This window comes from Streptomyces sp. SolWspMP-5a-2, from assembly GCF_900091845.1.
In the GTDB taxonomy this organism is placed as follows: Bacteria; Actinomycetota; Actinomycetes; order Streptomycetales; family Streptomycetaceae; genus Streptomyces; species Streptomyces doudnae.
This window is the reverse complement of sequence record NZ_FMCI01000063.1, coordinates 1-47,689: the sequence shown is the minus strand read 5'-3', so window position 1 is coordinate 47,689 and position 47,689 is coordinate 1. Positions and strand designations below refer to the sequence as shown.

40 protein-coding genes and 2 tRNA genes are annotated in these 47,689 nt (G+C 72.1%); 26 read left to right on the top strand and 16 right to left on the bottom strand.

What is annotated here, in order from left to right; genetic code table 11:
- Nucleotides 1-133: 133 nt before the first annotated feature.
- From GA0115242_RS06400 to GA0115242_RS06365, 8 genes are read right to left on the bottom strand one after another with little or no spacing between them, the layout of a single operon-like run.
- Nucleotides 134-1,573, bottom strand: a complete 1,440-nt coding sequence (locus tag GA0115242_RS06400) for an FGGY-family carbohydrate kinase (RefSeq protein WP_093825413.1) — start codon at nt 1,571-1,573, stop codon at nt 134-136.
- A 13-nt stretch (nt 1,574-1,586) separates the two neighbouring features.
- Complete coding sequence (locus GA0115242_RS06395; protein WP_093825411.1) at nt 1,587-2,642, bottom strand: 2-hydroxyacid dehydrogenase; 1,056 nt, start codon at nt 2,640-2,642, stop codon at nt 1,587-1,589.
- On the bottom strand, nt 2,639-3,718 hold the full coding sequence (locus tag GA0115242_RS06390; protein ID WP_093825409.1) for an ABC transporter ATP-binding protein: 1,080 nt from the start codon (nt 3,716-3,718) through the stop codon (nt 2,639-2,641). Before GA0115242_RS06390 ends, GA0115242_RS06395 begins: the two co-directional genes overlap by 4 nt.
- On the bottom strand, nt 3,696-4,574 hold the full coding sequence (locus tag GA0115242_RS06385) for a DeoR/GlpR family DNA-binding transcription regulator (protein WP_093825407.1): 879 nt from the start codon (nt 4,572-4,574) through the stop codon (nt 3,696-3,698). Before GA0115242_RS06385 ends, GA0115242_RS06390 begins: the two co-directional genes overlap by 23 nt.
- A complete protein-coding gene (locus GA0115242_RS06380; RefSeq protein WP_093825405.1) occupies nt 4,571-5,731 on the bottom strand; it encodes an ABC transporter ATP-binding protein in 1,161 nt (386 codons plus the stop codon). Before GA0115242_RS06380 ends, GA0115242_RS06385 begins: the two co-directional genes overlap by 4 nt.
- On the bottom strand, nt 5,728-6,645 hold the full coding sequence (locus tag GA0115242_RS06375) for a carbohydrate ABC transporter permease (protein ID WP_093825403.1): 918 nt from the start codon (nt 6,643-6,645) through the stop codon (nt 5,728-5,730). The genes GA0115242_RS06380 and GA0115242_RS06375 overlap by 4 nt, the downstream gene beginning before the upstream one ends.
- Nucleotides 6,642-7,523: a carbohydrate ABC transporter permease gene (locus tag GA0115242_RS06370; protein ID WP_093825401.1), complete on the bottom strand. Its 882-nt coding sequence runs from the start codon at nt 7,521-7,523 to the stop codon at nt 6,642-6,644. The genes GA0115242_RS06375 and GA0115242_RS06370 overlap by 4 nt, the downstream gene beginning before the upstream one ends.
- 5 nt (nt 7,524-7,528) lie before the next feature.
- Nucleotides 7,529-8,950 carry an ABC transporter substrate-binding protein gene (locus GA0115242_RS06365; protein ID WP_093825400.1) on the bottom strand — a complete coding sequence of 474 codons (1,422 nt, stop codon included), beginning with the start codon at nt 8,948-8,950 and terminating at the stop codon, nt 7,529-7,531.
- 202 nt (nt 8,951-9,152) lie between these two features.
- On the opposite strand from GA0115242_RS06365, the gene GA0115242_RS06360 reads away from it, so the two are divergent.
- Both GA0115242_RS06360 and GA0115242_RS06355 read left to right on the top strand, forming a co-directional pair.
- Nucleotides 9,153-10,628, top strand: a complete 1,476-nt coding sequence (locus GA0115242_RS06360) for an FGGY-family carbohydrate kinase (protein ID WP_093825419.1) — start codon at nt 9,153-9,155, stop codon at nt 10,626-10,628.
- A 65-nt stretch (nt 10,629-10,693) separates the two neighbouring features.
- Nucleotides 10,694-11,323: a histidine phosphatase family protein gene (locus GA0115242_RS06355; RefSeq protein ID WP_093825398.1), complete on the top strand. Its 630-nt coding sequence runs from the start codon at nt 10,694-10,696 to the stop codon at nt 11,321-11,323.
- A 152-nt stretch (nt 11,324-11,475) separates the two neighbouring features.
- Here the strand turns inward: GA0115242_RS06355 and GA0115242_RS06350 are convergent, their stop codons facing one another.
- Nucleotides 11,476-12,117, bottom strand: coding sequence for a superoxide dismutase (locus tag GA0115242_RS06350; RefSeq protein ID WP_093825396.1), 642 nt, complete (start codon nt 12,115-12,117; stop codon nt 11,476-11,478).
- Nucleotides 12,118-12,278: 161 nt separating this feature from the next.
- Entirely contained in the window at nt 12,279-13,664 is a 1,386-nt protein-coding gene (locus GA0115242_RS06345) for an amino acid permease (RefSeq protein ID WP_093825394.1), read from the bottom strand.
- A gap of 320 nt (nt 13,665-13,984) precedes the next feature.
- On the opposite strand from GA0115242_RS06345, the gene GA0115242_RS06340 reads away from it, so the two are divergent.
- Nucleotides 13,985-14,566 (top strand): biotin transporter BioY, encoded by a 582-nt coding sequence (locus GA0115242_RS06340; protein ID WP_093825392.1) that lies wholly within the window; start codon nt 13,985-13,987, stop codon nt 14,564-14,566.
- Nucleotides 14,567-14,630: 64 nt separating this feature from the next.
- On the opposite strand, the gene GA0115242_RS06335 is transcribed toward GA0115242_RS06340, so the two are convergent.
- A complete protein-coding gene (locus GA0115242_RS06335; RefSeq protein ID WP_093825390.1) occupies nt 14,631-16,052 on the bottom strand; it encodes an amino acid permease in 1,422 nt (473 codons plus the stop codon).
- A 227-nt stretch (nt 16,053-16,279) separates the two neighbouring features.
- On the opposite strand from GA0115242_RS06335, the gene GA0115242_RS06330 reads away from it, so the two are divergent.
- Both GA0115242_RS06330 and GA0115242_RS06325 read left to right on the top strand, forming a co-directional pair.
- Nucleotides 16,280-16,768, top strand: a complete 489-nt coding sequence (locus tag GA0115242_RS06330) for a ribose-5-phosphate isomerase (protein ID WP_093825388.1) — start codon at nt 16,280-16,282, stop codon at nt 16,766-16,768.
- Nucleotides 16,769-16,831: 63 nt separating this feature from the next.
- Nucleotides 16,832-17,641 carry an Fpg/Nei family DNA glycosylase gene (locus GA0115242_RS06325; protein ID WP_093825386.1) on the top strand — a complete coding sequence of 270 codons (810 nt, stop codon included), beginning with the start codon at nt 16,832-16,834 and terminating at the stop codon, nt 17,639-17,641.
- Between the two features lie 131 nt (nt 17,642-17,772).
- Here GA0115242_RS06325 and GA0115242_RS06320 read toward each other — a convergent pair whose 3' ends face one another.
- Nucleotides 17,773-19,032 (bottom strand): GNAT family N-acetyltransferase, encoded by a 1,260-nt coding sequence (locus GA0115242_RS06320; RefSeq protein WP_093825383.1) that lies wholly within the window; start codon nt 19,030-19,032, stop codon nt 17,773-17,775.
- Between the two features lie 163 nt (nt 19,033-19,195).
- Between GA0115242_RS06320 and GA0115242_RS06315 the strand changes: the two genes are divergently transcribed.
- Nucleotides 19,196-20,377, top strand: coding sequence for a PP2C family protein-serine/threonine phosphatase (locus GA0115242_RS06315; RefSeq protein WP_093825380.1), 1,182 nt, complete (start codon nt 19,196-19,198; stop codon nt 20,375-20,377).
- A gap of 10 nt (nt 20,378-20,387) precedes the next feature.
- On the opposite strand, the gene GA0115242_RS06310 is transcribed toward GA0115242_RS06315, so the two are convergent.
- Nucleotides 20,388-21,293, bottom strand: coding sequence for a UTP--glucose-1-phosphate uridylyltransferase (locus GA0115242_RS06310; protein ID WP_093825379.1), 906 nt, complete (start codon nt 21,291-21,293; stop codon nt 20,388-20,390).
- A 162-nt stretch (nt 21,294-21,455) separates the two neighbouring features.
- On the opposite strand from GA0115242_RS06310, the gene GA0115242_RS06305 reads away from it, so the two are divergent.
- Nucleotides 21,456-21,926, top strand: coding sequence for an HD domain-containing protein (locus GA0115242_RS06305; protein WP_093825377.1), 471 nt, complete (start codon nt 21,456-21,458; stop codon nt 21,924-21,926).
- Between the two features lie 46 nt (nt 21,927-21,972).
- On the opposite strand, the gene GA0115242_RS06300 is transcribed toward GA0115242_RS06305, so the two are convergent.
- On the bottom strand, nt 21,973-23,190 hold the full coding sequence (locus tag GA0115242_RS06300; RefSeq protein ID WP_093825375.1) for an acyltransferase family protein: 1,218 nt from the start codon (nt 23,188-23,190) through the stop codon (nt 21,973-21,975).
- A 533-nt stretch (nt 23,191-23,723) separates the two neighbouring features.
- Between GA0115242_RS06300 and GA0115242_RS06295 the strand changes: the two genes are divergently transcribed.
- Nucleotides 23,724-23,918: a hypothetical protein gene (locus GA0115242_RS06295; RefSeq protein WP_093825373.1), complete on the top strand. Its 195-nt coding sequence runs from the start codon at nt 23,724-23,726 to the stop codon at nt 23,916-23,918.
- A 74-nt stretch (nt 23,919-23,992) separates the two neighbouring features.
- On the opposite strand, the gene GA0115242_RS06290 is transcribed toward GA0115242_RS06295, so the two are convergent.
- A tRNA-Gly gene (locus GA0115242_RS06290) sits at nt 23,993-24,063 on the bottom strand.
- 165 nt (nt 24,064-24,228) lie between these two features.
- Between GA0115242_RS06290 and GA0115242_RS06285 the strand changes: the two genes are divergently transcribed.
- From GA0115242_RS06285 to clpX, 5 genes are all read left to right on the top strand, one after another.
- Nucleotides 24,229-24,305, top strand: a tRNA-Pro gene (locus GA0115242_RS06285).
- 188 nt (nt 24,306-24,493) lie between these two features.
- Nucleotides 24,494-25,900, top strand: coding sequence for a trigger factor (gene tig / locus GA0115242_RS06280; protein WP_093825371.1), 1,407 nt, complete (start codon nt 24,494-24,496; stop codon nt 25,898-25,900).
- 246 nt (nt 25,901-26,146) lie between these two features.
- Entirely contained in the window at nt 26,147-26,752 is a 606-nt protein-coding gene (locus GA0115242_RS06275; RefSeq protein ID WP_161353015.1) for an ATP-dependent Clp protease proteolytic subunit, read from the top strand.
- 54 nt (nt 26,753-26,806) lie between these two features.
- Nucleotides 26,807-27,487, top strand: coding sequence for an ATP-dependent Clp protease proteolytic subunit (locus GA0115242_RS06270; RefSeq protein ID WP_093825367.1), 681 nt, complete (start codon nt 26,807-26,809; stop codon nt 27,485-27,487).
- Nucleotides 27,488-27,671: 184 nt separating this feature from the next.
- Nucleotides 27,672-28,958, top strand: coding sequence for an ATP-dependent Clp protease ATP-binding subunit ClpX (clpX, locus tag GA0115242_RS06265; RefSeq protein ID WP_093825365.1), 1,287 nt, complete (start codon nt 27,672-27,674; stop codon nt 28,956-28,958).
- Between the two features lie 72 nt (nt 28,959-29,030).
- Here clpX and GA0115242_RS06260 read toward each other — a convergent pair whose 3' ends face one another.
- Complete coding sequence (locus GA0115242_RS06260) at nt 29,031-29,987, bottom strand: hypothetical protein (RefSeq protein ID WP_093825363.1); 957 nt, start codon at nt 29,985-29,987, stop codon at nt 29,031-29,033.
- Nucleotides 29,988-30,124: 137 nt separating this feature from the next.
- Here GA0115242_RS06260 and GA0115242_RS06255 point away from each other — a divergent pair, with 137 nt between their 5' ends.
- The 13 genes from GA0115242_RS06255 (at nt 30,125) to GA0115242_RS06195 (ending at nt 47,276) form a co-directional block, all read left to right on the top strand.
- On the top strand, nt 30,125-32,749 hold the full coding sequence (locus GA0115242_RS06255; RefSeq protein WP_093825415.1) for a valine--tRNA ligase: 2,625 nt from the start codon (nt 30,125-30,127) through the stop codon (nt 32,747-32,749).
- Between the two features lie 176 nt (nt 32,750-32,925).
- On the top strand, nt 32,926-34,422 hold the full coding sequence (locus GA0115242_RS06250; RefSeq protein ID WP_093825361.1) for a bifunctional tetrahydrofolate synthase/dihydrofolate synthase: 1,497 nt from the start codon (nt 32,926-32,928) through the stop codon (nt 34,420-34,422).
- 6 nt (nt 34,423-34,428) lie between these two features.
- Complete coding sequence (locus GA0115242_RS06245) at nt 34,429-34,785, top strand: DUF4233 domain-containing protein (protein WP_093825359.1); 357 nt, start codon at nt 34,429-34,431, stop codon at nt 34,783-34,785.
- Nucleotides 34,786-34,852: 67 nt separating this feature from the next.
- Nucleotides 34,853-35,266 carry a nucleoside-diphosphate kinase gene (gene ndk / locus GA0115242_RS06240; RefSeq protein ID WP_093825357.1) on the top strand — a complete coding sequence of 138 codons (414 nt, stop codon included), beginning with the start codon at nt 34,853-34,855 and terminating at the stop codon, nt 35,264-35,266.
- 229 nt (nt 35,267-35,495) lie between these two features.
- A complete protein-coding gene (locus GA0115242_RS06235; RefSeq protein WP_004931372.1) occupies nt 35,496-36,515 on the top strand; it encodes a rod shape-determining protein in 1,020 nt (339 codons plus the stop codon).
- Nucleotides 36,516-36,626: 111 nt separating this feature from the next.
- Nucleotides 36,627-37,571: a rod shape-determining protein MreC gene (gene mreC, locus GA0115242_RS06230; protein ID WP_093825355.1), complete on the top strand. Its 945-nt coding sequence runs from the start codon at nt 36,627-36,629 to the stop codon at nt 37,569-37,571.
- A gap of 15 nt (nt 37,572-37,586) precedes the next feature.
- Complete coding sequence (gene mreD, locus GA0115242_RS06225) at nt 37,587-38,261, top strand: rod shape-determining protein MreD (RefSeq protein ID WP_093825353.1); 675 nt, start codon at nt 37,587-37,589, stop codon at nt 38,259-38,261.
- Between the two features lie 128 nt (nt 38,262-38,389).
- A complete protein-coding gene (mrdA, locus tag GA0115242_RS06220; RefSeq protein WP_093825351.1) occupies nt 38,390-40,642 on the top strand; it encodes a penicillin-binding protein 2 in 2,253 nt (750 codons plus the stop codon).
- On the top strand, nt 40,639-41,838 hold the full coding sequence (rodA, locus tag GA0115242_RS06215) for a rod shape-determining protein RodA (RefSeq protein ID WP_093825349.1): 1,200 nt from the start codon (nt 40,639-40,641) through the stop codon (nt 41,836-41,838). The genes mrdA and rodA overlap by 4 nt, the downstream gene beginning before the upstream one ends.
- Nucleotides 41,839-41,945: 107 nt before the next feature.
- Nucleotides 41,946-43,442: a CYTH and CHAD domain-containing protein gene (locus GA0115242_RS06210; RefSeq protein ID WP_093825347.1), complete on the top strand. Its 1,497-nt coding sequence runs from the start codon at nt 41,946-41,948 to the stop codon at nt 43,440-43,442.
- A 209-nt stretch (nt 43,443-43,651) separates the two neighbouring features.
- Nucleotides 43,652-45,631: a TIGR03960 family B12-binding radical SAM protein gene (locus GA0115242_RS06205; RefSeq protein ID WP_093825344.1), complete on the top strand. Its 1,980-nt coding sequence runs from the start codon at nt 43,652-43,654 to the stop codon at nt 45,629-45,631.
- Between the two features lie 141 nt (nt 45,632-45,772).
- Nucleotides 45,773-45,994, top strand: coding sequence for a hypothetical protein (locus GA0115242_RS06200; RefSeq protein WP_093825343.1), 222 nt, complete (start codon nt 45,773-45,775; stop codon nt 45,992-45,994).
- A 523-nt stretch (nt 45,995-46,517) separates the two neighbouring features.
- Nucleotides 46,518-47,276 (top strand): TIGR03936 family radical SAM-associated protein, encoded by a 759-nt coding sequence (locus GA0115242_RS06195; RefSeq protein WP_093825341.1) that lies wholly within the window; start codon nt 46,518-46,520, stop codon nt 47,274-47,276.
- Nucleotides 47,277-47,689 lie beyond the last annotated feature (413 nt).

Sequence of the window (47,689 nt, the reverse complement as noted above, 5' to 3'; positions counted from 1 at the left end):
TGGGGGCGGCGGCGGCCGCGGCGAGCGGGACGGCGGCGGCCGAGCGGAGCAGGGTACGACGATCGGTCCGCATGCGGACTCCCTTCCTGGCAGGTGGGCGGGGCGGGGGAGCGGTGAGCGGGGGAGGAGCGGGTCAGGACCGTCCGGGACGGTTCCCGGTGCGGGCCCGTGCCCGCACCAGGCGGCTCAGGTGCGCCGCGTAGCCCTCCGCGTAGAGGTCCGCGCGGGCCGGGTCGGGCTCCACCACCGCCGTCGGGCGGGTCCAGCGCGCCGTGTCCAGGGGGACGCCGAAGCGCTCGGCCGCCGCCAGCACCGCGCCGCGCGCGCCGACCTCGCCCTCGACCACGCGCAGCGGGCGCCCCAGCACGTCGGCGAGCAGCCGCGTCCAGGCCGGGCTGCGGGTGCCGCCGCCGCAGACCGCGAGGGTGCCGGTCAGACCGGCCGCCTCCAGGCAGTGCCGGGCCGCGTAGCCGATGCCCTCGCAGGTGGCCCGGACCAGATCGCCCCTGGTCGACTCCAGGGAGACACCGGTGAGTTCGGCGCGCAGCCCCGGCGCCACGAACGGCGCCCGCTCGCCCGACGGCGCGAAGTACGGCAGCACCCGGACGCCGTGCGCGCCGGGCGGGGTCGCGGCCAGCAGCGCGTCGACCTCCCCGTGCGCGACGCCGGTCGTCGACAGCACCCAGTCGAGGGCCGCCGTGCCGACCATCGCGGGCATCGCGCGCAGCCGGTGGCCGGGCCGGTCGGTCGCGATGTGCAGACCGGCCGGTTCGCCGCTCAGGTCGAGGTCGGTGGTGGCGACCAGGCTCGCCAGGCAGGTCCCGACGATCAGCAGTCCGTCGCCCGGCTCGGTCACGCCCGCGCCCAGGGCGCAGGCGGGCAGGTCGTAGGGGCCGTTGGCGAGCCGGGTGCCCGCGGGCAGGCCCTCGCCGCGCGCCGCGGCCGTGGTGATCGGGTCGCCGACCGGCGCCAGCAGCCCCCGGCGGTGGGTGAGGCCGAGGAGTTCGACGACGCCGTTGTCGTAGGCCCGGGTGCGCGGGTCGAGGAACGGCATGGAGGCGTCCGAGACGTCGGTGCCGGGCGGGGCGCCGGTGAGCCGCCCGAAGACCATGTCCTTGCAGTACAGGGCCGCCGACGCGGCGTCCAGGGCGGCCGGTTCGTGCCGGTCGAGCCAGGCGAGCAGCGGGCCGGGGCTGCCCGGGAACACGGCGCCGCCGGTGCGCCGGTAGACCGCCTCGAAGGTGCCGTCCGCCAGCCACTGGTCGACGAGGCCGTGGGCCCGCCCGTCCATCCAGGAGACGGCGGCCCGCACCGGCCGCCCCGCGCCGTCCACCAGCCAGACGCCGTCGCCCTGCCCGGTCAGACCGGCCAGTTCGACGGGCCCGGGGAGCCGGTCGGTGAGGGCGTCGAGGACGGCGACGACGGCCCCGTACACCTCGTCCATGTCCTGCTCCACCGCGCCCCCGCGCATCGTGAGGGCGATCTGCCGCGCCTCGACGCCGAGTTCGGCGCCCGACCGGTCGAACGCGGCGGCCTTCACGGTGGACGTTCCTACGTCGATGCCGATGAACACGGCGCACCTCTCCTCACGGTCGCCGGGACGGGGGTCGGCTCAGCGAGTGCGCGAGCGGTTCGCCGCGGGCCCAGCGGCCCACCTCCGCCGCGGCGATCCGGGCCGCCTTCTCCGCCACCGCCCGGCTCGCGCCGCCCAGGTGGGGGGTGAGGACGACGCGGTCGGTGAGGCCGAACAGCCGGGAGCGCGCGGGCAGCGGCTCCCGCTCGAAGGTGTCGAGGGCCGCCGCCGACAGGGTCCCGTCGGCCAGCGCGTCGCACAGCGCCTCCTCGTCGACGAGGGGACCCCGGGCGGCGTTGACCAGGACCGCGCCGCGCGGCAGCAGGCCCAGTTCGCGGGCGCCGATCAGACCGCGGGTCTCGGGGGTGAGCCTGGCGTGCAGGGTGACCACCCGGGAGCGGCGCAGCAGGTCGTCCAGGGTCGGCATCCGCAGCCCGTGGATCTCGCCCCTGGCGTACGGGTCGTGGACCATCACCTGGGCGCCGAACGCGGCGAGCGCGCGGGCCACCCGGCTGCCGACCGCCCCGTAGCCGATCAGCCCGACCGGCAGGTCCTCCAGCTCCAGGCCCGCCTGCGCGTGGGTGTAGTAGGCGGCGCCGCGCCAGCCGCGCTGCCCGGCGAGGGAGTCGTGGGCCTGCGGGATGCGCCGCAGGGCCGCGAGGAGCAGCCCGACGGTGAACTCGGCGGTGGCGGCGGCGTTGCGCCCCGGCGCGTAGCAGACCCGCACGTCGTGGCGCTCGGCCGCGTCCAGGTTGACGTTGACCGGGCCGCCCCGGCAGACCACCACCAGGCGCAGGCCGGGCGAGGCGCCGAGGACCCGCTCGGTGACCGGCGCCATCTGGGTGACCAGCACCTCGCGGCCGTCGGACAGCGCGTCGATGAGGGGGCCCTCGGCGTCGCTCGCCTCCCGCACCTCGGCGACCCGGCCGAACGGCTCCATCGGCCAGCCGAGCGTCAACTCCCGTACGTCGGGCGGTGGTTCGCCGAGTTCGGCGGTCAGGGCGCGGGTGATCAGGCCGGGCAGCACGAAGTGGTCGCCGGCGGCCACCACACGCAGGGGCGCGTTCATCGCAGGGAGACTCCCGTCTCGGCGTCGAAGACATGGGTCAGGCCGGGGTCGGCGGCCACCCGCACGCGGTCGTCGCGGGCCAGCCGGGTGCCGGGGTCGGTGAGGGCGGCCACCGGGTCCTCGACGCCGTCCAGGGCGAGGGTGGCCACGCCGTACTCCAGCAGCGGCTCATGGGCCAGCACCCGGGCCCGCACACCGTCCTCGCCGGTCAGCGCGAGGTCCTCGGGGCGGACGCCGACGACGACCTCCCGGCCGGGCGGGAGCCGGACCGGCAGCGGCAGCAGGACGGCGCCGGAGACCGCGGCCCGGCCGTCGGGCGCGGTGACCGCGGGCAGCAGGTTGATGGCCGGTTCGCCGACGAAGTCCGCCACGAAGCGGGTCGCCGGGTGGTCGTAGATCTCGTGGGCCGTGCCGAGTTGCTCGATCACGCCGTCCCGCATGACGGCGATCCGGTCGGCGAGCGAGAGGGCCTCCTCCTGGTCGTGGGTGACGAGGATGGCGGTGTGCCCGAGATCGCGCTGGATGCGCTTCACCTCACGGCGCGTGGTGTCCCGTTGGGCGGCGTCCAGGTGCGAGAGGGGTTCGTCGAGGAGGAGCACGTCCGGTTCCCTGACCAGCGCCCTGGCGAGCGAGACGCGCTGCTTCTGCCCGCTGGAGAGGGTGGCGGGACGGTCGTCGAGGACGGCGGTGAGGCCGACCCGCTCGGCGATCAGGGCGACCCTGCGGTCCACGTCGCCCCGGTCGGCCCGGCGCCGGGCGCGCAGCCCGAAGGCGAGGTTCTCGCGCACGGTCAGCGGCGGGTAGAGGGCGTAGTTCTCGAAGGCCACCCCGACGTTGCGGCGCCGGGCCGGGCGGTCGGTCACCGGGACCCCGCCGACCAGGACGTCGCCGCCGGTCACCGTCTCCAGACCGGCGATCATCCGCAGCGTGGTCGACTTGCCGCAGCCCGACGGGCCCAGCAGGCCCAGGAGTTCGCCCGAGCGCAGCCGCACGTCGAGGCCGCGCACCGCCTCCACCGGCGGGCGCCCGCGGGCCCGGTACGTCTTGCGCAGGTCACGTAGCTCCAGCTCGGTCATCGTCGCCCTTCGTCGCGCACACCTCGTAGCGGACCTGGTGCTCGTCCAGGTCCCTCAGCGCCTCGGGCGACGCCCCGTCGTCGACCAGCAGCAGGTCGAACCGGGAGAGCGGGGCGACCCGGTGCAGGGCGGGCCTGGCGAGCTTCGTGTGGTCGATGAGCAGCACCCGGCGGGCGGCCGAGTCGAGCATCGCCCGCTTCACGGACACGATGTGCTGCTCCTGGTGGTAGGCGTAGCCGCCGTGCACGGCGGACGTGGACGCGAAGCAGACGTCGACGCGCAGCGCCTGCACCGCCTCCACGCAGGACACCCCGAGGAACGAGGAGTGCAGCGGGTCGTAGTCGCCGCCCAGCGCCATCAGGTGGATGCCCCGCCGGCCGGCGAGGAGGTTGACGGCCTCCAGGAAGTTGGTGACGACCGTCAGCGGGGTGATCTTGCCCAGCCGCAGCAGCCTGGCTATCTCCAGGGCGGTCGTCGAGTCGTCCAGCATGATCGCCATGCCGGGTTCCACGGAGCGCAGCGCGTGGTCGGCCACCGCCTCCTTCGCGGCCCGCATGGTCTTCAGGCGGTACTGCACGTTCGACTCGAAGACGGCCGACGGCTGCGCGGTCACCCCGCCCCTGAACTTCCTTACGACGCCCTGCCGTTCGAGGTCGTCGAGGTCGCGGTGGATGGTCATCAGGCTCACCCCGAACCGTTCGGCGAGGTCGGCGGCGGTCGCGGAACCGGCGGCGAGGACCCGCTCGGCCACGGCCGCCCTGCGGGCCGCTGGGCCCTGCTGGGGCGGGGTCTGCTGGGGGATGGTGCCGTGCGGCTGGGGGGTGCCGTGCGGCCGGGGTGCGTGGGCGGCGCTCATCGTGTCCCGATCCTTCGTCCTGGGCGCCGGGGCCGGTCGGCCTCGAACAGCAGCAGGTTCTCAGGCCGGAGGGTGAGCCGGACCGGATCGTCGGGGCCGAGGCCGCGCGTGTCGGCGCGCGGGGCCACCAGCGAGACCCGCGGCGCCCCGGTCTCCGGCCCCGCCCCGGTCTCCGGCCCTGCCCCGCCGCCGGGCGGACGCGCTCCCGGCCCGGCCCCGCCGCCGAGCCTGACGGTCACCTCCACCGACCGGCCGAGCACCTCGGTCACGTACACCGTGCCGGTCAGCTCGTGGCCGGGCGCGGTGAGGGAGAGGTCGCGGGGGCGGATCCCGGCGAGGACCTCGGTGCCGGGCGGCGCCTCGGCGCGCACCGGCAGTTCGATCCCGCCGCCGGCCGAGCGGAAGGCGCCGTTCTCGGTGAGCGTGCCGGGCAGCAGGTTGATCCGGGGGCGGCCGAAGGCGCGGGCCACCTCGGTGTCGTGCGGCCGGTACCAGATCTCCTCCCGGGTCCCGGTCTGGACGATCCGGCCGTCCCTGATGACGCCGATCCGGTCGCCGAGCGCGAGCGCCTCCACCGAGTCGTGGGTGACGTACAGGGTGGTGGTGCGGCGGACCGCCCCGATCGCCTTCAGCTCGGCGCGCATCTGCTGGCGCAGCTTGGCGTCGAGGTGGGAGAGCGGCTCGTCGAGGAGGAAGGCGCGGGCCGGACGGACCAGGACCCGCCCCAGCGCGACCCGTTGCCGCTGCCCGTTCGACAGTTGGCCCACGGGACGGTCCAGCAGGGCCTCGATGCCGAGGAGCGCGGCGGTCTCCATGATCCGGGCGCGGGCCTCGGCGGCGGGCAGCCGGTGGCGCGGCGAGCGCAGCGGGGACGCCAGGTTGTCGTGGACGGAGCGGTGCGGGTAGAGGGCGTAGCTCTCGAAGCACATCGCCACGCCCCGGTCGTAGGGTTCGACGCCCGCGAGGTCGCGGCCGTCCAGCTCGACCGTGCCCGCGTCCGGGAGTTCGAGCCCGGCGACCGTCTTCAGGGTGGTGGTCTTGCCCGCCCCCGAGGGACCCAGCAGACAGAAGAACTCTCCGTCCTCCACGTCGAGTTCGAGGCCGTCGAGGGCGGTGGTGCGGCCGTACGCCTTGGTGATCCCGCGCAGCCGGATCATGACTTCACCGCCCCGAACGACAGCCCCCGCACCAGGTAGCGCTGGATGGTCAGGGCAAGCAGCAGCGGCGGCACGACGGAGACCAGGGCGGCGGCGGCCGTCAGGTTGTACTTGGGGCGGTCGCCGCCGAGGAAGGACAGGGCGCCCACGGTCACCGTCTGCGCCTCGTTGGAGGTGAGGATCAGCGGGAAGACGAAGTTGTTCCAGGCGAAGATGAACGCCAGCAGCGACACGGCCGCCACCCCGGGTTTCACCAGCGGCAGCGCGACCCTGAAGAACGCCTGGGTGCGGCTGTAGCCGTCGAGCAGCGCCGCCTGCTCCAGCTCCGGGGTGAGGTCGGCGAAGTAGGACCGCATGATCCACACCACGAGCGGCAGCGTGACCAGTTGCAGCACCCAGATCATGCCGACGTACGTGTCGAACAGGCCGAGCCGCTGGTAGAGCACGAACAGCGGGATGATCACGGTGAGTTCGGGGGCGAACCGGAAGGACAGGAGCGTGAACATCAGGTTCTCGGAGCCCTTGAACCGCCAGCGCGCCGACGCGTACGCGGCCGGCAGCCCGACCAGCAGGGAGAGCGCGACGGCGCCCACCGACACGACCAGGCTGTTGACGAAGAACCGCAGGAAGGGGATGCCCTCGCCGCCGCCGAGGACGGTCCGGTAGGAGCCGAGGGTCGGGGTGAAGGAGAAGTAGGTGCTGAACAGCTGGTCGGCCGGTTTCAGCGACAGGACCAGCATCCAGGCGATCGGGAACAGCGCGAAGACGAAGTACCCGACGAGCGCCGCGTCCGCGAGCCACCCCGCGACCCGCCGCGCCCCCCGCCCGTCGCGTCCGGGCCCGCGCCCGTCGCGTCCCGCCCCGCGCCCGGCCTCCCGTTCCCGCTCCCGCACGTCGCGTTCAGGCTCTCTCATCGGGCCTCGGCCGCCTTCCGCTGGACCCGGCCCAGATGGCGGACCAGGACCATCGCCGCCAGGTAGACGACCGCCCACAGGACGATCGTGTAGCTGATCCCGAACGAGTAGCGCTGGAAGCGGATCGCCTCCAGATAGGCGCGGATCTGCAGGACCATCGTGGAGTCGCCGGGTCCGCCCTCGGTCAGCGCGTAGATGATGTCGAAGACCTTCAGCGAGTCCATGAACCGGAAGATCACCGCCACCAGCACGTACGGCCAGAGCATCGGCAGGGTCAGTCTGCGGAACGTGTACCACCACCCCGCGCCGTCCACGGCCGCCGCCTCGAACGGGGAGGCGGGCAGCGACCGCAGACCGGCCAGGGCGAGGATCGCCACGAACGGCGTGTACACCCACACGTCCACGGCGATCGACGACAGCAGGGCGCCCGCCGGGGTGTCCGTCCACTGCACCCCGCCGAGCCCGACCGGCCGCAGCAGGTGGTTGACCACCCCCACCGACGGCTGGAGCATCAGCTTCCACATGATCGCCGCGATCACCGGGGCGATCATCAGGGGCAGGATCAGGATCTTCTCCAGCACCCGGCCGATCCGCGAGGAGCGGTGCAGCAGCAGGGCCACCGACACCCCGAGGACGGTCTCCGCCGCGGCGGCGCCGACCGCGTACAGCACCGTCACCCACGCCGAGTTCCAGAACGCGCCCTCGCCGAGCATCGTCCGGTAGTTGCCGAACCCCACCAGGCCGGGGCGCGGACGGCTCGCCGAGAAGTCGAACAGCGTGTAGAAGAGGCCGAGGCCGAACGGGTAGAGGATGCCGCAGGTCAGCAGCAGGGCCGGGAGGACCAGCAGATACGGGCGCAGGGCGGGCCGCGGGCCCATCGCGCTCAGCGCACCTTCCGGGCCAGGTCGCCCGCGAGCCCGTTCAGCACCTGGCCCGCCTCCCGGCCGCCGTAGATCTCCTGGAGGGCCGCGGCCCAGCTGGTGGTGGCGTCGAAGAACTGCGCCTGCGGGGTGAACTGGATCCGCGTCCGGTCGGCGACCGCCTCGAAGGTGTCGAGGAAGCCGGGCAGGTGCCGCATCTTGTCCTTGTACGCGGCGTCCTGGCTGATCGACCTGCGGACCGGGTCGATGTGCTGGTGGGTGAGGGCGCCCCGGCGCAGGTGCTCCTTGCCGGTGGCCCACTGCAGGAAGAGCCAGCTCGCGCTCTTCCTGCGGCTCCTGGCGTTCATGCCGAGCGACCAGATCCACATGTTGGTGGCGAGCGAGCCGTCAGGACCCTTCGGCCCGGGATGGAAGGCGATCTTCCCGGAGGCCGGACTCGCCCCGGGGACCGCCTGGAAGTAGGCGGCGGTGTCCGCGTCGAAGAGCATCGCGGCCTTCTTCGCGCCCAGGTCGCCCGAGCACTGGTACCAGGTGTACGACGTCCAGGACGGCGGCCCGCCGTGCCGGACCATGTCGGCCCAGTCCCGGGTGAACGCCACCGCCCGCGGGGAGTTCATCGCGGGCTTCAGCGCACCGCCGTCGACGGTGAAGTCCCGCAGCCCGTTGCGGGCGTACATGGTCATGAAGCCGGGGTGGATGGTGGCCCAGCTCCGCGAGCCGCGCACGGCGATGCCGTACATGCCGTCGTACCCGGCCCCGGGCGCCTTCTTCTTGACGGCGGCGGCGAGTTCGCGCAGTTCGTCGAAGGTCTCGGCGGGCCTGAGCCCCAGCTTGCCGAAGACCTCGGTGTTGTAGGCGACGACGTTGGTCTCCCAGCCCCACGGCAGCGCGTACTGGCCGCCCCTGCCGAGCGGGGCGCCGTCCTTCAGCGACCACTGGTCGGCCTGGAGCAGGTTGGGGAAGAAGTCGTCCTGGTCCCATTCGGCGCCGGTGGCCGCGGAGTTGCGCATCCACGGGCCGAGGTCCTCCAGCCAGCCGGGCGGCCCGTACTGCCACACCATGTACGCGCCCAGCATGAAGACGTCGTAGGAGGCGCGCCCGCTGGAGAGGTCGACGGTCAGCTTGTCGAAGTAGTTGTCCTCCGGGAAGACGTCGTACTCGACCTTGATCCCGGTCCTGCCGGTGAACGACTTCAGGTCGGCGATCAGGGCGTCCGTGTACGGGTGCTTGTTGAGCAGGGCCTTGACGGTGGTGCCCCGCTCCCGGCGCCAGTCGAAGGAGCCGGTGACGTCGTCGGCGGCCGAGCCGTCGCCCTTGTCGTCGGCGCCGCCGAACCCGGCGCCGCAGGCCGCGAGGAGCGGGGTCGCGGCGGTGGCGGCGGTGAGGGCGAGGAAGCGGCGGCGGTCGTGCGCGTGCGTGTCCATCCGTGACCTCCAGGTGGGGCTGGGTCCGGTGCTCGGTTCACCACGTCAGGTCGACTCGTTCCGACTCGTCAACAGAGGTTGTAACGAGGCAAGTTGGGTGTCAATCCCTTGCGCGGGCGAAAATGCGGGTTCGATATCGGGGGAAGGTGTGAACTTCACAGTCCGTCCCGCGCTCCACCGCGGGCATCACCGGGAGGTCCTGATGGCGGTCGAGCGCGGCGAAGGCGCGGCGGACCAGGCGTGGCTGGGCGTCGACCTGGGCACCCAGGGCGTGCGCGCGCTGCTGGTCACCCGCGACGGCACGGTCCTCGGCGGCGGCACCGCGCCGCTGACCGGGCGGCGCCGGCCGGGACGGCACGAGCAGGACCCCGGGCTGTGGTGGCGGGCGGTGTGCGCGGCCACCCGGGCCGCCCTGACCGGCCGCGGGGGCACCGGGATCGGCGGGCTCGCCGTGTGCGGCACCTCCGGCACCGTGCTGCTCACCGACGCGCGCGGCCTGCCGCTGAGCCCCGCCCTGATGTACGACGACGGGCGGGCCGCGGCCGAGGGCGCCCGCGCCAGGGCGGCGGGCCTCGCCGTGCAGGACGGCTGGGGGCTGCCCCGGGCGCTCTGGCTGCTGCGCGCGCACGGCCCCGGCCGGATCACCCACCAGCCCGATGTCGTCACCGCCCGGCTGATCGGGCACCCGGTGCCGACGGATTCCAGCCACGCCCTGAAGACCGGGTACGACCTGGAGCGCGGAGCCTGGCCGGACGCCGCCGCCGGACTCGGGCTGCCCGACGGCGCGCTCCCCGAGGTGGTCGGCCCCGGCACCCGGCTCGGGGCGGTCGGCGCGGAGGCCGCCGAGGCCACCGGCGTCCCCGCGGGCACCCCGGTGATCGCCGGGATGACCGACGGCTGCGCGGCCCAGATCGCCTCAGGGGCGCTGCGGCCCGGCGCCTGGAACTCCGTGCTCGGCACCACCCTCGTGCTCAAGGGCGCCGCCCGCGCCCCGGTCCGCGACGCCACCGGCGTCGTCTACAACCACCGCGCGCCGGACGGGAGCTGGCTGCCCGGCGGGGCGTCGAGCGTGGGCGCGGGGGCGCTCGCGGCGGCCTTCCCCGGCGCCGACCCGGCCGCCCTCGACGAGCTGGCCGCCGCCCACGAACCGGCCGGCGCGGTGATGTACCCGCTGGTGTCGCCCGGGGAGCGGTTCCCGTTCCTGGCGCCCGGCGCGACGGCGCTGACCCTGGGGCGGCCGGACGGCGACGCCGACCGCTGGGCGGCGCTGCTCCAGGGCGTCGCCCTCACCGAACGCCTCTGCCTCGACTACCTCCACCACCTCGGCGCCCCGCTGGCGGGCCCGCTCACCTTCACCGGCGGCGGCGCCCGCAGCGCCTACTGGAACCAGCTCCGCGCCGACGTCCTGGCCCGCCCCGCCCGCGTCCCCCGGCAGACCGAACCCGCGCTCGGCATGGCGGCGCTGGCCGCCCACGGCACGACCGGCGCCCCGCTGACCGACCTCACCGGCACCATGGTCCACCTCGGCGCGAGCCTCACCCCCGACCCGGCCCGCACCGCCCGCTTCGCCGAGCCCTACACCCGGCTCCTGGACGCCCTGACCTCCCGCGGCTGGCTCCCCGGCGAGGTGGCCGCGCACGCCAGGACCCGGCTCGCCGCCGATCTGGCCGGAATCTGACCCCGTCCGCCCCGCCGGGACCCCGTCCGCCCCCGCGGCCCGCCCGCACCGCGATACTTCCCCGCATGACGACGACCGCGACCACCCTGCTCCTGGCCCGGCACGGGCAGACCGTCTGGCACGCCGAGAACCGCTACGCGGGCGTCAGCGACATCGCGCTGACCGACACCGGGCGCGCGCAGGCCGAGGCGCTCGGCCGGTGGGCCGGGGCACACCCCGTCGACGCGGTGTGGACGTCGCCGCTGGCCCGCGCGGTCGCCACCGCGGAGCCCGCCTGCCGGACCCTCGGCCTCACCCCGCGCCGCGAACCGGACCTGCGCGAGTGCGACTTCGGGGTGGTGGAGGGCCGCACGCTCGCCGAGTTCGCCGCCGAGGACCCCGAGGGCGCTGCGGCGTTCGTGGCCGACCCGGTCGCCCGTCCCTTCCCGGACGCCGAGGACCCGGCCGCCGCCGCCGAGCGGGGCGCCGCCGCCCTGCGCCGGATCGCCGCCGCGCACCCGGGCGGACGGGTCCTGGTGGTCGCCCACAACAGCCTGCTGCGCCTGGTGCTGTGCACGCTCCTGTCGGTCCCGGTCCGCGACTACCGCCGAGTCTTCCCCCGGCTGCGCAACGCGGCCGTCACCGAACTGCGCCTGACGGGCGGGTCGGTGGGGCTGATGGCGCTCAACGTGCCCTGCGACGACGGCGACCGGTGACCCGGACCGGGCGCGCGGCGGCCGTCCCCGGCGCGTCCCCGGGCGCACAGAAGACCCCCGCGAGTCATGTCCTCGCGGGGGCCTCCCTCACTCCGCCCGCCGAGTGAAGGTTGAGAAGACGATCACGAGGCAGGGCGTCCGGTGGCCCCGGGTCAGGGGGCGAGCAGCAGGCTGTCGCCGCGTTCCCTGGCGGCGGCGTGGCGCCGGGCCACGTCCTGCCAGTTGACGACGGCCCACATGGCCTCGATGAAGTCGACCTTCTGGTTCTTGTACTGGAGGTAGAAGGCGTGCTCCCAGGCGTCGAAGACGAGGATCGGGGTCGATCCCTGGCCGACGTTGCCCTGGTGGTCGTAGACCTGCTCGACGATCAGGCGGCCGCTGAGGGGCTCGTAGGCGAGGACGCCCCAGCCCGAACCCTGGGTGGTCGCGGCGGCCTTGGTGAGCTGCGCCTTGAGTCCGGCGAACGAGCCGAAGGACTCGGTGATCGCGTCCGCCAGCTCGCCGACGCCGTCCGCGGCCGTGGGCTCGCCGCCGCCGTCGCCGGTCATGTTGTGCCAGTAGATGGAGTGCAGGATGTGGCCGGAGAGATGGAAGGCCAGGTTCTTCTCCAGGCCGTTGATCGAGCCCCAGGACTCCTTGTCCCGGGCCTCCGCCAACTGCTCCAGGGTGTCGTTCGCGCCCTTCACGTACGCCGCGTGGTGCTTGTCGTGGTGCAGCTCGACGATCTGCGGGTCGATGACCGGTTCGAGAGCGGCGTAGTCGTACGGCAGTTCAGGGAGCGTGTAGACGGGCATGGCGGATCCCCTCCGACCTCGTGGCGCCTTATTGCAAAAGACTTGCAACTACAACCTAGCAACAAAAGACCCCCTCGGTGCACCGAGGGGGTGGTGGGGTGTGTCGCCGGGAGGGGGGGACCGGAGACCGCTGCCCGGCGTCCGCTGTCCGTCGCCCGCCGTCACTCCCGTGCCGTGCGGCCCGTCCGCTGCCGGGCGTACCCGGCCGCCGCGAGCACCGCCGTCATCGCGCCCGTCGCACCGAGCTGGACCCGGGTGCCGGGCTCCCTGGCCATCAGGACGAAGACCGCCGCCATCCCGGCCAGCGCGACCCAGGTCAGCACCGGGAACGCCCACATGCGCACCACCAGCCGCTCGGGCGTCTCCCGCTCCAGGCGCCGCCGCAGCCGCAGCTGGGAGGCGGCGATGAAGATCCAGACGACCAGGATCACCGCGCCGACCGTGTTCAGCAGCCAGGCGAAGACGTCGTCGGGACGCCAGCGGCTCAGCCCCACGCAGACCAGGCCGACCGCGCAGGAGACCAGCACCGCGACCCGCGGCACCCCGCCGCTGACCCGCCCCAGCGCCCGCGGCCCGAGCCCCCGCCGCACCAGCGAGTACGCGATCCGCGAGGAGCCGTAGATGTTGGCGTTCATCGCGGACAGCAGCGCGACGAAGATGACGACGTTCATCACCTGGCCCGCGCCGTCGACGCCGATCCGCTGGAGCGTGGCCACGTACGGCCCGTCCTCGACGATCTCCTTCGCGTCCGACGGCACCAGGGTGACGACGACCGCCATCGAGCCGACGTAGAACAGCGCGATGCGCCACATCGCGGTGCGCACCGCGCTCGCCACGCCCCGCACCGGGTCCTCGGACTCGGCCGCCGCGATGGTGACCGTCTCCAGGCCGCCGTACGCGAAGATCGACGCGAGCAGGCCGACGACCAGGCCCTCGCCGCCGTGCGGGAGGAAGTCGGCGAGGTGGCTGGTGCCGGGGGAGTCGGTGCCCGGCAGGACGCCCGCGACGGCCAGCGCGCCGAGGACCAGGAAGAGGACGATCGCGCCGACCTTCAGGGCCGCGAACCAGAACTCGAACTCGCCGAAGCTGCGGACGGCGGCCAGGTTGGCGCCGCCCAGGACCACGACGAACACGCCCACCCACATCCACTCCGGCGTCCCGGGCAGCCAGCCGGTGACGATGTGCGCGGCGCCGATGCCCTCCAGGCCGACCACCGTGCACAGCAGCACCCAGAACGCCCAGCCCGCCGTGAAGCCCGCCCAGGGCCCGAACGCCCGCTCGGCGTGGGCGGAGAAGGAGCCCGAGGACGGATGCGCGGCCGACATCTCGCCGAGCATCCGCATCACCAGCATCACCAGGAGCCCGGAGAGGGCGTAGGCGACGACGACGGACGGACCGGCGGCGGCGATGCCCGCGCCGGAGCCGACGAACAGACCGGCGCCGATCACCCCGCCCAGGGCGATCATCGACAGGTGGCGCTGCTTGAGACCGTGGGGCAGGGAGACGTCCTCGCGCGGCGTCTCCCCGGTGGTGGTGCTGCTGGACATGGAGCGAGAACGTCCCGTACGTGAGGGGGCAAAAACGACGACAGTCTCGGCGCCGCGCGGAGGGCGCCGGATCCGCGTCCCGCCATCCGGACACCGCCGTCACCCGGCGTGAGGGTCCGGTCGCGGACCCGCCCGCGCTCCGTGAGAAAGACGTCCTCCGCTCAGTGACCGGTATCACGCGCCGCCGCGTGTAACCCGCATCCTTTGTCCGGATCACACCAACCGGCCGTCGCCCCCTTTGTCGACGGCTGACGGTGTCCGCGCCGCACGCCCCGGGTTAGCGTCACCGTGTCCCCGTCTGCCCCGACCCGCGGAGTCCCATGAGTACCGCCACCGCCCCCACCAGCACCGGCCAGGTCCTCGCCGACCTGCTCCCGGCCTCCCGCGTCCGTGACGCCGCCCTCGTCGTCGGCGGTGCCGTGCTCACCGGCGTCGCCGCCCAGATCGCCGTGCCCGTGCCGGGCTCCCCGGTCCCGGTGACCGGCCAGACCTTCGCCGCGCTCCTCGTCGGCACCTCGCTCGGCGCTGGGCGCGGCTTCCTCGCGCTCGCCCTGTACGCGGTGGCCGGCGTCGCCGGCGTGCCGTGGTTCGCGGAGGGCGGCTCCGGCGCCGGGGCCGTCTCCTTCGGGTACGTCCTCGGCCTGCTGCTGGCCTCCGCCGCCGTCGGCGCCCTGGCCCGCCGCGGCGCCGACCGCTCGGTGCTGCGCACCGCGGGCACGATGCTGCTCGGCGAGGCGATCATCTACGCGGTCGGCGTCCCGTACCTGGCGTACGCCGCCGGGATGTCCTTCTCCGCCGCGGTCGCGGCCGGTCTCACCCCGTTCCTGATCGGCGACGCCGTCAAGGCCGCGCTGGCGATGGGCCTGCTGCCGACGGCCTGGAAGCTGCTCGACCGCCGCTGAGCAACGCGGAAGGGGCCCACCGGCATCCCGCCGGTGGGCCCCTTCCGCGTTCCGCCGCCGTCGGCTACGGCGTCCTGACGCCCTCGTCGACGGGCTCCGCGGGCGGGGCCGCGGCCTCGGCGCGGGCGCCGCCGCCGACCTTCTCCCGCACGAACGCGATGACCAGCACCACCGCCGCCACCAGCAGCGAGAGCAGCACGGTGGTGCGGCCGTCGTGCTCCGTGTCGGTGAGCATGTAGCCCAGCACGAACACGATCAGCGCGGCGGTCGCCCAGGTCAGGTACGGGTACAGCCACATCTTCACGACGAGCTTCTCCGGCGCCTCGGCCTGGATGATCCGCCGCATCCGCAGCTGCGAGAAGCAGATGACCAGCCACACGAACAGGGCCACCGCGCCACTGGAGTTGACCAGGAACAGGAAGACCGAGTCGGGGAACTTGTAGTTGAAGAAGACGGCGACGAAGCCGAAGACGACCGACGACACGATGGCCGCCATCGGCACGCCCCGCGAGGTGGTCGTGGCGAACGCCTTCGGCGCGTCCCCGCGCTCACTGAGCGAGAACGCCATGCGGGAGGCCGTGTACAGGCCCGAGTTGAGACAGGAGAGCACCGACGTCAGCACGATGAAGTTCATGATCTGCCCGGCGTGCGCGATGCCGAGCGAGTCCAGGGCGGCGACGTAGGAGCCCTTCTTCTCGATCGACGGGTCGTTCCACGGCAGCAGCGAGACGACGACGAGGATCGAGCCCAGGTAGAAGACGGCGATCCGCCAGATGACGCTGTTGGTCGCCTTGGTGACCGCCTTGCGCGGGTTCGCGGTCTCGCCCGCGGCCAGCGTGACGATCTCGCTGCCCATGAAGGAGAAGACGACGAGCAGCACGCCGGTGAGGATGGCCCCGGCGCCGTGCGGCAGGAAACCGCCGTGGTCGGTGAGGTTGCCGAGCCCGGCCTTGTCGGTGTCGGCGCCCGGCAGCACGCCGAACACCGCGAGCAGGCCGACGACGACGAAGGCGCCGATCGCGACGACCTTGATCCCGGCGAACCAGAACTCGAACTCGCCGTAGGAGCCCACCGAGACCAGGTTGGTCGCGGTGAGCACGATCATCACGATCAGCGCCCAGCCCCACTGGGGCACGGCCGGTATCCAGCCCTCCAGGATCTTGGCGCCCGCGGTGGCCTCGACCGCGAGCACCACGACCCAGAAGAACCAGTACAGCCAGCCGATGGAGAATCCGGCCCAGCGGCCGAGCGCGCGGTCGGCGTGCGCGGAGAAGGAGCCGGAGGTGGGGTTCGCGGCGGACATCTCGCCGAGCATCCGCATCACGAGGACGACGAGCGTGCCGACGAGGGCGTAGGACAGCAGGATGCCGGGACCGGCGGTGGCGATGCCGGTGCTCGATCCGACGAAGAGACCGGCGCCGATGACGCCGCCGATGGCGATCATCGACAGATGTCGGTCCTTGAGTCCTGCCTGGAGTCCGGTCATGGGGGAATTCCTTTGCGCCGGGTGAGGGGTCCGCGTGGGGGCGGCGTAATCAAGGGTTGTACGCGCGGCGTACGAATCGGTCCAGTGAATCGGAGGCAAAGGATTTCTAGAACCTTTGAATCCAGATCGTTACTTGAGCTTTTCTTGAGGTTCTTCGACGGGAGAAAACCCCCGTGGATCAGCCACCCGGCGCTGCTTCCCGGAAACGCCCGTGACACACTCGGGCCATGCGCGTGTACATCGGTTCCGACCATGCCGGCTTCGAGCTCAAGAACCACCTCGTGGAGTGGTTGACGTCGGCCGGCCACGATCCCGTCGACTGCGGCCCGCACATCTACGACGCCGAGGACGACTACCCGCCCTTCTGCCTGCGCGCGGCGGAGCGCACGGCCGCCGACCCCGCCGCCCTCGGCATCGTCATCGGCGGCTCGGGCAACGGCGAGCAGATCGCCGCGAACAAGGTGAAGGGGGTCCGCGCCGCCCTCGCCTGGAGCGAGCAGACCGCCGCCCTCGGCCGCGAGCACAACGACGCCAACGTCGTGGCCGTCGGCTCGCGCATGCACACCACCGAGGAGGCGACGGCGTTCGTCGAGACGTTCCTCGCCACCCCGTTCTCCGGCGGCGAGCGCCACGTGCGCCGCATCGGCATGCTGAGCGCGTACGAGACCACGGGCGAGCTCCCGCCGGTCCCCGCGCACCACCCGCAGCAGCCGTAGCGGCCCGGCGGGGGCCGCCCGCGCCGCCCCCGCCGCGCTCCACCGAGAGAGGAAACGGGACCCGTGCCCGAGGGTCACACGATTCACCGGCTCGCCGCGGACTACCGGGCCCGTTTCGCCGGTACCACGCCCCGGGTGACCAGCCCCCAGGGCAAGTTCTCCGACGCGGCCGCCCTCCTGGACGGCCTGCCGCTCACCCGCACCGACGCCCACGGCAAGCACCTCTTCCTGGGCTTCGGCGAGGAGGCGTGGGTCCACATCCACCTCGGCCTCTTCGGCAAGGTGGGCTTCGGGGACGCCCCGGCGCCGCCGCCCACCGACACCGTCCGCCTCCGGCTGCGCACCGACACCTCCCACGTCGACCTGCGCGGCCCGACCACCTGCGCGCTCGTCACGGAGGCCGAGAAGACGGCGATACACCAGCGCCTGGGCCCCGACCCGCTGCGCGAGGACGCCGACCCGCGGGAGGCGTTCCGGCGGATCTCCCGCAGCCGCACCACGGTCGCCGCGCTGCTCATGGACCAGAAGGTGATCGCGGGCGTCGGCAACGTCTACCGCGCCGAGGTCCTCTTCCGGCACGGCATCGACCCCTACCGCGCGGGCCGGGACCTCACCGGCGCCGAGTGGGACGCCGTCTGGGCGGACCTGGTGGTGCTGATGCGCGAGGGCGTGCGCACCAACCGCATCGACACCGTCCGCCCCGAGCACACCCCGGAGGCGATGGGCCGCCCGCCGCGCGTCGACGACCACGGCGGCGAGGTGTACGTGTACCGCAGGGCGAACCGGCCCTGCCACCTCTGCGGCGACGGGATCCGCACCGCCGACCTCGCCGCCCGCAACCTCTTCTGGTGCCCGACCTGCCAGTCCCGCTGACGCCACTCCCGCCGTACCGGGCGCAGACCCGGGTACGCCCGGCACGAGGGACTGCGCCCGGCACGGCGAGAGCACGCACCCGACCCCGCGAGGCCGCCCTCCGGGCAACGACGCGCATGGTCAGACCCGCCCTAGAACCCGTGCGGCAGCCAGGGCGCCACCGGTGAGGCGAACGCCGTCGACGCCTCCGCGAGCGCCCCGGGCCGCAGTTCGCGCACCCGCCCGGCCGCGGCGAGCGCGCCCAGCGCCGTCCCGCCGAGGTACGCCGACCCCAACTCCCGCGCCGACAGGGCGAGATCGGCCGCGTCCGCGGTCCGCTCGCAGGAGGCGCCCTTGGCGTCGCCCGACAGCCGCCAACGCCCCTCGTTCCAGGGGCAGAAGGCGTCCTCGACGTCCAGCACCACGTCCACCGGCGCCTGGTAGGTCCGCGCGCCCAGCGCCGCCGCCACGTCCACCAGCCGCACGTACAGCGCGTCACGCACCCGCAGCCCGCACCGCCTGACGTCGGACACCAGATGGCGCCACGCCTCGTCCGTGGGGCGCCCGTACGCGGTCAGCTTCGCGGTGAGGTCGATGGAGAGCAGGAACCGCCACAGTGCCGCGTGCGCCGCCGGGTCGAGGGCCTGGGTGTCGCGCAGGACCACCGTGCCCGCCGGGCCCGCGGTGTCCCACTCCGGCTTCACCTGGAAGCGCGCGTACCCGACCGGCCGCCCGTCCCGCTCGGCCACCACGCACTGCAGCGGCGAGGCGCCCTCGCGGTCGCTCTCCGCGTCGAGCAGGGCGACCCGCTCCCAGCCGGGCCGCCGCGCGATCATCCCCGGCCGCCCGGCGACGGTGCGCGCGTAGACCTCCTCGCAGGCGCCGAGGGCGTCGGCGGGAGCCGCGTACCGCAGCCGCACCGCGTCCGTGCCGGGCGGCACCGCGAGCCGCACCCGCGCCGTGTCGATCTCGACGTTCAGACCGTGGGTGGCGACGCCGTACCCGAACCGGCCGTAGATCGCGGGCTCGGACGCGGTCAGCGCGGCCAGCGCCCGGCCCGATCCCCGCACGTCGTCGAGCTGACGGCGCATCATCGACGTCAGCACCCCGCGACGGCGATGGGTCGCGGCCACCCCGACCATCGTCACCCCGGCCGTGTCCACCAGGGCGCCGCCCGGGACCGTCAGCCGGAAGCTGAACGCGCCCGCCGTGCCCACGCAGTCGTCGCCGTCCCAGACCCCGATGCTGTGGTCGACCTCGGTCAGCTCCCGCCAGAGCGCGCGTTCCTCGGCGGATTCCGGAGTTCCGCCGAAAGCCCGCACCAAAGTGTCGTACCACTTATCCCATTCATCCCGTTCAAGGGGTCGCAGAACCGTTCCGTCGGGGGTTTGTGCCGTCACATCAGTCGCCATGGATCCATGCCTATCAGGGCATTGCGGGACGAGCGAGGGAATTTCTCCTTGGGGGCGACGCGGCGCCCCCAGGTGAAGTTCACTGTGAAGTCCAGCCTCGGACGGGGGACAAGTGGGACCTCCCGTGCCAAGCACCTGGTCCGATGGATAGGGTCCCGAACTAATGGCAGCAGGACGAGAACGGCGCGCGGCGGCCGACACGTTCACGGCCCGGTTGAAGATGCAGTGGCACCGGGCCCGCGTCGGCCTGCGCAGAAGCGCCGTCGACTACTTCCGCGGCGACGGATCGGACTGGATCGCGCTCGCCGGACTGCTCCTCACCGTGCCCCTCATCGCCGCCACCACCCTCGCCAACTCGGTCTGGTGCTCGCCCGCCGCCCTGGTCCTGCCGATCGTCGCGGGCGGACTGCTGCTGCGCCCCGCCAGCCTCCTCGCCCTCTACGCCGCCGCGGCCACCGCCCTGATCGTCGAGTCCGTCCGGCTCGGCCCCTACACCGAGGGACCCTCCCGGGTCACCCCCGGCGTGGTCCTGGTCGTCGCCGCCTGCGGCTTCTTCGGCCTGCTGGTCGCCCAGTTCCGCAGCCGGGTCGGCGTGCCCTGGCGGCGCGGCGGCACCATGCTCTTCGACCTGCGCGAACGCATCCGCGTCCAGAGCAAGCTGCCCAAGCTCCCCGACGGCTGGCACCGCGAGATGGCACTGCGCCCGGCCGGCGGCCAGTCCTTCTCCGGCGACTTCGTGGTCGCCGCCCGCACCAACGGCGGCCGCACCATGGAGGTCGTCCTCACCGACGTCTCGGGCAAGGGCATGGACGCCGGCTCCCGCGCCCTGCTGCTCTCCGGCGCCTTCGGCGGCCTCCTCGGCTCGCTGCCCCCGCACGCCTTCCTGCCCGCCGCCAACGGCTACCTGCTCCGCCAGGACTGGGACGAGGGCTTCGCGACCTCCATCCACCTGGTCCTCGACCTCGACTCCGGCGACTACGAGCTGTACTCCGCGGGCCACCCGCCGGGTCTCCAGCTCAGCGCGGGCAGCGGCCGCTGGGAGGAGAAGGCCGCCGAGGGCCCGCTCCTCGGCGTCTACGACGGCGCCCAGTTCGACCCCGTCAAGGGCTCGCTGCGGCCCGGCGACGTCCTGATGCTCTTCACCGACGGCCTCGTCGAGACCTCCGAACGGGACATCGTCGAAGGCATCGACCGGCTCACCGGGGAGGCCGACCGGTACGTGGCCGGCGGCTTCCACGGCGCGGCCTGGCACCTCATCGAGGCCGTCGCCAAGGACGTCAACGACGACCGCGCGCTGCTCCTCGTCTGCCGGGAGGGACCGACCGCGCAGGCCGCCGCCCGGTGAGCCCCGCCGGTCAGCCCGCGCCGCCCCCGTCCAGGTCACGCACCAGACCCCGCAGGATCGGCCCGTACTCCGGGTGCGCCAGCGCCGACGCCATCTGCGCGACCAGGTAGTCCGCCGGGTTCCCGGTGTCGTACCAGCGGCCCTGGATGACCTGCCCGTAGACCGCCCGCGTCGCCGCGTACGCGTTCAGCGCGTCGGTCAGGTAGATCTCGCCCTCCTGCCGCTCGTACCAGCGCCTGGTCTGCTCCCGCAGCTCGTCGATGATGCCCGGGGTGACCACGTACCCGCCGATCGCCGCGTACGAGGACGGGGCGTCCGACGGCTGCGGCTTCTCCACCAGACCCGTGATCCGCAGCAGCCCGTCCCCGAGGTCCTCCTTGACGATCGGCACGCCGTAGCGCTGGGAGTCCACCGGGTCCATCGGCAGCAGCGCCAGCACCGGGCACGCCGTCTGCTCGTACGCCCGGATCAGCTGCTGCGCCCGCGGCACCCCGGCCACGAAGACGTCGTCGGGCCAGAGCACCAGCACCGGCTCGTCCCCGACGTTGCGGGCGGCGTTCAGCACCGGCGTGCCGTTGCCGTACGGGCCGTGCTGGTCCAGGTAGGTGATGTGCCCCCGGCGGGCCAGCTCGGCGACCTCCTCCACGGCGTCCGCGTACGCCTCCTTGCCGTCCGCCCGCAACTGCGCCACCAGCGCCGGATTGGGCCGGAAGTGGTCCTGGATCAGGCTCTTGCCGCCGGAGACCACGATCGTGATGTCCGTGATGCCGCTGTCCACCAGCTCGCGCACGGTGTGTTCGATCACCGGCTTGTCGCCGACCGGCAGCATCTCCTTCGGCGTCGCCTTGGTCAGCGGCAGCAGACGGGAGCCGAGTCCGGCGGCGGGGATCACGGCCCTGCGGATCGTCGGGGGCATCAGACCACTCTCGTTCGGGAACGACCGCGCCGACCGGCACGGTTCCCCGCCGAAGCTACCAACGCCCCGACCGGCGCAGGACGATCCCGGCCTTTCCGGCCGGGAACGGAACCGACCGCCCCGCCCGGCCGTCCACCCCATGGACGAGGGGACACTGGACGAGTGAACGACAACGGCACGCCCTTGACGACGGCCGAGGTGGAGGCCGTCGCCCGCGCCGCCCACGCCGGACAGACCGACAAGGCGGGACGCCCCTACGCCGAGCACCTGGCGGCCGTCGCGGCCGGGGTGCGCGCCCGGGGCGGCGACGAGGCACAGATCGCGGCGGCCTGGCTGCACGACGCCGTAGAGGACGGCGCGCTCTCCGAGGAGTGGCTCGGGCGGGCCGCCCTGAGCGACCGGACGAAGGCCGTGGTCCTCGCCCTCACCAGACGGGCGGGGGAGGAGCAGGCGGCGTACGCGGCGCGGATCCTCGCCACACCGGGGGCGAGGCTGGTGAAGGAGGCGGACCTGGCGCACAACGCCGACCCCGCCAGGATCGCCCGCCTCGCCGACCCGGCGACCCGCGCCCGGCTCACGGAGAAGTACGCGCGGATGCGCGCACTCCTCGGAGTGACGGACGGGCCGCCCTGATGAGGACGGCCCGTCGACGTGCGGTGGTGCGGTGGTGCGAGGGGGGCTAGGAGCGTGCCTCGGCGGACTGCCGGTCGCGCCGCTCGTCCGCGCCGGACCCCGTGCCGGACGCGTCCGCGGGGGAGTCGCCCGACGCCTCGGGCCGCTCCGTGTTCCCGGGCCCTCCCGCGCCGTCCTGCCGCGCGCGCTCCCGCGCCGCCTCGCCCGCGTCCCGCTTGAACGCCCACTTCATCTCGGGCTCCATCGCGAACCGGAACACCCGGCGCACCGGCGGCGTGCACAACAGGGTGACGACGACGCCCGCGGCGGCGGTCACCGCGATCTCGCCCAGCGGCCGGTGCAGCCACGCGGGTTCGAACCAGCCGTAGAAGTCGCCCGCCTTGACCACGAATCCGTGCAGCAGATAGCCGTAGAGGGTGCCCGCGCCCAGCGCCGTGAACCACATCGTGCGGCCCGGCACCCAGGCGAAGAAGCACGCCGTCAGCACCAGCGAGCAGCCGAACAGGGCCAGCACCATCACCGGACCGCTCCACCAGGGCGCGGCCAGCTCCTGGGCGGCGTCGCGGTGGTAGAACCACGCGGTGTTCATGCGGGGCACCGACCACCAGCCGACGGCCAGCGCCGCGGCGAACACCGGCACCGACACGATCCGCATCCTGCGGGTGCGCACCATCCGGAAGTGCTCGGGCTTCAGGCACAGGCCCAGCACGAAGAACGGCAGGAACTGCAGGACCCGCTGGAGGTCGAGGTCGTCGCCGATCTCCGGGGAGACGGACGCCAGCATCGCGACGGCGAGGGCGACCGGCAGCGGCCAGCGCAGCGACTTCCACAGCGGGGTGGTCAGCCGCCAGACGAACAGGGCGATCAGGAACCAGGTGAGGTACCAGGGGTCCAGCAGGGTGATCGCCATGCCGGGGTCGTGGTCGCCGTACCGCTTGAAGAGGCTGTACGCCGTCTCGAAGACGATGTACGGCACGGCGACACCCGTGACCAGGCGGCGCAGCCGGTCGGGGCGCATGTCGAAACTGCGGGAGAAATAGCCCGAGATGATGATGAAGGCCGGCATGTGGAACGCGTACACGACCGTGTACAGCGCCTCCAGCACCCGGCTCTCGCCCTTCAACGGCTCCCAGGAGTGGCCCATCGCGACCAGCACGATGGCCAGGTACTTGGCGTTGTCGAAGAACGCGTCACGCCGCTTCCCGGGTGGGGCCGGGGGGCGCGCTGATCCGGTGTGGCCTTGTGCGCGGAGCGAGTTCGTCACCGATCCTCACCCCGGGGGAAGCCGGGGGAGACGATCGAGGTGCTCGCTGCGGATGCGGGGGACGGGGCAGCGTTGAACATTTGAGGCACCCTAGCGTTGTCCATGGGATTCCGTAAAACCTCCACGTCATTCGTGGTTCTGTTGTCGGATACCCCGGATTCGGCAGAGTTGACATCGCGTCGCATGTGCCCGGCTTGTCGTGACTCATCCCCACTAAATACCGCATAAGTTCACCGGACGGCCGGGCTCGGGACCGTCTCCGGGCGGCCGGCGGGCACAATTCGAAATAGCTGCGCGCGTGATGTGTGGAGCGGGAAACGATCCGGTCGAATTTCCCGGACGGCCCTGCTGGGGCGGGGTGTTGGCGACCCGCCGCCGCGGTCCCGCGGACGCCGTCGCGGCACAGGCGTCACGTCCGATGTCCCACCGGCCGCATACGGAGGCCCTGTTGGTGGCACGATGGTTCTGGCGGGGGCGTGCGGGCCGGTGCCCCCGGGCCGGGAGAGCGGACCGTCCATAGGGTGTGATCAGTTGTGGCTATTTCACTGTCGGTGGTGCTCCTGTTGGCGATCATCCTGGTGGTGTTGATCCGGGGAGGCTCCATCAAGGCCGGGCCCGCCATCGTGGCGATCCTCTTCGGCTTCTTCCTGGCGTCGAGCGGCATGGCCCCGTCGATCAACCGGTTCCTGAACTCGATAGCGGAGACGCTCAACTCCATCAGCTTCTGACGGCGCTCGGGGCCCGGGAACGCGGTCGGGGCCGGGCGGAGGAGTGATCCTCCGCCCGGCCCCGGGCCGTACGGAGCGGGCGACGGGAATCGAACCCGCGTAGCTAGTTTGGAAGACTAGGGCTCTACCATTGAGCTACGCCCGCGCAGCGCCGGTGAGCGGGAACCGCGACCCCGGCGCTGAAGGCATCGTAGCGGGTCCGCCCGGCCCGCCGCACACCCCGTCGCACCGGCCGCCGGGCCGGGGTCCGGGCCCGCCGGAAGCGGCGGCCCCGCTGTCGCCGGGCATGTACCCTACGTGTCGCACCAGACGGGGTGTGGCGCAGCTTGGTAGCGCGTCCGCTTTGGGAGCGGAAGGCCGTGGGTTCAAATCCCGCCACCCCGACCAGCGACCGATCGACACCGGTCATCCGCGCGATCACCTCGCGTGATCGCCTTTGGGGCGTGTCGCCGCTGCCGTTACTATGCAAGCTGCACGCCCGTGTGCCTCTCATCAAGAAAGTCCTCAGGGCGCGATCCGCCGGTCCACTCTGGTACCGGCAGAAACCAAGAAGTCAGCCACAAGGAGACCGAACCGTGAAGAGCGCCGTGGAGACCCTGAACCCGACCCGGGTTCGGCTCACTGTCGAGGTGCCCTTCGAGGAGCTCAAGGACAGCCTCGACGCGGCGTACAAGAAGATCAACCAGCAGGTCACGGTGAAGGGCTTCCGGAAGGGCAAGATCCCGGCCCGCGTCATCGACCAGCGGTTCGGCCGCGGTGCGGTCCTGGAGGAGGCGGTCAACGACGCGCTTCCCAAGTTCTACACCGAGGCGGTCAACGAGGCCGAGCTCAACGTCCTGGGCCAGCCCGAGGTCGACATCACGGAGCTGAAGGACGGCGACACGCTGAACTTCACCGCCGAGGTCGACATCCGTCCCGAGATCCAGATCCCGGACTACTCCGGCATCGAGGTCGAGGTCGACGCGATCGAGGTCACCGACGAGGACGTCGACAAGTCGGTCGAGCAGCTCCGTGAGCGCTTCGCCGCCACCTCCCCGGTCGAGCGCGCCGCCGGTGACGGCGACGTCGTGACCGTCGACCTGGAGGCCAAGGTCGACGACGAGGTGCTGGAGGACGGCGTCGCCAGCGGCGTCTCCTACACCATCGGCTCCGGCGAGCTGCTCGACGGCATCGACGACGCCGTCAAGGGCCTGGAGGCCGGTGGCGAGGCCACCTTCGCCTCCGAGCTGAAGGGCGGCTCCGCGGCCGGCCGCGAGGCCCGGGTCACCGTCAAGGTCACCCAGGTCGCCGCCCGCGAACTGCCCGAGCTGGACGACGAGTTCGCGCAGCTCGCCTCCGAGTTCGACACCCTGGAGGAGCTGCGCGCCGACAGCCGCAAGCGCCTCGCGAACATGAAGCAGTACGACCAGGCCACCCAGGCCCAGGAGCGCGTCCTGGAGAAGCTCCTGGAGCTGGTCGAGGTGCCCGTCCCCGAGAAGCTCCTCGAGGACGAGATCAACACCCGCAAGCACAACCTGGAGCACCACCAGCTCGGTCAGATGGGCCTCGACCTCCCGAAGTACCTGGAGATCCAGGGCAAGACGGAGGAGGAGTTCGAGACCGAGACCCGTGAGGCCGCGGTCAAGGGCATCAAGACCCAGTTCGTCCTGGACGAGCTGGTCAAGCAGGAGAAGCTGAACGTGAACCAGGAGGAGCTCACCGAGCACCTCATGCGCCGCGCCGCCTCCTCCGGCATGTCCCCCGACCAGTTCGCGCAGGCCGTCGTCGAGGGCGGCCAGGTGCCGCTGCTCGTCGGTGAGGTCGCGCGCGGCAAGGCGCTGGCCGTCGTCGTCGAGTCCGCCACCGTGAAGGACACCAACGGCGAGGTCGTCGACCTGGACGACGAGGACGAGACCGAGGCCGAGGGCACCGAAGCGGCCGAGGCCGCCGGTGACGACGCCGAGGCCAAGGCCGAGAAGGCCGAGGAGAAGACCGAGGGCTGAGTCCCGCGGCGTCTCCGACAGGACGTGCGACGGGCCCCCGGGGAAGTCCCCGGGGGCCCGTCGGGCTACGCCCCCGGCGAACACCCCCATATCCGGGATTCTCCGAAGGGACCCGCGCGTTAGGGTCCATGAATACGAGGGCAGGGGAGTCCCCGATTAGCGCCGGAAGGCCCCCAGGCCCCGGCAGAACACGTGAGACGGCCCGGCGCCGTCGTAAGACGAGCAGGTGGATACGTGACGAATCTGATGCCCTCCGCCGCCGGCGAGCCTTCCATCGGTGGTGGCCTCGGCGACCAGGTCTACAACCGGCTGCTCAACGAGCGGATCATCTTCCTCGGCCAGCCGGTCGACGACGACATCGCGAACAAGATCACCGCACAGCTGCTGCTCCTTGCCGCCGACCCGGACAAGGACATCTACCTGTACATCAACAGCCCCGGCGGCTCGATCACGGCCGGCATGGCGATCTACGACACCATGCAGTACATCAAGAACGACGTGGTGACGATCGCCATGGGCCTCGCCGCCTCCATGGGGCAGTTCCTGCTGAGCGCGGGTACTCCGGGCAAGCGCTTCGCGCTGCCGAACGCCGAGATCCTGATCCACCAGCCGTCCGCCGGTCTGGCCGGCTCGGCCTCCGACATCAAGATCCACGCGGAGCGGCTGCTGCACACCAAGAAGCGCATGGCGGAGCTGACCTCCCAGCACACCGGTCAGACGTTCGAGGAGATCACCCGGGCCTCCGACCGCGACCGCTGGTTCGACGCCGACGAGGCCAAGGAGTACGGCCTCATCGACGAGGTCATCACCACGGCCGCCAACATGCCGGGCGGCGGCGGCACCGGGGCCTGACACGGCCCCCGTACAGCCCCTCAGCCGACCGCCAGAGCCTCTAGGAGACAGACAGTGAACGACTTCCCCGGCAGCGGCCTGTACGACCGCGGACGCGCCGAGTACACGGCCCCGGCGGCCGAGTCCCGGTACGTCATCCCGCGCTTCGTGGAGCGCACCTCGCAGGGCGTGCGCGAGTACGACCCGTACGCGAAGCTCTTCGAGGAGCGGGTGATCTTCCTCGGCGTCCAGATCGACGACGCCTCCGCCAACGACGTCATGGCGCAGCTCCTGTGCCTGGAGTCGATGGACCCGGACCGGGACATCTCGATCTACATCAACAGCCCCGGCGGCTCCTTCACGGCGCTCACCGCGATCTACGACACGATGCAGTTCGTGAAGCCCGACATCCAGACGGTCTGCATGGGCCAGGCGGCCTCCGCCGCGGCGATCCTGCTGGCCGCCGGTACGCCGGGCAAGCGGATGGCCCTGCCGAACGCGCGGGTGCTGATCCACCAGCCCTACAGCGAGACCGGCCGCGGCCAGGTCTCCGACCTGGAGATCGCCGCCAACGAGATCCTCCGGATGCGCGGCCAGCTCGAGGACATGCTGGCCCACCACTCGACCACGTCGATCGAGAAGATCCGCGAGGACATCGAGCGCGACAAGATCCTCACGGCCGAGGAAGCCCTGGCGTACGGCCTCGTCGACCAGATCATCTCGACCCGGAAGATGAACAACGAGTCCGTCCGCTAGCGCGACGCTGTATCGTCTGCCGCTCCTTGGCACGGAGCGCGACAAGGTGCACGACAATCGGGCACCTGGAAGTGAACCGTGCCAAGGGGGGCCCGAACGGGGGGCTCGGCAAGGTACCGTCGGATGAAGGCAGCACCAGGAGCCGCTGGACCTAGGCGTCTCCCAGGCGAAGGGGAAGCACACCGTGGCACGCATCGGTGACGGCGGCGATCTGCTCAAGTGCTCGTTCTGCGGCAAGAGCCAGAAGCAGGTCAAGAAGCTCATCGCAGGGCCTGGTGTGTACATCTGCGACGAGTGCATCGACCTCTGCAACGAGATCATCGAGGAGGAGCTCGCCGAGACCAGCGAGGTCCGCTGGGAGGAACTCCCCAAGCCTCGCGAGATCTACGAGTTCCTGGAGGGGTACGTCGTCGGCCAGGAGTCGGCGAAGAAGGCCCTGTCGGTGGCGGTGTACAACCACTACAAGCGCGTCCAGGCCGGCGAGAACGGCGGCGGGGCGGGCCGTGACGACGCGATCGAACTCGCGAAGTCCAACATCCTGCTCCTCGGCCCGACCGGCTCGGGCAAGACGCTGCTGGCCCAGACCCTGGCCCGGATGCTGAACGTCCCGTTCGCGATCGCGGACGCGACGGCGCTCACCGAGGCCGGGTACGTCGGCGAGGACGTCGAGAACATCCTCCTGAAGCTCATCCAGGCCGCCGACTACGACGTCAAGAAGGCCGAGACGGGCATCATCTACATCGACGAGATCGACAAGGTCGCCCGTAAGAGCGAAAACCCGTCGATCACCCGCGATGTCTCGGGCGAGGGCGTCCAGCAGGCCCTGCTGAAGATCCTGGAGGGCACCACCGCCTCCGTGCCGCCGCAGGGCGGACGCAAGCACCCGCACCAGGAGTTCATCCAGATCGACACGACGAACGTGCTGTTCATCGTGGGCGGCGCGTTCTCCGGCCTCGAGAAGATCATCGAGGCCCGTGCCGGGGCCAAGGGCATCGGCTTCGGCGCCACGATCCGCTCCAAGCGCGAGCTGGAGGCCAAGGACCAGTTCGAGGACGTCATGCCCGAGGACCTGGTCAAGTTCGGCATGATCCCCGAGTTCATCGGCCGCCTCCCGGTCATCACCGCGGTCCACAACCTCGACCGCAAGGCGCTGCTCCAGATCCTCGTCGAGCCGCGCAACGCGCTGGTGAAGCAGTACCAGCGCCTCTTCGAACTCGACGGTGTGGAGCTGGACTTCGAGCACGAGGCGCTGGAGGCCATCGCCGACCAGGCCATCCTGCGCCAGACCGGCGCGCGCGGCCTGCGCGCCATCATGGAGGAGGTCCTCCAGGCGGTCATGTACGAGGTCCCGTCCCGCAAGGACGTGGCCCGGGTCGTCATCACCGCCGACGTCGTCCGCTCGAACGTCAACCCGACCCTGATCCCCCGCGACGCCCGCGGGCGGGGACCGGGGGAGCAGAAGACGGCGTGACCCCCCGCCGCACGGACACGAGAAGGGCCCCGGTCACGGAGACCGGGGCCCTTCGTCGTCGGCGGTGCCGGGTCAGAGCTTGACGCGCACGTCGTTGCGGAGCTTGGCGGCGAGCGCCGCGGTGTCGTCGGCCGAGCCGCCCTGGCCGGTGGCGAGCGCCGCGAGGCTGAACGACGTCACATAGGCGGTGGTGCTGTGGTCCGCCCAGATGCACATCGGCATCGTGAAGGACTTCGGGGCGGTCGCCGAGGTGGCGTCGCTGTTGTCGATCCTGGCCACCTGGCACTTCATGATGCCGTTGGCGAAGCCCGCGGGCTTCACCTCCTCGGGGCTGCCGACCAGCGTCGTCTTGCCGGTGTCCTTGTCCTTCTCCGACTCCGACTTGATCTTCCCGAACATCGCGTCCACGACCGCCTCGGGGTCGTCGATGGTGCCGTAGACCCCGCCGAAGGTCAGGTTCTTCGCCGTCAGACCGGAGCCGTTGGCATAGGCCGCGCTGACCTTCTTGGCGTCCTGCACGCCCCACTTCTCGAAGTCGGAGACGTCCGAGTCGGACAGGTCGTCCGAGGAGGCGCCGCTGTCGGACTTCGTGTAGGTGCCGCCGATCACCGTCGCCGGGGTGGTCAGCTTGTGCGGGCCGTCGTCCGCGACGTCCGAGCCGCCGCCGCCCGAGCCGACCAGGAAGTAGGCGCCCACCGCGATCGCGGCGACCACGGCCACCACACCGACGATCAGTCCCGTCCTGCGGCCGCCGCCGGAGCCCGCGGGCTGCGGGGCGCCGTAGGGCTGCTGGCCGTAGGGACCCTGCGGCGGGACCCCGGGCTGCTGCGGGTAGCCGGGGTAGCCCGGCTGGGCGGGCGGCGCCTGCTGCGGGTAGCCGTAGCCGGGCTGGGGCGCGGGGGGCTGCTGGGGATAGCCGTAGCCGGGCTGCGGGGCCTGCGGCGGCTGCCCGTACGGGCCCGGCTGGCCGTACGGTCCGGGCTGCTGGGGCTGCTGCCCGCCGTACGGGCCCGGCTGGTTGTGACTCATCCCTGGGTTCCCCTCCAGAAGCTTTATGCGTTCCTGACATCCTGACCCAGGGGCGGGGGACGGACGGCGCCGGGGGCCCCACCGTTACAGAAGAATCCCGTTTCGGGACACCGTCGTGACGCCCCTACACTGTGCGCGTGACCGAGAACGCTCATCAGCAGCCCACCGCGCCCGCCTCCGAACTGCCGACCCAGTACGCGCCGGCCGACGTAGAGGGGCCGCTGTACGAGCGCTGGGTCGAGCGGGGCTACTTCGAGGCCGACGCGACGAGCGGGAAGCCGCCCTTCACCGTCGTCATCCCGCCGCCGAACGTCACCGGCAGCCTCCACCTCGGGCACGCCTTCGAGCACACCCTCATCGACGCCCTGACCCGCCGCAAGCGCATGCAGGGCTTCGAGACGCTGTGGCAGCCGGGCATGGACCACGCGGGCATCGCCACCCAGAACGTCGTCGAGCGGGAGCTGGCCAAGGAGGGCAAGTCCCGGCACGACCTGGGCCGGGAGGCGTTCGTCGAGCGGGTCTGGCGCTGGAAGGGCGAGTCCGGCGGCCAGATCTCCGGCCAGATGCGCCGCCTCGGTGACGGCGTCGCCTGGTCCCGTGAGCGCTTCACCATGGACGAGGGCCTCTCGCAGGCCGTCCAGACCATCTTCAAGCGGCTCCACGACGACGAGCTGATCTACCGCGCCGAGCGCATCATCAACTGGTGCCCGCGCTGTCTCACCGCGATCTCCGACATCGAGGTCGAGTACCAGGACGACGACGGCGAGCTGGTCTCCATGAAGTACGGGGACGGCGACGCGACCATCGTCGTCGCCACCACCCGTGCCGAGACGATGCTCGGCGACACCGCCGTCGCCGTCCACCCCGAGGACGAGCGCTACCGCCACCTCGTCGGCACGCTCATCAAGCTGCCGCTGACGGACCGTTCCATCCCGGTCGTCGCCGACGAGCACGTCGACCCCGAGTTCGGCACGGGCGCCGTCAAGGTCACCCCGGCCCACGACCCGAACGACTTCGAGATCGGCCAGCGCCACGACCTGCCCGCCATCACGGTCATGGACGAGCACGCCGTGATCACCGTCCCCGGCCCCTTCCAGGGCCAGGACCGGCTGGAGGCCCGCTCGGCGATCGTCGCCGCGCTGCGCGCCGAGGGCCGGATCGTCGCCGAGAAGCGGCCCTACGTCCACTCCGTCGGGCACTGCTCGCGCTGCAAGACCACCATCGAGCCGCGCCTGTCCATGCAGTGGTGGGTCAAGGTCGCCCCGCTCGCCAAGGCCGCGGGCGACGCCGTCCGCGACGGCCGGGTCGCCATCCACCCGCAGGAGATGGAGAAGCGGTACTTCGACTGGGTCGACAACCTCCACGACTGGTGCATCTCGCGGCAGTTGTGGTGGGGCCACCGCATCCCCGTCTGGTACGGCCCCGACGGCGAGGTCGTCTGTGTCGGCCCCGACGAGGAGCCGCCCACCGGCGAGGGCTGGCACCAGGACACCGACGTCCTCGACACCTGGTTCTCCTCGGGACTGTGGCCCTTCTCCACCCTGGGCTGGCCCGAACAGACCGAGTCGCTCGCGAAGTTCTACCCGAACTCCGTCCTGGTCACCGGCTACGACATCCTCTTCTTCTGGGTCGCCCGGATGATGATGTTCGGCCTCTACGCGATGGACGGCACCCCGCCGTTCCACACCATCGCCCTGCACGGCATGGTCCGCGACCAGTTCGGCAAGAAGATGTCCAAGTCCTTCGGCAACGCGGTCAATCCGCTGGACTGGATGGACAAGTACGGCTCCGACGCGCTGCGTTTCACCCTGGCCCGCGGCGCCAACCCGGGCGTCGACGTGCCGATCGGCGAGGACTGGGTCCAGGGCTCGCGCAACTTCGCCAACAAGATCTGGAACGCGACGCGCTTCGCCCTGATGAACGGCGCGACGGTCGAGGGCCCGCTGCCGGACGCCTCCGCGATGTCCGCGGCCGACCGCTGGATCCTCTCCCGCCTCAACACCGTCGTCGCCGAAGTCGACGCGTTCTACGACGACTTCCAGTTCGCGAAGCTCTCCGACGCCCTCTTCCACTTCGCGTGGGACGAGGTCTTCGACTGGTACGTCGAGCTGTCCAAGACGACGTTCCAGGCCGGGGGCGAGCCCGCGAAGGTCTCCGGGCGGGTCCTCGGCGAGGTCCTGGACGTCACCCTGCGGCTGCTGCACCCGGTCGTCCCGTTCGTCACCGAGACGCTCTGGACCACCCTCACCGGCGGCGAGTCCGTCGTCGTCGCCGAGTGGCCGTCGGACTCCGGCTTCCGGGACGCGGCGGCCGAGCGGGAGATCGAGACGCTCCAGCGGGTCATCACCGAGGTCCGCCGGTTCCGCGCCGACCAGGGCCTGCAGCCCGGCCAGCGGGTCCCGGCCCGGCTCGCGCTCGGCGGCACGGACCTCGCGCCGCACGAGGCGGCGATCCGGCAGCTCCTGCGGCTGCAGCCGGAGGGCGACGGGTTCACCGCGACGGCGACGCTGCCGGTCGCGGGTGCGGAGGTCGCCCTCGACCTGTCGGGGACGATCGATGTCGCGGCGGAGCGGAAGCGGCTCGCGAAGGATCTCGCGAGCGCGGAGAAGGAGAAGGCGCAGGCTGTCGCCAAGCTCGGCAACGAGGCGTTTCTGGCGAAGGCGCCGGACAATGTCGTCGACAAGATCCGGGGGCGGTTGGTGAAGGCGGACGAGGACATCGAGCGGATCGGGGCGCAGCTGTCTCGGTTGCCTCAGGTGTAGGGGCCTGCGCGGGGCCCTCCGGGGGTGCGCGGGGGTGGGGTGCGGGTCGTGGTCTCGTGCGGGTTCGTGGGGGCTGGTCGCGCAGTTCCCCGCGCCCCTGGGGGGTGGGTGTGGGCCGGGGTGGTCTGGCTCGGGCTCCTGGGGAGCTGGGGTTCCGGGGCTCGTAGACTGGTGGGGTGAGTGACCTCCCCCCGGACCATGACCCCTTCGACGAGATCGTCGGTGCCGAGACCGACCGTGACCCCGACCTCGCGGTCATCGAGGCGGGCAGCCGCACCCTGCGCACCCAGGGCGCCGTGCCGCAGGCCGACGTTCCCGCCCGACCCGAGGACCCCGAGCTGGACCGGGCGCTGCGCGAGGTGGAGACCGAGCTGGCGGGCCGCTGGGGCGAGACCAAGCTGGAGCCCTCGGTCGCCCGGATCGCGGCCCTGATGGACGTCCTGGGCGAGCCGCAGCGCGCGTACCCCTCGATCCACATCACCGGCACCAACGGCAAGACGTCCACCGCCCGCATGGTGGAGTCCCTGCTCGGCGCGTTCGAGCTGCGCACCGGCCGCTACACCTCGCCGCACGTCCAGTCCGTCACCGAGCGGATCAGCCTGGACGGCGCCCCGGTCTCCGCCGAGCGCTTCATCGAGACCTACCAGGACGTCAAGCCGTACGTGGAGATGGTCGACGAACGGCAGGAGTACCGGCTCTCCTTCTTCGAGGTGCTCACCGGCATGGCCTACGCGGCCTTCGCGGACGCCCCCGTGGACGTGGCCGTCGTCGAGGTCGGCATGGGCGGCACCTGGGACGCGACGAACGTGATCGACGGCGACGTCGCCGTCGTCACCCCCATCGACCTGGACCACACCGACCGGCTCGGGGAGACGCCCGGCGCGATCGCGGGGGAGAAGGGCGGGATCATCAAGCAGGGCGCCACCGTGATCCTCGCCCAGCAGCCCGTGGACGCCGCTCAGGTGCTCCTGAAGAAGGCCGTGGAGGCCGACGCGACCGTGGCCAGGGAGGGCCTGGAGTTCGGCGTCGTGGCCCGCGAGGTGGCCGTCGGCGGCCAGCTGGTCACCCTGCGCGGCCTCGGCGGCGAGTACCCCGGCGTCTACCTCCCGCTGCACGGCGCCCACCAGGCCCACAACGCGGCCGTCGCGCTCGCCGCCGTCGAGGCGTTCTTCGGCGTCGGCTCGCAGCGGGCCGAACCGCTCGACCTGGACACCGTCCGCAAGGCGTTCGCGTCCGCGTCCTCGCCGGGCCGTCTGGAGGTCGTGCGGCGCTCGCCGACCGTCGTCCTGGACGCCGCCCACAACCCGGCCGGTGCCCGGGTGACCGCCGAGGCGGTGGGGGAGGCGTTCGACTTCAGCAGGCTGATCGGCGTGGTCGGCGCGAGCGGCGACAAGAACGTGCGCGGCCTCCTGGAGGCGTTCGAGCCGGTCTTCGCGGAGGTCGTCGTCACCCAGAACTCCAGCCACCGCGCCATGGACACCGACGAGCTGGCCGCGATCGCCGTGGAGGTCTTCGGCGACGAGCGGGTCCAGGTCGAGCCGCGGCTGCCGGACGCCCTGGAGGCGGCGATCACGCTCGCCGAGGAGGAGGGCGAGTTCACCGGCGGCGGTGTGCTCGTGACCGGTTCCGTCATCACCGTCGGCGAGGCCCGACTGCTCCTGGGGAGGGGCTGACCACCCGTGCGTACGCTCTGCGCTTCCACCTTGATCGGCGAGCTGTTCGTGATCGGCTTCGCCGGTCTCGTCGCCATGAAGGACCCCGACCTCGCCATGTCCACCGTGTGGACGGTCTGCGGGGTCGCGATGGTCCTCAGCGTGCTGCTGTGCGGCGTGATCACCCGGCCGGGCGGCGTCGCCCTCGGCTGGGCGTTCCAGGTCGCGCTGGTCGCCTCCGGCTTCGTGGTGCCGGCGATGTTCTTCCTCGGCCTGGGCTTCGCCGCCCTCTGGTGGGCCTCCGTCCACTACGGACGCAAGATCGACGAGGCGAAGGCGCGGTTCGCGGCGCAGTCGGCCTCCGCTGAACCTGACGCTGTGTGACAGAGGTCGCGACACGCCGGGTAACCTCGTCTTCTCCGCACCACCCTTGACTTGAAGGAGCCCGCCCGTGAGCCAGCGCACCCTCGTCCTTCTCAAGCCTGACGCCGTCCGGCGCGGACTGACCGGCGAGATCATCAGCCGCATCGAGCGCAAGGCCGGCTGGCGGATCAGCGCGCTGGAGCTGCGCACCCTGGACCAGGACACGCTGGAGCAGCACTACGGGGAGCACCGGGGCAAGCCCTTCTACGAGCCGCTCGTCGAGTTCATGGCGTCCGGTCCCGTCGTCGCGCTCATCGTCGAGGGCGAGCGGGTCATCGAGGGCGTGCGCGCGCTGGCCGGTCCCACCGACCCGATCGCCGCCGCGCCCGGTTCCATCCGCGGCGACTACGGTGTCATCGTCCGGGAGAACCTGATCCACGCGTCCGACTCCGAGGAGTCGGCCGAACGCGAGGTGAAGATCTTCTTTCCCGGTCGTGACTGACGCCCACGGGCGGGCATGACGGCGGCGATCGGGGGAACGCACACCCCCGAACGCCCGTCTCCAGAAGCGAAGCCACACATCATCTGCTGACAATGGCGAAGACCCTCACGCAGTGTTCGTGCAGGCGCGTCTACGATGGAAGCCTTCACGTCACAGCACCCACTTCGCCGACCTGAAAAGCCCTCAGAAGCTGCCAGGGAAGGCCACACGAATCCTGATGGGGAACTCAATGTCGTTCATCGGCCGTGACATGGCTGTCGACCTCGGGACCGCCAACACGCTGGTGTACGTCAGGGGTCGCGGGATCGTTCTCAACGAGCCGTCCGTCGTCGCGATCAACACCAACACCGGTGGCATCCTCGCGGTCGGCGCCGAGGCCAAGAAGATGATCGGACGCACCCCCGGCAACATCGTCGCGGTGCGTCCGCTGAAGGACGGCGTCATCGCCGACTTCGAGATCACCGAGCGGATGCTCCGCTACTTCATCCTGAAGATCCACAAGCGGCGCTACCTCGCCCGCCCGCGCGTCGTCGTCTGCGTGCCCTCGGGCATCACGGGCGTCGAGCGCCGTGCCGTCATCGAGGCGTCGTCGCAGGCAGGCGCCCGCCAGGTGCACATCATCGAGGAGCCCATGGCCGCGGCCATCGGCTCGGGGCTGCCGGTGCACGAGGCCACCGGCAACATGGTGGTCGACATCGGCGGCGGCACCACGGAGGTCGCGGTGATCTCCCTCGGCGGCATCGTCACCGCGCAGTCCATCAGGGTCGCGGGGGACGAGCTGGACAACGCGATCATCCAGCACATCAAGAAGGAGTACTCCCTCCTGCTGGGCGAGCGCACGGCCGAGCAGATCAAGATCACGATCGGTTCCGCGTACGACCTCGACGCCGACGAGCACACCGAGATCCGCGGCCGGGACCTGGTGTCCGGGCTGCCCAAGACGGTCGTGATCTCCGCGGCCGAGGTCCGCAAGGCGATCGAGGAGCCGGTCAACGCGATCGTCGACGCCGTCAAGACCACCCTCGACAAGTGCCCGCCCGAGCTGTCCGGCGACATCATGGACCGGGGCATCGTGCTGACCGGCGGCGGCGCCCTGCTGCGCGGCCTCGACGAGCGGCTGCGCCGGGAGACCGGCATGCCGATCCACATCGCCGAGGACCCGCTCGACAGCGTCGCGCTCGGCTCCGGCAAGTGCGTCGAGGAGTTCGAGGCGCTCCAGCAGGTCCTGGACGCCCAGCCGCGCAGATGACGTAATCCCTCGATTCCGCCGTACGAGACGATCTCCTCTCGTGCGGCGGATCGTTGATATAAGCGCAGACAACACCCGCACATTCCTATGAGGAAGGCACGGCCGCCGCACGTGAGGGACACACGAGAGAGCCGGCTGCTCCTGGTGCTGCTGATCGCCGTCGCGTTCGCGCTGATCACGGTGGACATCCGGGGCGGGGAGGACTCGCCCGTCGGCGGTGCCCGGCAGGTCGCCGCCACGGTCTTCGGCCCGATCGAGAACGGCGTCGCCGCCGGTGTCGACCCGGTCGGCAACGCCGTCTCCGCGATCCGCGACTCCGGCGAGCGCCACGACCGGCTCGCCCGCCTTGAGAAGGAGAACGCCGCCCTCAAGGCCAGCCTCGGCAGCAGCGACCGCAACCGCAGCCGTCTGAAGCAGCTCGACAGCATGCTCAAGGTCGCGGGCGAGGGCCAGTACGGCATCAAGGGCGCCCAGGTCATCGGGATAGGAGCGGCCCAGGGCTTCTCCTGGACCGTCACCCTGGACGTCGGCGCCCGCGACGGCATCGCACGCGACATGACCGTGCTGAACGGCGACGGACTCGTCGGCCGCGTCACCACGGTCGGGCCCGGCACCTCCACGGTGCTGCTGGCCAACGACCCCGACTTCACCGTCGGCACCCGGATGGAGGGCAACGACGAACTGGGCTTCGCCTCGGGGCAGGGCGACCGCGCGCTGCGCGTCGAACTCCTCAACGGCAAGGCCGAGGTGAAGAAGGGCGACCGCCTGGTCACCTTCGGCTCCCAGGCCGACCGCCCCTTCGTGCCCGGCGTCCCGGTCGGCACCGTCTCCCGCGTCGACCCCTCGGGCGGCGGGCTCACCCGCACCCTCTACGTGACGCCGTACGTCAGCTTCACCAACCTGGACGTCGTCGGCGTGGTGGTCGAGCCCCCGAAGAAGGACCCGCGCGACACGGTGCTCCCGAAGAAGCCCCAGCCGACCCCCGTCCCGACGGTCACGGTCACGGTCACCCCGTCCCCGAACGCACCCGTCGACGGCCAGCAAGAGCAGCAGTAGGAGCTGAGTTCCCCCATGCGTGTCAACCGGATCCTGCTCTCCTCGGCCCTGATCGTCGTCGCGCTGGTGATCCAGGTGAGCGTCCTCGCCCGCCTCCACCTCCCCGGCGCCGTCCCCGACCTGCTGCTGCTGACCGTCCTCGCCCTCGCCATGGTCTACGGCCATGTCGGCGGCGCCCTCGTCGGATTCGGCGCCGGGCTCCTCGCGGACCTCGCGCCGCCCGCCGACCACGCGGCCGGCCGCTACGCCCTCGTGCTCTGCGTCGTCGGCTATCTGGCGGGCCTCGTCAAGCCCGAGAACGGGCGGCTGAAGTCGGCGACCGCCCCGATGCTGGTCGTGGTCGGCGCCGCGATCGGCTCGACCCTGCTGTACGCGGGCGTCGGCGCCCTCGTCGGCGACACCGCCGCCCGCCACGTCGGCCTCACCGGGCTGCTCTTCTCGGCGACCGTCTACGACCTGCTCCTCGCGCCGTTCGTGGTCCCCGGGGTCATGGCGCTCGCCCGGCGGGCCGACAACGACCCGCTGGCCGAGAGCAGCTCCGCCGCGAGCAAGGCCGCCGACATCTCCAACGGGTGGCTCTCCTCCGGGACCGGGCTGCGCGTCGGCGGCCAGCGCGGCGGCATCAAGATGCGCGCCGTGCGCGCCCGCGCCTCGCGGGCCGGACGGATCAAGGGGGTCAAGCGGCTGTGACCGCACGGGAAGCGGCGTCCGCGCCGCACAGCGTCCCCGGACGCCGGCCGCGCGGCGCCGCCGCGCACGCGCCGCACGGCGTCCCGGGACCCGAGACGTACCCGCACTGAGAGGGGGAGGCAGCCACAGTGACCAACATTCCCGAGACCGGGCGGACCCCACGGGTCCAGATCCGGCTCGTCGTCATCCAGATTCTCGTCCTCTCGCTGCTCGGCACCCTCGGCGGACGCCTGTGGTACCTGCAGATCCGGGAGGGCGCCGCCTACGCCAAGGAGGCGTCGGGCAACCACGTCCAGCAGGTCGTCCAGCCCGCCCCGCGCGGCTCCATCCTGGACGCCAGGGGCGTCGCCATCGCCGACAACGAGACCCGCCTGGTCGTCTCCGCGTCCCGCACCGACCTGCTGAAGATGAAGGACGACGGCAAGGCCGTCCTCACCAAGCTGGCCGGTGTCCTCGGGATGAAGCCCGAGGACGTCATCCTCAAGGTCCGGCTCTGCGACGCGAAGACGCCCAAGCCGTGCTGGAACGGTTCGCCCTACCAGCCCATCCCGATCACCGACGAGGCCACCGCCAAGCAGGCCCTCCAGATCCGCGAGCGCGCCGAGGACTTCCCCGGCATCACCGCCGAGCCGGAGGCCGTCCGCCGCTACGCCGCGCCCGGCAACGCCAACACCGCGCAGGTCCTCGGCTACCTCTCGCCGGTGACCGACGACGAGATCCAGAAGGCCCAGAACACCGACTCGCCCTACCTGCGCTCCGACCAGGTCGGCCGCTCCGGTCTCGAGCGCCAGTACGACAAGGAGCTGCGCGGCAAGGCGGGCGTCACCCGCTACGAGGTCGACAACCTCGGCCGCGTCATCGGCAAGGCCCAGGCGGACGCCGCCGAACCCGGCGCCAACCTGGTCACCAGCATCGACTCCCGGGTCCAGCGGATCGCCGAGTACGAACTCGACACCGCGATGAAGACCGCCCGCCAGCAGTTCGACAAGATCACCGGCGAGAACTACAAGGCGGACTCCGGCGCCGTCGTCGTCATGGAGGCCAAGACCGGGCGGGTCGTCGCCATGGCGTCCGCGCCCACCTACGACCCGAACGTGTGGGTCGGCGGCATCTCCGGCAAGGACTACGCCAAGCTCACCGGCAAGAAGTCGGACTACCCGCTGATCAACCGGGCCATACAGGGTCAGTCCGCGCCCGGGTCGACGTTCAAGGTGGTCTCCACGGCCGCCGCGGTCGAGGCCGGGTACGTCTGGGACGGCGGCTACCCCTGCACCAGCTCGTACTCCGTCGGCGGCCAGGTCTTCAAGAACTTCGAGGGCGAGAGCTTCGGCCCGATCTCCCTGGGCCGCGCCCTGGAGGTCTCCTGCGACACCGTCTTCTACGGGCTCGCCGACCGCGAGTGGAAGAAGGACGGCGGCATCAACCCGAAGAAGGGCCAGCCGAAGGACTACTTCTACAAGGCCGCCCACCAGTTCGGCCTCGGCAAGGAGACCGGCATCGACCTCCCCAACGAGGTCACCGGCCGCGTCCCGGACCGCACCTGGAAGGCCGACTACTGGAAGGCCAACAAGAACGCCTGGTGCAAGTCCGGCAAGAAGGACGGCAGTTACGTCGAGAAGATCGCCTACGAGAACTGCCTCGAAGGCAACAAGATGCGTGAGGGCGACTCGATCAACTACTCCATCGGCCAGGGCGACACCCTCGTCACGCCGATCCAGGAGGCCGTGATCTACGGCGCGCTCGCCAACGGCGGCACGATGTACCAGCCGTCCATCGGCAAGGCCGTCGTCAGCGGCGACGGCAAGACCGTCCGGGAGATCAAGCCCAAGTCCGTCGGCAGGCTGCCGGTGAACAAGGCGACCGTCAAGGGCATGGGCGAGGCGCTCGCGGGCGTGGTCACCCGCGGTACCGCCGCCTGGAAGTTCAACGGCTGGCCGCAGGACAAGATCCAGCTGCACGCCAAGACCGGTACCGCGGAGGTCTACGGCAAGCAGACCACGTCCTGGCTCGCCACCTACTCCAAGGACTACACGGTCATCATGACCATCGCCCAGGCCGGTACCGGTTCGGGCGCCTCCGGTGAGGCCGTGCGCAACATCTACAGCGCCCTGTACGGCGTCCAGGCCGACGGCTCCATCGACACCAAGCAGGCCCTGCTGCCGACGCCGCAGAAGGGGCTGCCGAAGGTCCGCACGGACGGCACCATCGTCTCCCCGAAGGTCTCCGACGACCCCGCCGCCGACCTGCGGAAGATGGAGGAGAAGGGCGACACCCCGCCCGACGAGAACCAGCCCGCGGGCACCGCCACCAACCCCACGGCCACCAACCGTGACACCCGCAGGCGACCGCGCAGGCGGGGCAGCCGGAGGATGCCGACATGACCGGAGCCAACACCTTCTCCGTCTCCGGGTACGGACCCGAGCGCGCGGGCTGGACGCGGATCTTCGCCCGCGACTCGCTCGCCCGCCGCCTGGACTGGCCGATACTGCTCTCCGGCCTCGCCCTCTCCGGCATCGGATCGCTGCTCGTCTACTCGGCGACCCGCAACCGCACCGAGATCAACCAGGGCGACCCGTACTACTTCCTGCTCCGCCACCTCATGAACACCGGCATCGGGCTCGCCCTGATGATCGGCGTGGTCTGGGTCGGCCACCGCACCCTGCGCACCGCCGTGCCGATGCTCTACGGCGCCTCGGTCTTCCTGATCCTGATGGTGCTCACGCCGCTCGGCTCCACCGTCAACGGCGCGCACTCCTGGATCGTCCTCGGCGGCGGCTTCTCGCTCCAGCCCTCGGAGTTCGTGAAGATCACGATCATCCTCGGCATGGCGATGATGCTGGCCGCCCGGGTCGATGCGGGCGACAAGAAGTACCCCGACCACCGCACGGTCCTGCAGTCGCTCGGAATCGCCTCCGTGCCGATCCTGATCGTGCTGCTCATGCCCGACCTCGGGTCGGTCATGGTCATGGTCGTCATCATCCTCGGCGTGCTGCTCGCCTCCGGCGCCTCCAACCGCTGGATCTTCGGCCTGATCGGCACGGGCGCCCTCGGCGCGCTCGCCGTCTGGCAGCTGCACATCCTGGACGACTACCAGATCGCCCGCTTCGCCGCCTTCGCCAACCCGAGCCTCGACCCGGCCGGTGTCGGCTACAACACCAACCAGGCGCGCATCGCGATCGGCTCCGGCGGACTCACCGGCTCGGGCCTCTTCCACGGCTCCCAGACCACCGGCCAGTTCGTGCCCGAGCAGCAGACCGACTTCGTCTTCACCGTCGCCGGTGAGGAGCTGGGCTTCCTCGGCGCCGGTCTGATCGTCGTGCTCCTCGGCGTGGTGCTCTGGCGGGCCTGCCGCATCGCCCGCGACTCGACCGAGCTGTACGGCACGATCGTCGCCGCCGGGATCGTCGCCTGGTTCGCCTTCCAGGCGTTCGAGAACATCGGCATGACGCTCGGCATCATGCCCGTCACCGGTCTGCCGCTGCCGTTCGTCTCCTACGGCGGCTCCTCGATGTTCGCCGTGTGGATCGCCGTCGGACTGCTCCAGTCGATCCGCTCCCAGCGGCCCATGTCCGCCTGACCAGCACCTCGCGCCTCACCCGATCGGACGGCCCCGGGACCCTCCCGGGGCCGTCCGGCGCGTTCCGCTCCCTGTCGGCCCGGCCGGACAGCAACTAGATTCGGGTCATGGCGGACAAAAAACGTGAGATCGAGCGGAAGTACGAGTCCGACTACAGCGGCCTGCCCGACCTGACCGGCGTCGCCGGGGTGGTGACCGTCGTCGACCGCGGCGTCGTCCACCTGGACGCCACCTACTACGACACCGCCGACGGGCGCCTCGGCGGGGCCGGGCTCACCCTGCGCCGCCGCACCGGCGGCACGGACGCGGGCTGGCACCTGAAGTTCCCGGTCGGCCCCGGCGTCCGCGACGAGATCCACGCCCCGCTCTCCCGCACCCTCCCGCACGCGCTCGCCGCCCTGGTCCGCTCCCGGGCCAGGGACGCCGCCCTGCTGCCCGTCGTCCGGCTCCGCTCCGAGCGCGACCTCCGCCACCTCCTCGACGGCGACGGGCGGCTGCTCGCCGAGGTCGCCGTGGACGCCGTCCGCGCCGAACGGCTCACCGGCGACGGCGGCGAGGCCCAGTGGACCGAGATCGAGGTGGAACTCGCCGACGGCGGCGACCCCGCCTTCCTCGACCGGGTGGAGAAACGGCTGCGCGCCGCCGGAGTACGCCCCTCCGCCGCCGCCTCCAAGGTCGGCCGCGCCCTCGCCGAGACCGACCCCGACGGCGGGCGGGGCCCCGAGCGGCCGCCCGCGCCGGTGACGGCCGGCGACCACGTCCTCGCCTACGTGCGCGCCCAGCGCGAGGCCATCCTCGCCCTCGACCCCGCCGTCCGGCAGGACACCCCCGACTCCGTGCACCGCATGCGGGTCGCCACCCGGCGGCTGCGCAGCACCTTCCGCTCCTACCCCGCCGTCCTCGACCGCGCCGTCACCGACCCGGTCGCCGCCGAGCTGAAGTGGCTCGCGGGCGAGCTGGGCGTGGACCGGGACCAGGAGGTGCTCACCGACCGGATCGCCGCGGCCCTCGACGAGCTGCCCCGCGCCCTGCTCGCCGGACCCGTGCGCTCCCGGCTGCGCGCCTGGTCGCACGCCCGGCGCGGCGGCTCACGGCGCCGCCTCACCGCCGTCCTCGACGGACCGCGCTACCTGGAGCTGCTGGTGGCCCTCGACCGGCTGGTGGACGGGCCGCCGCTGCGGCCCGCGGCGGCGAAGAAGCCCGCGAAGGTGCTCGCCAAGGCCGTGCGCAAGGACCACCGGAAGCTCTCCGCGCTGGTCGCCGAGGCCCGGGAGCTGCCGCCGGGGCACGCCCGGGACGTGGCCCTGCACGAGGCCCGCAAGAAGGCCAAGCGGACCCGGTACGCGGCCGAGGCCGCCGTCCCCGCCCTCGGCGCCCCCGCGAAGGCCCTCGCCAGGTCGGCGAAGGCGGTGCAGAGCCTGCTCGGCGACCACCAGGACAGCGTCATGACCCGTGAGGCGCTGCGGGACCTGGCCCGGCAGGCGCACGCGGCCGGGGAGAGCACCTTCACCTACGGGGTGCTGTACGGGCGCGAGGAGCGGAACGCGGAGCGCTCGGAGGCCGAGCTGCCGCAGGTGTGGGGGAAGGTGCGGGGCGTGGGATGAGCGGCCGGTGCGGCCCGTGCGGCGGGGCGTGTGCCGCGGGCGTCACCGGGGGCGGTGCGGTCCGCGCGGTGCGGGGCCCGGCGCGGTGGCGCGCTACGCTGGGCGGCCACCTCTTGTCCACAGGCTGTGGTCGCCGCCCCCGTGCCGAGCGGCGGCGGACCGCGCCGGGTGCGCCCCGTCCGTAACAGTCCAGCCCGAAGGTTCGCGAGATGTCTGCCGAAGTCGCTGAGGCCGTCGAGTCTGTGTTCCCGCAGCTCGAAGCCCTCCTCCCGCATGTGCAGAAGCCGATCCAGTACGTCGGCGGAGAGCTCAACTCCACGGTCAAGCCGTGGGAGTCGTGTGACGTCCGCTGGGCGCTCATGTACCCGGACGCCTACGAGGTGGGGCTGCCCAACCAGGGCGTCATGATCCTCTACGAGGTGCTGAACGAGCAGGAGGGCGTCCTCGCCGAGCGCACCTACAGCGTCTGGCCCGACCTGGAGGCGCTGATGCGGGAGCACGGCGTCCCGCAGTTCACGGTGGACGGCCACCGCCCGGTGAAGGCGTTCGACGTCTTCGGGCTCTCCTTCTCCACCGAGCTGGGCTACACCAACATGCTGACGGCCCTGGAACTCGCGGGCATCCCGCTGGAGTCCAAGGACCGCGGCCTGGACGACCCGATTGTCCTCGCGGGCGGCCACGCGGCGTTCAACCCGGAGCCGGTCGCCGACTTCATCGACGCCGCGGTCATCGGCGACGGCGAGCAGGCCGTCCTCGACATGACCCGCATCATCCGCGCCTGGAAGGCCGAGGGCCGCCCCGGCGGGCGCGAGGAGGTCCTCTTCCGGCTGGCCAGGACCGGCGGCGTGTACATCCCCGCCTTCTACGACGTGGAGTACCTGCCCGACGGCCGGATCGCCCGGGTCGTGCCGAACCGTTCCGGTGTCCCGTGGCGGGTCTCCAAGCACACTGTGATGGACCTGGACGAGTGGCCCTACCCGAAGCAGCCGCTGGTCCCGCTCGCCGAGACGGTCCACGAGCGGATGTCCGTGGAGATCTTCCGCGGCTGCACCCGGGGCTGCCGCTTCTGCCAGGCCGGGATGATCACCCGCCCGGTGCGGGAGCGGTCCATCACGGGCATCGGCGACATGGTCGAGAAGGGGCTCAAGGCGACCGGCTTCGAGGAGGTCGGCCTGCTCTCGCTCTCCTCGGCCGACCACACCGAGATCGCCGACGTCGCCAAGGGCCTCGCCGACCGGTACGAGGAGGACAAGATCGGTCTGTCCCTCCCCTCCACCCGGGTGGACGCCTTCAACGTCGACCTCGCCAACGAGCTGACCAGGAACGGCCGCCGCTCGGGCCTGACGTTCGCGCCCGAGGGCGGCAGCGAGCGGATGCGCAAGGTCATCAACAAGATGGTCTCGGAGGAGGACCTGATCCGCACGGTCGCGACCGCCTACGGCAACGGCTGGCGCCAGGTGAAGCTGTACTTCATGTGCGGCCTGCCCACCGAGACCGACGAGGACGTACTCCAGATCGCCGACATGGCGATGAAGGTCATCCAGAAGGGCCGCGAGGTCTCCGGCGCCAACGACATCCGCTGCACGGTCTCCATCGGCGGGTTCGTGCCCAAGCCGCACACGCCCTTCCAGTGGGCCCCGCAGCTCTCCTCCGAGGACACCGACGCCCGCCTCGCCAAGCTCCGCGACAAGATCAGGGGCGACAAGAAGTACGGCCGCTCGATCGGCTTCCGCTACCACGACGGCAAGCCCGGCATCGTCGAGGGACTGCTCTCCCGCGGCGACCGCAGGCTCGGCGCGGTGATCCGCGCGGTCTACGAGGACGGCGGCCGCTTCGACGGCTGGCGCGAGCACTTCTCCTACGAGCGCTGGATGCGCTGCGCGGAGAAGGAGCTGCCGCGGGTCGGCCTGGACGTCGACTGGTACACCACCCGTGAGCGCGGCTACGAGGAGGTCCTGCCCTGGGACCACCTCGACTCGGGCCTCGACAAGGACTGGCTCTGGGAGGACTGGCAGGACGCCCTCGACGAGACGGAGGTCGACGACTGCCGCTGGACGCCCTGCTTCGACTGCGGCGTTTGCCCCCAGATGGACACGTCCATCCAGATCGGTCCCACGGGTAAGAAGCTGCTGCCGCTGACGGTGAAGAACGCCGCACCCGCGCCCGCCCCGAACGGGCACGCCCACTGAGAGCGGCGACCGAACCCGCAGGTCAGTGCTGTGCGGGGGCGGGCGGGGCGGACGGGGCGCGGGAGGCCGCCGGAATCCGGTCGGGCAGCGGACGCGCACAGCCGCAGCGAAGGGGACGTCCGGGGGCGCATACTGGGGACGATGACTAAGCCTGCAGCACCGAAGCGTCATTTGCCCACCAGCCCCTTCAAGGCCCCGGTCGCACCCGCTCCCAAGCACTTCGCTGTGGGCGACCAGGTCACTCACGACATGTACGGCCTCGGCCGTGTGGTCGGCATGGAGGACGGCATCGCGGCACTCGTGGACTTCGGATCCGCCCAGATGCGGATCCTGAGCCCGTACGCCAAGATGACCAAGCTGTAACCCTCCGTGCCTGATCACGGCACCCCAAGGCCCCGCCAGGGGCCTGCCTTCCAAGGAGACCTCCCATCGACCTGACCTCGCTGTTCTCCGCCCCGGAAGGGCAGACCCGCAGCTCAGCGGCCGCGCTGCCCCCTCCGGCGACCAACCCCTTCCAGGCCCCGGACTTCGGAGAGGACGACAGCTTCCTCCTCGACGACGTCCAGGAGCCCGTACGGGCAGGGCGCGGGGCACGGTCCAGGGCGGCCTAGGGCGGTCCCGGGAACCGGGCGGCGGGCCCTGATCCGCGGGCCCGCCCCGGTTCCCCCCTCCCCGAGCCCGCGGTCCCGGCTCCGGGCCTGCTCACCACCTTCGCGCCGATCCGCGGCCGGACGCCGTCCGGAAGCCCGCCCGGGAGGCGGTGCCACCGCGTCGGGAACCTCCGGCGCGCGACACACGTACTCTTGGTGGCAGGACGACCGCACTCACGAAGGACTGAACGACACTGGGCAAGCGACAGCCCGAAGGCCCCCCGCCCGCGCCGACGGTGCAGCGCATCCGACTGCGCTACACCAAGCGCGGCCGCCTCCGGTTCACCAGCCACCGTGACTTCCAGCGTGCCTTCGAGCGCGCGCTGCGCCGTGCCGAGGTGCCGATGGCGTACTCGGCGGGGTTCACGCCGCACCCGAAGGTGTCGTACGCCAATGCCGCACCCACCGGCACGGGCAGTGAGGCGGAGTACCTGGAGATCGCGCTCACCGCGTCCCGGGACCCGGAGCGCCTGCGCGCGCTGCTCGACGAGTCGCTGCCCACCGGGCTCGACATCGTCGACGCGGTCGAGGCCCGCACGTCGGGTCTCGCCGACCGGCTGACGGCTTCCGTGTGGGAGCTGCGGCTGACCGGGGTGGAGCCGGCGGTCGCCGAGCGCGCGGTCGCCGCGTTCAAGGCCGCCGAGACCGTCGAGGTCCAGCGCACGGCCAAGAACGGCGTCCGCACCTTCGACGCCCGCGCCGCCGTCGTCGAGCTGGAGACGCACGGAACACCTGCTGATAGGCCGACCGACCAGCCCTGTGCGATACTGCGGCTGGTTGTTCGGCACGTGACGCCTGCCGTTCGACCCGACGACGTCCTGTCCGGTCTCCGCGCCGTGGCCGACCTGGCGCCGCCGGTCCCCGCAGCGGTGACCAGGCTGGCGCAGGGGCTGCTCGATGAAGAGACCGGCACGGTGACCGACCCGCTCGCGCCCGATCGCGAGGCGGCGACGGCCCCAGCGGCCGGTTCAGCCGCCGCACCGGTGCCCGCGTGAGGGAAGGTCCCGCGAAGGACTGACGTCGTAGCGCCGCCCTCGTACTCGGGAGCCACCTGGGTCGGGCAGCGCACCCACCACAAGACTTTCGCCAGGCCGTGCGTACACCGCGTACGGAACCGGTGAGACAGGACACAGAGAGTTCCCGTGCGGCGCCCACGCCCCGGACGGCGGCACCGCGCAACGCGCGAGCCGCGGACGTCAACGGTGATCGAGTCACCGGTGCCGGATCAGGCGCGGCGCCCGGGAGCCTGACGGGAGAAAAGCCCGCATGCTCGAACCGACCGAGCCCGAAGAGGGTTCCGAACTGAACAGCCCCAGCGACACCCTGCCGCCGCGCCGGCGGCGGCGTGCCGCCTCACGCCCCGCGGGCCCGCCCGCCGGGCCCGCCGCGGCCTCCGACGAGGCCGCCG

What these genes read in the sequence shown, in the direction of transcription:
- GA0115242_RS06210 (WP_093825347.1), top strand. Translation starts at nt 41,946, where the DNA reads ATGGCGGACAAAAAACGTGAGATCGAGCGGAAGTACGAGTCCGACTAC.
- GA0115242_RS06375 (WP_093825403.1), bottom strand. Translation starts at nt 6,645, where the DNA reads ATGAGAGAGCCTGAACGCGACGTGCGGGAGCGGGAACGGGAGGCCGGG.
- GA0115242_RS06355 (WP_093825398.1), top strand. Translation starts at nt 10,694, where the DNA reads ATGACGACGACCGCGACCACCCTGCTCCTGGCCCGGCACGGGCAGACC.
- GA0115242_RS06235 (WP_004931372.1), top strand. Translation starts at nt 35,496, where the DNA reads ATGTCGTTCATCGGCCGTGACATGGCTGTCGACCTCGGGACCGCCAAC.
- GA0115242_RS06345 (WP_093825394.1), bottom strand. Translation starts at nt 13,664, where the DNA reads ATGTCCAGCAGCACCACCACCGGGGAGACGCCGCGCGAGGACGTCTCC.
- GA0115242_RS06275 (WP_161353015.1), top strand. Translation starts at nt 26,147, where the DNA reads ATGCCCTCCGCCGCCGGCGAGCCTTCCATCGGTGGTGGCCTCGGCGAC.
- rodA (WP_093825349.1), top strand. Translation starts at nt 40,639, where the DNA reads ATGACCGGAGCCAACACCTTCTCCGTCTCCGGGTACGGACCCGAGCGC.
- GA0115242_RS06380 (WP_093825405.1), bottom strand. Translation starts at nt 5,731, where the DNA reads ATGATCCGGCTGCGCGGGATCACCAAGGCGTACGGCCGCACCACCGCC.
- GA0115242_RS06395 (WP_093825411.1), bottom strand. Translation starts at nt 2,642, where the DNA reads ATGAACGCGCCCCTGCGTGTGGTGGCCGCCGGCGACCACTTCGTGCTG.
- GA0115242_RS06360 (WP_093825419.1), top strand. Translation starts at nt 9,153, where the DNA reads ATGGCGGTCGAGCGCGGCGAAGGCGCGGCGGACCAGGCGTGGCTGGGC.
- GA0115242_RS06320 (WP_093825383.1), bottom strand. Translation starts at nt 19,032, where the DNA reads ATGGCGACTGATGTGACGGCACAAACCCCCGACGGAACGGTTCTGCGA.
- GA0115242_RS06315 (WP_093825380.1), top strand. Translation starts at nt 19,196, where the DNA reads ATGGCAGCAGGACGAGAACGGCGCGCGGCGGCCGACACGTTCACGGCC.
- GA0115242_RS06200 (WP_093825343.1), top strand. Translation starts at nt 45,773, where the DNA reads ATGACTAAGCCTGCAGCACCGAAGCGTCATTTGCCCACCAGCCCCTTC.
- mreD (WP_093825353.1), top strand. Translation starts at nt 37,587, where the DNA reads ATGCGTGTCAACCGGATCCTGCTCTCCTCGGCCCTGATCGTCGTCGCG.
- GA0115242_RS06385 (WP_093825407.1), bottom strand. Translation starts at nt 4,574, where the DNA reads ATGAGCGCCGCCCACGCACCCCGGCCGCACGGCACCCCCCAGCCGCAC.
- GA0115242_RS06365 (WP_093825400.1), bottom strand. Translation starts at nt 8,950, where the DNA reads ATGGACACGCACGCGCACGACCGCCGCCGCTTCCTCGCCCTCACCGCC.
- GA0115242_RS06260 (WP_093825363.1), bottom strand. Translation starts at nt 29,987, where the DNA reads ATGAGTCACAACCAGCCGGGCCCGTACGGCGGGCAGCAGCCCCAGCAG.
- GA0115242_RS06340 (WP_093825392.1), top strand. Translation starts at nt 13,985, where the DNA reads ATGAGTACCGCCACCGCCCCCACCAGCACCGGCCAGGTCCTCGCCGAC.
- GA0115242_RS06390 (WP_093825409.1), bottom strand. Translation starts at nt 3,718, where the DNA reads ATGACCGAGCTGGAGCTACGTGACCTGCGCAAGACGTACCGGGCCCGC.
- GA0115242_RS06370 (WP_093825401.1), bottom strand. Translation starts at nt 7,523, where the DNA reads ATGGGCCCGCGGCCCGCCCTGCGCCCGTATCTGCTGGTCCTCCCGGCC.
- GA0115242_RS06310 (WP_093825379.1), bottom strand. Translation starts at nt 21,293, where the DNA reads ATGCCCCCGACGATCCGCAGGGCCGTGATCCCCGCCGCCGGACTCGGC.
- GA0115242_RS06350 (WP_093825396.1), bottom strand. Translation starts at nt 12,117, where the DNA reads ATGCCCGTCTACACGCTCCCTGAACTGCCGTACGACTACGCCGCTCTC.
- GA0115242_RS06205 (WP_093825344.1), top strand. Translation starts at nt 43,652, where the DNA reads ATGTCTGCCGAAGTCGCTGAGGCCGTCGAGTCTGTGTTCCCGCAGCTC.
- GA0115242_RS06330 (WP_093825388.1), top strand. Translation starts at nt 16,280, where the DNA reads ATGCGCGTGTACATCGGTTCCGACCATGCCGGCTTCGAGCTCAAGAAC.
- GA0115242_RS06335 (WP_093825390.1), bottom strand. Translation starts at nt 16,052, where the DNA reads ATGACCGGACTCCAGGCAGGACTCAAGGACCGACATCTGTCGATGATC.